49 protein-coding genes, 3 tRNA genes and 1 pseudogene are annotated in these 56,169 nt (G+C 73.5%); 26 read left to right on the top strand and 27 right to left on the bottom strand.

What is annotated here, in order from left to right; all coding sequences use genetic code 11:
• Positions 1-37: 37 nt before the first annotated feature.
• From AQJ58_RS21270 to AQJ58_RS21250, 5 genes are read right to left on the bottom strand one after another with little or no spacing between them, the layout of a single operon-like run.
• Entirely contained in the window at positions 38-883 is an 846-nt protein-coding gene (locus AQJ58_RS21270; RefSeq protein ID WP_067252643.1) for a glycosyltransferase family 2 protein, read from the bottom strand.
• A 32-nt stretch (positions 884-915) separates the two neighbouring features.
• On the bottom strand, positions 916-1,695 hold the full coding sequence (locus tag AQJ58_RS21265; RefSeq protein WP_079079101.1) for a CDP-alcohol phosphatidyltransferase family protein: 780 nt from the start codon (positions 1,693-1,695) through the stop codon (positions 916-918).
• Positions 1,673-2,734 (bottom strand): iron-containing alcohol dehydrogenase family protein, encoded by a 1,062-nt coding sequence (locus AQJ58_RS21260; protein ID WP_067252332.1) that lies wholly within the window; start codon positions 2,732-2,734, stop codon positions 1,673-1,675. The genes AQJ58_RS21265 and AQJ58_RS21260 overlap by 23 nt, the downstream gene beginning before the upstream one ends.
• Positions 2,722-3,474, bottom strand: coding sequence for a phosphocholine cytidylyltransferase family protein (locus AQJ58_RS21255; RefSeq protein WP_067252331.1), 753 nt, complete (start codon positions 3,472-3,474; stop codon positions 2,722-2,724). The genes AQJ58_RS21260 and AQJ58_RS21255 overlap by 13 nt, the downstream gene beginning before the upstream one ends.
• The gene (locus AQJ58_RS21250; protein ID WP_067252329.1) at positions 3,471-5,264 is read right to left on the bottom strand and encodes a DUF5941 domain-containing protein; all 1,794 of its coding nucleotides are present in this window, start codon (positions 5,262-5,264) and stop codon (positions 3,471-3,473) included. Before AQJ58_RS21250 ends, AQJ58_RS21255 begins: the two co-directional genes overlap by 4 nt.
• A 323-nt stretch (positions 5,265-5,587) precedes the next feature.
• Between AQJ58_RS21250 and galE the strand changes: the two genes are divergently transcribed.
• From galE to idi, 3 genes are all read left to right on the top strand, one after another.
• Positions 5,588-6,571, top strand: coding sequence for a UDP-glucose 4-epimerase GalE (gene galE, locus AQJ58_RS21245; RefSeq protein ID WP_067252327.1), 984 nt, complete (start codon positions 5,588-5,590; stop codon positions 6,569-6,571).
• Positions 6,572-6,698: 127 nt separating this feature from the next.
• Positions 6,699-7,640, top strand: a complete 942-nt coding sequence (locus tag AQJ58_RS21240) for a cation diffusion facilitator family transporter (RefSeq protein WP_067252326.1) — start codon at positions 6,699-6,701, stop codon at positions 7,638-7,640.
• A gap of 174 nt (positions 7,641-7,814) precedes the next feature.
• Complete coding sequence (gene idi / locus AQJ58_RS21235) at positions 7,815-8,408, top strand: isopentenyl-diphosphate Delta-isomerase (RefSeq protein WP_067252324.1); 594 nt, start codon at positions 7,815-7,817, stop codon at positions 8,406-8,408.
• Between the two features lie 46 nt (positions 8,409-8,454).
• On the opposite strand, the gene AQJ58_RS21230 is transcribed toward idi, so the two are convergent.
• Positions 8,455-8,973 (bottom strand): ATP-binding protein, encoded by a 519-nt coding sequence (locus tag AQJ58_RS21230; RefSeq protein ID WP_067252640.1) that lies wholly within the window; start codon positions 8,971-8,973, stop codon positions 8,455-8,457.
• Between the two features lie 300 nt (positions 8,974-9,273).
• Between AQJ58_RS21230 and AQJ58_RS21225 the strand changes: the two genes are divergently transcribed.
• The 3 genes from AQJ58_RS21225 to AQJ58_RS21215 all read left to right on the top strand — a co-directional run bounded on the left by AQJ58_RS21225 (position 9,274) and on the right by AQJ58_RS21215 (position 13,212).
• Positions 9,274-10,026 (top strand): enoyl-CoA hydratase/isomerase family protein, encoded by a 753-nt coding sequence (locus tag AQJ58_RS21225; protein ID WP_067252322.1) that lies wholly within the window; start codon positions 9,274-9,276, stop codon positions 10,024-10,026.
• A gap of 141 nt (positions 10,027-10,167) precedes the next feature.
• Positions 10,168-12,582, top strand: a complete 2,415-nt coding sequence (locus tag AQJ58_RS21220) for a Tex family protein (RefSeq protein WP_067252320.1) — start codon at positions 10,168-10,170, stop codon at positions 12,580-12,582.
• A 66-nt stretch (positions 12,583-12,648) separates the two neighbouring features.
• Positions 12,649-13,212, top strand: a complete 564-nt coding sequence (locus AQJ58_RS21215; RefSeq protein ID WP_067252319.1) for a putative glycolipid-binding domain-containing protein — start codon at positions 12,649-12,651, stop codon at positions 13,210-13,212.
• Between the two features lie 37 nt (positions 13,213-13,249).
• Here AQJ58_RS21215 and AQJ58_RS21210 read toward each other — a convergent pair whose 3' ends face one another.
• Positions 13,250-14,890 (bottom strand): ABC-F family ATP-binding cassette domain-containing protein, encoded by a 1,641-nt coding sequence (locus AQJ58_RS21210; protein WP_067252317.1) that lies wholly within the window; start codon positions 14,888-14,890, stop codon positions 13,250-13,252.
• Positions 14,891-14,983: 93 nt separating this feature from the next.
• On the opposite strand from AQJ58_RS21210, the gene AQJ58_RS21205 reads away from it, so the two are divergent.
• Positions 14,984-15,940, top strand: a complete 957-nt coding sequence (locus tag AQJ58_RS21205) for an FAD-dependent oxidoreductase (RefSeq protein ID WP_067252638.1) — start codon at positions 14,984-14,986, stop codon at positions 15,938-15,940.
• A gap of 71 nt (positions 15,941-16,011) precedes the next feature.
• Here the strand turns inward: AQJ58_RS21205 and AQJ58_RS21200 are convergent, their stop codons facing one another.
• Positions 16,012-17,955, bottom strand: coding sequence for a Xaa-Pro dipeptidyl-peptidase (locus tag AQJ58_RS21200; protein WP_067252316.1), 1,944 nt, complete (start codon positions 17,953-17,955; stop codon positions 16,012-16,014).
• Between the two features lie 218 nt (positions 17,956-18,173).
• On the opposite strand from AQJ58_RS21200, the gene AQJ58_RS21195 reads away from it, so the two are divergent.
• Complete coding sequence (locus AQJ58_RS21195) at positions 18,174-19,661, top strand: M1 family metallopeptidase (RefSeq protein WP_067252314.1); 1,488 nt, start codon at positions 18,174-18,176, stop codon at positions 19,659-19,661.
• A gap of 168 nt (positions 19,662-19,829) precedes the next feature.
• On the opposite strand, the gene AQJ58_RS21190 is transcribed toward AQJ58_RS21195, so the two are convergent.
• Entirely contained in the window at positions 19,830-21,296 is a 1,467-nt protein-coding gene (locus AQJ58_RS21190) for an amino acid permease (RefSeq protein WP_067252313.1), read from the bottom strand.
• 184 nt (positions 21,297-21,480) lie between these two features.
• On the opposite strand from AQJ58_RS21190, the pseudogene AQJ58_RS21185 reads away from it, so the two are divergent.
• Positions 21,481-22,157, top strand: a pseudogene (locus AQJ58_RS21185) (MerR family transcriptional regulator).
• On the opposite strand, the gene AQJ58_RS21180 reads toward AQJ58_RS21185, so the two are convergent.
• The 5 genes from AQJ58_RS21180 to AQJ58_RS21160 all read right to left on the bottom strand — a co-directional run bounded on the left by AQJ58_RS21180 (position 22,097) and on the right by AQJ58_RS21160 (position 28,631).
• Entirely contained in the window at positions 22,097-23,350 is a 1,254-nt protein-coding gene (locus AQJ58_RS21180; RefSeq protein WP_067252311.1) for an acyltransferase family protein, read from the bottom strand. The pseudogene AQJ58_RS21185 and the gene AQJ58_RS21180 sit on opposite strands and share 61 nt — an antisense overlap.
• A gap of 128 nt (positions 23,351-23,478) precedes the next feature.
• Positions 23,479-25,656 (bottom strand): 3-hydroxyacyl-CoA dehydrogenase NAD-binding domain-containing protein, encoded by a 2,178-nt coding sequence (locus tag AQJ58_RS21175; protein WP_067252309.1) that lies wholly within the window; start codon positions 25,654-25,656, stop codon positions 23,479-23,481.
• Between the two features lie 44 nt (positions 25,657-25,700).
• Positions 25,701-26,915, bottom strand: coding sequence for an acetyl-CoA C-acetyltransferase (locus AQJ58_RS21170; protein WP_067252307.1), 1,215 nt, complete (start codon positions 26,913-26,915; stop codon positions 25,701-25,703).
• A 35-nt stretch (positions 26,916-26,950) separates the two neighbouring features.
• Complete coding sequence (locus tag AQJ58_RS21165) at positions 26,951-28,123, bottom strand: CaiB/BaiF CoA transferase family protein (protein ID WP_199844639.1); 1,173 nt, start codon at positions 28,121-28,123, stop codon at positions 26,951-26,953.
• Between the two features lie 127 nt (positions 28,124-28,250).
• Entirely contained in the window at positions 28,251-28,631 is a 381-nt protein-coding gene (locus AQJ58_RS21160; protein WP_067252303.1) for an MmcQ/YjbR family DNA-binding protein, read from the bottom strand.
• A gap of 110 nt (positions 28,632-28,741) precedes the next feature.
• Between AQJ58_RS21160 and AQJ58_RS21155 the strand changes: the two genes are divergently transcribed.
• A complete protein-coding gene (locus AQJ58_RS21155) occupies positions 28,742-29,914 on the top strand; it encodes a saccharopine dehydrogenase family protein (RefSeq protein ID WP_067252301.1) in 1,173 nt (390 codons plus the stop codon).
• Between the two features lie 31 nt (positions 29,915-29,945).
• Here the strand turns inward: AQJ58_RS21155 and mmpA are convergent, their stop codons facing one another.
• The 3 genes from mmpA to AQJ58_RS21140 form a co-directional block, all read right to left on the bottom strand.
• Positions 29,946-30,092: a morphogenic membrane protein MmpA gene (mmpA, locus tag AQJ58_RS43870; protein WP_199844638.1), complete on the bottom strand. Its 147-nt coding sequence runs from the start codon at positions 30,090-30,092 to the stop codon at positions 29,946-29,948.
• A gap of 108 nt (positions 30,093-30,200) precedes the next feature.
• The gene (locus AQJ58_RS21145; protein WP_067252298.1) at positions 30,201-30,896 is read right to left on the bottom strand and encodes an endonuclease V; all 696 of its coding nucleotides are present in this window, start codon (positions 30,894-30,896) and stop codon (positions 30,201-30,203) included.
• Between the two features lie 65 nt (positions 30,897-30,961).
• The gene (locus tag AQJ58_RS21140) at positions 30,962-32,071 is read right to left on the bottom strand and encodes a beta propeller repeat protein (RefSeq protein ID WP_234360153.1); all 1,110 of its coding nucleotides are present in this window, start codon (positions 32,069-32,071) and stop codon (positions 30,962-30,964) included.
• Between the two features lie 223 nt (positions 32,072-32,294).
• Here AQJ58_RS21140 and AQJ58_RS21135 point away from each other — a divergent pair, with 223 nt between their 5' ends.
• The 5 genes from AQJ58_RS21135 (at position 32,295) to AQJ58_RS21115 (ending at position 37,673) form a co-directional block, all read left to right on the top strand.
• On the top strand, positions 32,295-32,711 hold the full coding sequence (locus tag AQJ58_RS21135) for a spore wall synthesis regulator SsgD (protein ID WP_067252296.1): 417 nt from the start codon (positions 32,295-32,297) through the stop codon (positions 32,709-32,711).
• Between the two features lie 289 nt (positions 32,712-33,000).
• A complete protein-coding gene (locus AQJ58_RS21130; RefSeq protein WP_067252295.1) occupies positions 33,001-34,623 on the top strand; it encodes an ABC-F family ATP-binding cassette domain-containing protein in 1,623 nt (540 codons plus the stop codon).
• Between the two features lie 164 nt (positions 34,624-34,787).
• A complete protein-coding gene (ddaH, locus tag AQJ58_RS21125) occupies positions 34,788-35,564 on the top strand; it encodes a dimethylargininase (RefSeq protein WP_067252293.1) in 777 nt (258 codons plus the stop codon).
• Positions 35,565-35,783: 219 nt separating this feature from the next.
• Positions 35,784-36,758: an acyl-ACP desaturase gene (locus AQJ58_RS21120; RefSeq protein WP_067252291.1), complete on the top strand. Its 975-nt coding sequence runs from the start codon at positions 35,784-35,786 to the stop codon at positions 36,756-36,758.
• A gap of 78 nt (positions 36,759-36,836) precedes the next feature.
• Positions 36,837-37,673, top strand: a complete 837-nt coding sequence (locus AQJ58_RS21115; RefSeq protein WP_067252635.1) for a hypothetical protein — start codon at positions 36,837-36,839, stop codon at positions 37,671-37,673.
• A gap of 18 nt (positions 37,674-37,691) precedes the next feature.
• Here the strand turns inward: AQJ58_RS21115 and AQJ58_RS21110 are convergent.
• A tRNA-Trp gene (locus AQJ58_RS21110) sits at positions 37,692-37,767 on the bottom strand.
• Between the two features lie 91 nt (positions 37,768-37,858).
• Between AQJ58_RS21110 and AQJ58_RS21105 the strand changes: the two genes are divergently transcribed.
• Both AQJ58_RS21105 and AQJ58_RS21100 read left to right on the top strand, forming a co-directional pair.
• Positions 37,859-39,259, top strand: a complete 1,401-nt coding sequence (locus AQJ58_RS21105) for a DUF2201 family putative metallopeptidase (RefSeq protein WP_067252289.1) — start codon at positions 37,859-37,861, stop codon at positions 39,257-39,259.
• Between the two features lie 21 nt (positions 39,260-39,280).
• On the top strand, positions 39,281-41,080 hold the full coding sequence (locus AQJ58_RS21100) for an ATP-binding protein (protein WP_067252288.1): 1,800 nt from the start codon (positions 39,281-39,283) through the stop codon (positions 41,078-41,080).
• Positions 41,081-41,316: 236 nt separating this feature from the next.
• Here AQJ58_RS21100 and AQJ58_RS43395 read toward each other — a convergent pair whose 3' ends face one another.
• From AQJ58_RS43395 to AQJ58_RS21075, 5 genes are all read right to left on the bottom strand, one after another.
• The gene (locus AQJ58_RS43395) at positions 41,317-42,513 is read right to left on the bottom strand and encodes a leucine-rich repeat domain-containing protein (RefSeq protein WP_159056281.1); all 1,197 of its coding nucleotides are present in this window, start codon (positions 42,511-42,513) and stop codon (positions 41,317-41,319) included.
• Positions 42,510-43,871: an SDR family NAD(P)-dependent oxidoreductase gene (locus AQJ58_RS21090; protein ID WP_067252284.1), complete on the bottom strand. Its 1,362-nt coding sequence runs from the start codon at positions 43,869-43,871 to the stop codon at positions 42,510-42,512. The genes AQJ58_RS43395 and AQJ58_RS21090 overlap by 4 nt, the downstream gene beginning before the upstream one ends.
• Positions 43,872-43,900: 29 nt before the next feature.
• Positions 43,901-43,972 (bottom strand) — tRNA-Asp (locus AQJ58_RS21085).
• 7 nt (positions 43,973-43,979) lie between these two features.
• Positions 43,980-44,051 (bottom strand) — tRNA-Gly (locus tag AQJ58_RS21080).
• Positions 44,052-44,135: 84 nt separating this feature from the next.
• Positions 44,136-44,381 carry a WhiB family transcriptional regulator gene (locus tag AQJ58_RS21075; protein ID WP_199844637.1) on the bottom strand — a complete coding sequence of 82 codons (246 nt, stop codon included), beginning with the start codon at positions 44,379-44,381 and terminating at the stop codon, positions 44,136-44,138.
• 199 nt (positions 44,382-44,580) lie between these two features.
• On the opposite strand from AQJ58_RS21075, the gene AQJ58_RS21070 reads away from it, so the two are divergent.
• Positions 44,581-45,372 (top strand): VOC family protein, encoded by a 792-nt coding sequence (locus tag AQJ58_RS21070; RefSeq protein WP_067252281.1) that lies wholly within the window; start codon positions 44,581-44,583, stop codon positions 45,370-45,372.
• A gap of 354 nt (positions 45,373-45,726) precedes the next feature.
• Here the strand turns inward: AQJ58_RS21070 and AQJ58_RS21065 are convergent, their stop codons facing one another.
• Positions 45,727-46,752, bottom strand: a complete 1,026-nt coding sequence (locus tag AQJ58_RS21065; RefSeq protein ID WP_067252279.1) for a LacI family DNA-binding transcriptional regulator — start codon at positions 46,750-46,752, stop codon at positions 45,727-45,729.
• 160 nt (positions 46,753-46,912) lie between these two features.
• Complete coding sequence (gene ligD / locus AQJ58_RS21060; RefSeq protein ID WP_067252277.1) at positions 46,913-47,995, bottom strand: non-homologous end-joining DNA ligase; 1,083 nt, start codon at positions 47,993-47,995, stop codon at positions 46,913-46,915.
• A 215-nt stretch (positions 47,996-48,210) separates the two neighbouring features.
• Between ligD and AQJ58_RS21055 the strand changes: the two genes are divergently transcribed.
• Positions 48,211-49,311, top strand: coding sequence for an ATP-dependent DNA ligase (locus AQJ58_RS21055; protein WP_067252276.1), 1,101 nt, complete (start codon positions 48,211-48,213; stop codon positions 49,309-49,311).
• A gap of 1 nt (position 49,312) precedes the next feature.
• Here AQJ58_RS21055 and AQJ58_RS21050 read toward each other — a convergent pair whose 3' ends face one another.
• On the bottom strand, positions 49,313-50,503 hold the full coding sequence (locus tag AQJ58_RS21050) for a zinc-dependent alcohol dehydrogenase (RefSeq protein ID WP_067252274.1): 1,191 nt from the start codon (positions 50,501-50,503) through the stop codon (positions 49,313-49,315).
• A 168-nt stretch (positions 50,504-50,671) separates the two neighbouring features.
• Here AQJ58_RS21050 and AQJ58_RS21045 point away from each other — a divergent pair, with 168 nt between their 5' ends.
• Positions 50,672-51,691 (top strand): DUF3048 domain-containing protein, encoded by a 1,020-nt coding sequence (locus AQJ58_RS21045; protein ID WP_067252633.1) that lies wholly within the window; start codon positions 50,672-50,674, stop codon positions 51,689-51,691.
• 22 nt (positions 51,692-51,713) lie between these two features.
• Here AQJ58_RS21045 and AQJ58_RS21040 read toward each other — a convergent pair whose 3' ends face one another.
• Positions 51,714-52,178, bottom strand: coding sequence for a MarR family winged helix-turn-helix transcriptional regulator (locus tag AQJ58_RS21040; RefSeq protein WP_067252273.1), 465 nt, complete (start codon positions 52,176-52,178; stop codon positions 51,714-51,716).
• 176 nt (positions 52,179-52,354) lie between these two features.
• Here AQJ58_RS21040 and AQJ58_RS21035 point away from each other — a divergent pair, with 176 nt between their 5' ends.
• The 6 genes from AQJ58_RS21035 to AQJ58_RS21010 all read left to right on the top strand — a co-directional run.
• Positions 52,355-53,110: a CoA transferase subunit A gene (locus tag AQJ58_RS21035; RefSeq protein WP_067252271.1), complete on the top strand. Its 756-nt coding sequence runs from the start codon at positions 52,355-52,357 to the stop codon at positions 53,108-53,110.
• Entirely contained in the window at positions 53,110-53,754 is a 645-nt protein-coding gene (locus AQJ58_RS21030; RefSeq protein WP_067252269.1) for a CoA transferase subunit B, read from the top strand. Before AQJ58_RS21035 ends, AQJ58_RS21030 begins: the two co-directional genes overlap by 1 nt.
• The gene (locus AQJ58_RS21025) at positions 53,751-54,056 is read left to right on the top strand and encodes a hypothetical protein (protein ID WP_067252268.1); all 306 of its coding nucleotides are present in this window, start codon (positions 53,751-53,753) and stop codon (positions 54,054-54,056) included. Before AQJ58_RS21030 ends, AQJ58_RS21025 begins: the two co-directional genes overlap by 4 nt.
• A 16-nt stretch (positions 54,057-54,072) precedes the next feature.
• Complete coding sequence (pcaH, locus tag AQJ58_RS21020; RefSeq protein WP_067252266.1) at positions 54,073-54,846, top strand: protocatechuate 3,4-dioxygenase subunit beta; 774 nt, start codon at positions 54,073-54,075, stop codon at positions 54,844-54,846.
• 6 nt (positions 54,847-54,852) lie between these two features.
• Positions 54,853-55,458 (top strand): protocatechuate 3,4-dioxygenase subunit alpha, encoded by a 606-nt coding sequence (gene pcaG, locus AQJ58_RS21015; protein WP_067252265.1) that lies wholly within the window; start codon positions 54,853-54,855, stop codon positions 55,456-55,458.
• A partial coding sequence (locus AQJ58_RS21010) for a lyase family protein (protein ID WP_267892074.1) occupies positions 55,455-56,169 on the top strand: 715 nt, incomplete at its 3' end. The genes pcaG and AQJ58_RS21010, both read left to right, overlap by 4 nt.

The following is a 56,169-nucleotide window of genomic DNA, read 5'->3' as shown; positions in this document are numbered from 1 at the left end:
CTCCCGGTGCGGCCGGGAGCCCTCTGGGACGAGCTTGTCAGATGACCGGGGGGCGGCCCAGTCTGGTCAGCCGCCACACCGTACGCCACCTGATGGGCCTGCGGGGCCCGCACGATGTGGTCCAGCCTTCCCGGAAGCCGCCGAACCAGGCCTTCAGCGCGGACCGCGAGGGCCGCCGCGCCAGGGTGAGCAGCAGCCACACCCCGAGATAGACCGGAACGAGCACGGCGGGCAGGTTGCGCCGAGCCAGCCAGACCCGGTTGCGCGCCACCATGCGGTGGTAGACCGCGTGCCGCGAGGGCGCGGTCGTGGGGTGGTACAGCACCATGTCGGACCGGTAGTCGATCATCCAGCCCGCGTCGAGGGCCCGCCAGGCGAGGTCGGTCTCCTCATGGGCGTAGAAGAACTCGTCCGGCAGTCCACCCACATCTGCGAAAACCTGCGTACGGACGGCGTTGGCGCCGCCGAGGAAGGTGGTGACCCGGGAGGAGCGCATCGGGTCGGAGGCCCGCAGCCTCGGCACGTGCCGGCGCTGGGTGACGCCGGTGTCCGGGTCGGCGATGCGGAAGCTGACGATGCCGAGCTCCGGGTCGGCGGTGAAGGCCCGCCGGCACAGCTCGGCGGTGTCCTCCCGGGCCAGCAGGCCGTCGTCGTCGAGGAAGAGCAGGACGTCGGCGTCGCGGCCGGCCGGGCCGAAGGCCTCGATGCCGACGTTGCGGCCGCCGGGGATGCCCAGGTTCTCGGGCAGCTCGACCGTGCGCACGCCCTCGGGGACGTCCGGGACGGGCGAGCCGTTGCCGACCACGACGACCTGGACCGGGTCGCCGTCCTGCCCCGCGACCGAGTCGATCAGGGCCCTCAGCTCGTCGGGGCGGTTACCCATGGTGATGATCACCGCCCCGACCTTCAGGGCGCTCACTTGAGCCTGCTCGACGCGAGGATCGAGACCAGGTGCAGCAGGGTCTGGAGCAGGGCGATGCCGGCGAGGACGGCGACGCCGAGGCGGGTGAAGAAGAGGTCGCCGCGGAGCTGGTCGGCTATCGCCAGGACCAGGATCAGCAGCGACGCCTCGATGCCGAGGATCAGCCGGTGGAACTTCAGCGCGGCGGCGGCCCGGCGGGCCAGTGCCATGCCGGAGGAGCGCATCTCGGCGGCGGCCTCCTTGACCGGCGGCTTGCCGGTCTGGTGGCGGGCGACGCCGACCAGGTCGGTCTCGGCCTTGATCAGGATCGCGCCGAGCGCGGCCAGGGTGCCGAGGAAGGCCCACAGCCAGTCGATGCGGCCGCTCCCCCACAGGTCGGCGGCGCGCAGCCCGAGGCCGACGAGCACGGCGGCGTCGGTGAGGTACGCGCCGACGCGGTCGAGGTAGACCCCGTTCAGCGAGTACATCTTCTTCCAGCGCGCGATCTCCCCGTCCACGCAGTCCAGCAGCAGGTACAGCTGGACGCAGAGGACGCCGAGCACGGCGCCCGGGATCCCCGGCACGAGCAGTGCCGGGGCCGAGAGCACGCCGAAGACGGTCATCAGGTACGTGAGCTGGTTGGGCGTGACCCTGGTGTTCACCAGATAGCGGTCCACCCGCAGGGACACCTCACGCATGTAGAGGCGTCCCATCCAGTGCTCACCGCTGCGCCGGTCCTTCACCCCCGGGGGGTGGACGACCGGTCTGAGTTCAGCTACCGATGGCCTTGACATAGTCGGCGTAGATGTCCTTGATCTGTTCGGTCTTGAGGTCGAGGTGTTCGAGGATCGTGTAGCGGCCGGGCCGGGTCTCGGGGGCGAACTCCACGGCGCGGACGAACTCGTCCACCGTGAAGCCGATCTCCTCGGGCAGCACCGGCAGTCCGTGCCGGCGCAGCACCCGGGCCATGGAGGCGGACTCCTCGTGGGCTCCGCGCAGGTACATCGCGAAGGCCGCGCCGAGCCCGCACTGCTCGCCGTGGGCGGCGGCCCGCCGGGGGAAGAGCAGGTCGAAGGCGTGGTTGATCTCGTGGCAGGCGCCGGAGGAGGGGCGGGAGTCGCCCGACACCGACATGGCGATGCCGCTGAGCACCAGCGCCTCGGCCAGCACCTGGAGGAAGTCGGTGTCGGCGATGGTGCCGGGGTGCCTGAGCACCGCCTCGCCGGCCTGGCGGGCGATCGCGGCGGCGAGGCCGTCGATCTTCTCCCCCTTGACGCGGTTGGCCAGCTCCCAGTCCGCGATGGCCGAGATGTTCGACACCGCGTCGCCGATGCCGGCGCGCACGAACCGCACCGGGGCCTCGCGGATGACGTCCAGGTCGATCACGACGGCGATCGGGTTGGGCACGCCGTAGGAGCCGCGGCCCGCGTCGTTGTCGAGGGTGGCGACCGGGGAGCACAGGCCGTCGTGCGCGAGGTTCGTGGGGACGGCGACCAGCGGGAGGCCGACCCGTGCCGCGGCGAACTTGGCGCAGTCGATGATCTTGCCGCCGCCCAGGCCTACGACGGCGTCGTAGTGGCCGGCCTTTATGTCGCCGGCCAGCCGGACGGCGTCGTCGAGGGTGCCGCCGCCGACCTCGTACCAGGTGGCGCCGGGCAGCAGGGGCGTGAGCCGCTCGCGCAGCCGGGCGCCCGAGCCGCCGCTGACGGCGACGGCGAGCCTGCCGGAGTGCGAGATGCGCTCGTCGGCGAGGACGCATCCCAGGTCGTCCAGGGCACCCGGGCGGATGTCGACGACGACCGGCGAGGGGATGAGCCGGGTCAGTACTGGCACGCGATCTCCCGTCCCCGGGCGAGATCGTCGTGGTTGTCGATCTCCACCCACTTCACGTCGCCGATCGGCGCGACGTCGATCCGGAAGCCGCGGTTCACCAGCTCCTGGTAGCCGTGCTCGTAGAACTGCTGCGGGTCGGTCTCCCAGACGGTCCGCAGCGCGTCGGCGAGCTCGGGGGCGGCGTCGCCCTCGATGAGCGTGACGCCGATGTACTCGCCGGTGGCCTCGGCCGGGTCCATCAGCTTGGTGATCTTCGTCATGCCCCGCTCGGGGTCGACGACGACCTTCATCTCCTCGTCGGCGAGGGACTTCACGGTGTCCAGGGCGAGGATGATCCGCCGGCCCTCGCCGCGGGCGGCGAGCAGGGTCTTCTCGACGGAGACCGGGTGCACGGTGTCGCCGTTGGCGAGGATCACGCCGTCCTTCAGGGCGTCACGGCCGCACCACAGGGAGTAGGCGTTGTTCCACTCCTCGGCCTTGTCGTTGTCGATCAGGGTGAGCTTGAGGCCGTACTTCGCCTCCAGCGCCTCCTTGCGCGCGTACACGGCCTCCTTGCGGTAGCCGACGACGACCGCGACCTCGGTCAGCCCGATCTCGGCGAAGTTGCCGAGGGTCAGGTCCAGGACCGTGGGCTCGCCCTCTATGCCCGCGGGCCCCACCGGCACCAGCGCCTTGGGCAGGCTGTCGGTGTAGGGGCGCAGACGCCGGCCGGCGCCGGCCGCCAGCACGAGGCCGATCATGCGGGTTCTCCTTCGTCGTGTACGGCGGGGGCCCCTGCGGACACCCAGAAGCGGATGCTCTCGACGAGCACCACGAGGGCGACGGCCACGGCAAGAACCGTGAGCGCGACCGTGAACTGCGTGGCGGTGAGCAGGGCGGCCAGCACCGCGACGAGCAGCGTCCGCCCCTCCTGCCCCCCTACGACGCGCACCAGCCAGACCGGCGGCGCTCCGGCGTTGCCGCGGATGCGGTACACCGTGTCGTAGTGATGGTAGGCGACGGCGGACACCAGGCCGAAAGCCGCGGGAAGGGCTCCGTTCACCCCGGACTTCGCCGCGAGGATCAGGACGGTGAGGTATTCGCCGGCCCGGAAGAGCGGGGGGACGAGCCAGTCGAGGGCGCCCTTGAGGGGGCGCGAGACGGCTTCGGCCGAGGTCAGGACATAGGCACCGGCCATCAGGACGGTCCACCAGCCCGGCCCCCACAGCCAGGACCCCACCACGACCAGGACGACGCCCCCGGCGGCGCTGAACGGTGCCAGGTGGCCGCCCCTGCCGCGCAGGACCCGGGCCAGGCCCTGGGCGAGGGGGCCGCTGTCGGTCAGGTCCGCGAGCGCCTGCGCAGCCCGGTCGGTGCGCCGCGCCTTGCGGGTGACCGAGCGCAGCACCCGCCCGGCCGTGGTGTACGTCGCCGCGAAGGCGCAGCCCGCGAGCAGCGCGTAGAAGGTGATCCGGGGGGTCGTGGCGGCCGTCAGGACGGCGATCATGGCCCATCGTTCACCGATGGGCAGGACGATCATCCGCCGCACCCAGACCGTCCAGCCGACGCTGTCGAGCCTGTCGGAGAGGGCGGCGGTGGGGCTGGTGTTGGCGGTGGCGTCGTGGTTGGCCTCGTTGAAGGAGAAGTCGACCACGTGCCGGCAGGTCTGCAGGATCATCGCGCCCAGCGCGAGCGCCCACACGTCGTCGCCGCCCTTCGCGGCGCCGAGCGCGAGGCCGGCGTAGTAGGCGTACTCCTTGATCCGGTCGAAGGTGGCGTCGAGCCAGGCGCCGAGCGTGGAGTACTGCAGGGAGTAGCGGGCGAGCTGGCCGTCGGTGCAGTCCAGCACGAAGGACGCGATGAGCAGGACACCGGCCGCGACGAAGCCGCCCCGGGTGCCGGTGGCCGCGCACCCGGCCGCGATCAGCGCGGTGATCAGGGAGGCGGTGGTGACCTGGTTGGGGGTGAGGCCCCGGCGGGCGCACCAGCGGGCGATGTAGCGGGAGTACGGGCTGATGCAGTAGGTGGTGAAGAAGCCGTCGCGGGCCTTCACGGCCGACCTCAGGCGTACGGCCTCGTCGTCGACGGAGGCGACGGCCTGCCGCGCCTCGTTGCGGGCCTGGGGGTCGGCGGGGACCTCGGCGACCAGGCTGCCCAGCTCGGGGCGGTGGACGCCCTCGCCGTCGGCGTCGAGGGCGGTGACGACACGGTCGGCGAGGCTGTCCACGGCGACCGCGGTGCCGCCGCTCGCGCCGTTCTCGCGGGCCAGCGCGCGGGCGAGGGCCGGCCGGCCGGCGGCCTGCGCGGTGAGCGCGCCGGGGATCGCGGCGAGCGGGAAGCGCGGGTCGGTGAGGCCGAGGCGCAGGGCGTGCAGATGACCGACGAAGCGGGCGTCGACGACGGCGACCCGGTCCTGGGCCGGCACCTCGGCGAGCAGTGCCTCGGTGTCGGCGCCGCCGGCGGCGAGCCGGACGTCGAAGCCGAGGGAGTGCAGATCACTCTCGATCGACGATCCGGGGACCGGCTGACCGGTGAGGATGGCGGTCGGCAACCGAACTCACTCCCTGGGTCCCGACGCGTCCGCGCCGGTCGTGTACACGATGGAGGCGCCCTGGGCCTGCCCCGGTCGGGGCCGGGCGGGCGGCATGTCGGCAGAGGCTATCGGATGCCGGGAAGGCCGCGTTCATCGGCCGTTCAGCTCCGATCAACACGGCCGGACGGCACGGCTTGAACCGGCCTTTGCCGAGATCATCATCATCGATCGGCGGCCCGCCCGACAAACCGCGAGGGCCTCCGGGCGCGCACCACGGGGTCGGGTGTCCGACATGGAGGACATTGCGGGCGGCGCGGCGCCTCGGCATAGGGTGGGCGGCCATGACGTGGCTGATCACCGGCGGAGCCGGATACATAGGGGCGCATGTGGCGCGGGCCATGGCGGGCGCCGGCGAGCGCGTCGTCGTCCTGGACGACCTCTCGGCCGGCGTCCCGGCCCGGCTGCCGGCGGACGTCGCCCTGGTGCGGGGCTCCGCGCTGGACGCGGCCCTGCTCAAGGAGGTCCTGGCCGGGCACGCGGTGACCGGTGTGGTGCACCTGGCGGCGCACAAGCAGGTCGCCGAGTCGGTCGCGCGGCCCACGCGCTACTACCGGGAGAACGTCGGCGGTCTGGCCACGCTCCTGGAGGCGGTGGCCGAGGCCGGGGTGCGGCGGTTCGTGTTCTCCTCGTCCGCGGCCGTCTACGGCAACCCGGACGTGGACCTCATCACGGAGGACACCCCCTGCGCCCCGGTGAACCCCTACGGCGAGACCAAGCTCGCCGGGGAATGGCTGGTGCGGGCGGCCGGGCGGGCGCACGGCATCACGACGACGTGTCTGCGCTACTTCAACGTGGCCGGCGCCGCCGCGCCCGAGCTGGCCGACACCGGGGTGTTCAACATCGTGCCGATGGTCTTCGACCGGCTGACCCGCGACGAGGCCCCGCGGATCTTCGGCGACGACTACCCGACACCGGACGGCACGTGTGTGCGGGACTACATCCATGTCGCGGACCTGGCCGAGGCGCATCTCGCGGCGGCTCGCCGGGCGGCCGGCGACGGGGGTGACCTCACCGTGAACATCGGGCGCGGCGAGGGCGTCTCGGTGCGCGAGCTGGTCACGCTGATCGGCGAGGTGACCGGCGACGCGCGGCCCGCGGTGGTCGAGGGGAGGCGCCCGGGTGACGCGCCGCGCGCGGTCGCCTCGGCCGGTCTTGCGGCGCGGGAACTGGGCTGGACGGCGCGGCGCGGGGTGCGCGAGATGGTGGAGTCGGCCTGGCGCGGCTGGTTGCTGCACCGGGCCGAACCCCGGCCGGACGGCGACTGAGGTGGCCTGACCTGCATTTCGTTTCCGCAGGTCAGAGCACATGACAACGGTGTTCAGTGCCGCGTTGCCGGATACCCCCCACCCGTAGTTCACTGTGATCCCGGGCGACCACAGGAGGGTGCTTTCCATGGGGGCTGGGCACGACCACGGCCACGGACACACGCACGCGCCGACCACCGGTACGGCCGCGGCGGCGTACCGCGGCCGGCTGCGCGTCGCGCTGGGCATCACGCTCGGCGTCATGGTGGTCGAGATCGTCGGCGGGCTCCTCGCCGACTCCCTGGCGCTGATCGCGGACGCGGCGCACATGGCGACGGACGCGCTGGGTCTGGGCATGGCCCTGCTCGCGATCCACTTCGCGAACCGGCCCGCGAGCACCAACCGCACCTTCGGGTACGCCCGCGCCGAGATCCTGGCCGCGCTCGCCAACTGTCTGCTGCTGCTCGGCGTCGGCGGGTACGTCCTGTACGAGGCGGTCCAGCGGTTCGTCACCCCGGCCGGTACCGAGGGCGGGCTGATGATCTGGTTCGGGGCCATCGGTCTGATCGCGAACATGATCTCGCTCACGCTGCTGATGCGGGGCCAGGCGGAGAGCCTGAACGTGCGCGGGGCGTTCCTGGAGGTGGCGGCGGACGCGCTGGGCTCGGTCGCGGTGCTGATCTCGGCCGTGGTGATCCTGACCACCGGCTGGGAGTACGCCGACCCGATCGCCTCCCTGGTGATCGGTCTGATGATCGTGCCGCGCACGGTGAAGCTGCTGCGGGAGACGCTCGACGTGCTGCTGGAGGCGGCGCCCAAGGACGTCGACATGGCGGAGGTGCGGGCCCACATCGTCGCGCTGGACGGGGTGGAGGACGTGCACGACCTGCACGCCTGGACGATCACCTCGGGGATGCCGGTGCTGTCGGCGCACGTGGTGGTGCGCTCGGACGTGCTGAACGCGATCGGTCACGAGAAGATGCTGCACGAGCTCCAGGGCTGCCTCGGCGACCACTTCGACGTGGAGCACTGCACCTTCCAGCTGGAGCCGGTCGGCCACGCGGAGCACGAGGCGCGGCTCTGCCACTGAGGCGGCGATCCGGACACCAGTTCAGGACGGTTCCCTGCCCGGGGCCCCGGGCAAGATCACCCGCGGGGCCCGCCGTCGTGCGCGGGGGGACGGGCGCGGCGTTCGTGCGAAGCGCCGGGCCGACCGGGCTCGTACGGCAGACTGGGGACGCGAGGACCGATGCTAAGGATGCGTATGCCGATCACACCTGCCACCGCGACGCACAGCTCGTCGAGCGGCGCCGCGGAAGCGATTTTGCTGGAACTGGTCGACGAGGACGGTGTGACGATCGGCACCGAGGAGAAGCTCACGGCCCACCAGCCGCCGGGTCTGCTGCACCGCGCGTTCTCGGTGTTCCTCTTCGACGAGCGGGGCCGGCTGCTGCTCCAGCAGCGGGCGCTCGGCAAGTACCACTCCCCCGGCGTGTGGTCCAACACCTGCTGCGGCCACCCCTACCCGGGCGAGGCGCCCTTCGCGGCGGCCGCGCGGCGTACGTTCGAGGAGCTGGGGGTGTCGCCGTCGTTGATGGCGGAGGCGGGCACCGTCCGCTACAACCATCCGGACCCGGCGTCGGGCCTGGTGGAGCAGGAGTACAACCACCTCTTCGTCGGGATGGTGCAGTCGCCGCTCCGGCCGGATGCGGAGGAGGTCGGCGACACGGCCTTCGTGACGCCCGAGGAGCTGGCCGAGCGGCACGCGAAGGACCCGTTCTCCGCCTGGTTCATGACCGTACTGGACGCGGCCCGGCCCGCCGTGCGGGAGCTGACGGGGCCGTCGGCCGGCTGGTGAGCCGCCGGGCGCTCAGGGCGCCGGGGAGGGGCGGGCCGACCGCTGGTCAGGGAAGTCGTACGGGCTTGAGCGGCAGGGCGGCCCAGATCACCTTGCCGCCGCCGGCGGTGTGCTCGACGTCGCAGATCCCGCCGGCCTCCCTCGTGATCTCCCGCACCAGGAGCAGTCCGCGGCCGTTGGTCTCCTCGTGATCGGCCTCCAGGGCCGTCGGGCGGTAGGGGTGGTTGTCCTCGACGGCCACCCGCACCCACTCGGCCCCGACGGCCACCTCCACCGCGAGCGTCGGCGACAGCAGCGCCGCGTGCCGGACGGCGTTGGTGACCAGTTCCGAGACGATCAGCAGCAGCCCCTGGACCAGGTCCTCCGAGACCGGCACCCCCTGGCGCAGGAGCAGGTCGCGCACGGCGTGCCGGGCCTGCGGGACGGAGGCGTCCACGGCCGGTGCGGTGAAGCGCCAGACGCCTTCGTAGGGCAGCGGCCGCGGCCCCGGGCCGGCCGGGGACTCCAGAGGTGCGTCCGCGCCGCCCTCGGGGCGTGGGTCGGGCCCGCGCCCGTGGTTGTCCATCGTCCGGTCGCCACCCTCGCGCTCGATTGTCACCACACGTCGAGTGTTGGCAACGAGCCTCGCCACACCTCCTGCCTGACCAGAAGTCAGCCATTATCGAGCGTTCCCGACCACCCCCGCCCGGGCAGGTCACGGCCGCGACCGGTCCCGATCCGATGGTGCCGCTTTCGCGCACTCTTCGGGTTGTACGGGTTCGGCGCCCCCTCGGCCCCTCTCGCCCGTTTCGGCCCCGGTTCGCGCCCGTTTCGTCGCCCGGGGCCGCTGTGACCGGGCCCGGGGCACGCGGCTAGCATCCGGGCCATGGAGCCCGAACTGCTGCACGGCGTCACCGACGGGGTCGCCACCGTCGTCCTGCACCACCCGGCGAAGCGCAACGCCATGACGGCCGCGATGTGGGCCGCGCTGCCGCCGCTGCTGGAGGCGCTGGCCGCCGATCCCGAGGTCCGGGCGCTGGTGCTGACCGGCGCGGGCGGCACCTTCTGCGCGGGCGCCGACATCTCCACGCTCCAGGGCTCGCCGGACGAGGCCCAGACCCTGGCCGTACGGGCCGAGGAGTCCCTCGCGGCGTTCCCCAAGCCGACGCTGGCGGCCGTGAAGGGGCACTGCGTGGGCGGGGGCGCCCAGCTCGCGGCGGCCTGCGATCTGCGGTTCGCCGAGGAGGGCGCGCTGTTCGGGGTGACACCCGCGAGGCTCGGGATCGTCTACCCGTCCTCCGCCACCCGCAGGCTGGTGGCGCTGATCGGTCCCGCCGCCGCCAAGTACCTGCTGTTCTCCGGTGAGTTGATCGACACCGAGCGGGCGCTGCGCACCGGTCTGGTCGACGAGGTGCTGCCTGCCGACGCACTCGACGAGCGCGTCGCGGAGTTCACCCGCATCCTCGTCTCGCGCTCCCGGCTGACCCAGGCGGCCGCGAAGGAGTTCGCGAACGGCCGCACGGACCGGGACGCCCACTGGGCCGCGCAGGCCCGCCTCGCCGGCGACACCGCGGAAGGGGTCAGCGCCTTCCTGGAGCGCCGGGAACCGCGCTTCACCTGGAGCGTCACGCCCGGGTGACCGGCGCGGCGGGACGACCGTCACCTCTGCCGACCGTCACGAGGGCCCAGTGCGGGGCGATGTCGTCGGGGCAGCCGCGGGTTGTCGGTGTCACCTGCCACAATTGCGGCGCAACCTCAGTGGAGAAGGCGGTACGGGCTCGTGACGACACCGGGATCCCTCGAAGCAGGGTCCATCGAAGGCAGGATCGCCGAGGAGCTCGGCGTACGGGAACGGCAGGTCAAGGCCGCCGTGGAGCTGCTCGACGGCGGCTCGACGGTGCCCTTCATCGCCCGGTACCGCAAGGAAGCGACCGAGATGCTCGACGACGCGCAGCTGCGCACGCTCGAGGAGCGGCTGCGGTATCTGCGGGAGCTGGAGGAGCGGCGCACGGCGATCCTGGAGTCGGTGCGCGAGCAGGGCAAGCTCACCGAGGCGCTGGAGGCGCAGATCCGCGGCGCCGAGACGAAGGCGCGGCTGGAGGACGTCTACCTCCCGTACAAGCCCAAGCGGCGCACCAAGGCGCAGATCGCCCGCGAGGCGGGTCTCGAACCGCTGGCCGAGGGCCTGCTCGGCGACCCGGGCGTGGAGCCGCTCGCGGCGGCGGCCGCGTTCGTCGACGCCGACAAGGGCGTCGCCGATCCGCAGGCCGCGCTGGAGGGCGCGCGGGCGATCCTGACCGAGCGGTTCTCGGAGGACGCCGACCTGATCGGCGAGCTGCGCGAGCGGATGTGGGGGCGCGGGCGGCTGGCCGCCAAGGTGCGGGACGGCAAGGAGGAGGCGGGCGCCAAGTTCGCCGACTACTTCGACTTCGCCGAGCCCTTCACCGAGCTGCCCTCGCACCGGATCCTGGCGATGCTGCGCGGCGAGAAGGAGGAGGTCCTCGATCTCGTCCTGGAGCCGGAGGAGCCCTCCGAGCAGCCCGGGCCCTCGTCGTACGAGGGGATCGTCGCGTCGCGGTTCGGCATCGCCGAACGCGGCCGGCCGGGCGACAAGTGGCTGACGGACACCGTCCGCTGGGCCTGGCGGACCCGCATCCTCGTCCACCTCGGCATCGATCTGCGGCTGCGGCTGCGCACGGCCGCCGAGGACGAGGCGGTGAACGTGTTCGCCGCGAACCTGCGGGACCTGCTCCTCGCGGCCCCCGCCGGCACGCGCGCGACGCTGGGCCTCGACCCCGGTTTCCGTACCGGGGTGAAGGTGGCCGTGGTCGACGCGACCGGCAAGGTCGTCGCCACGGACGTGATCTACCCGCACGTCCCGGCCAACAAGTGGGACGAGGCGCTCGCCAAGCTGGCGCGGCTGGCGCGGGAGCACGCGGTCGAGCTGATCGCGATCGGCAACGGCACGGCGTCCCGGGAGACCGACAAGCTCGCCGGAGAGCTGATCACCCGGCACCCGGAGCTGAACCTCACCAAGGTGATGGTGTCCGAGGCGGGCGCCTCGGTGTACTCGGCCTCCGCGTTCGCCTCGCAGGAACTGCCCGGCATGGACGTGTCGCTGCGCGGCGCCGTGTCCATCGCGCGCCGGCTCCAGGACCCGCTGGCCGAGCTGGTGAAGATCGACCCGAAGTCCATCGGTGTGGGCCAGTACCAGCACGACCTGTCCGAGGTGAAGCTGTCGCGCTCGCTGGACGCGGTGGTGGAGGACTGTGTGAACGGCGTCGGGGTGGACGTCAACACGGCGTCGGCCCCCCTGCTCGCCCGGGTCTCCGGCATCACCGCCACACTCGCCGAGAACATCGTGGCGCACCGGGACGCCAACGGACCGTTCTCCTCCCGTACGGAGCTGAAGAAGGTGCCGCGGCTCGGCCCCAAGGCCTACGAGCAGTGCGCGGGCTTCCTGCGCATCCGCGGCGGCACCGACCCGCTCGACGCCTCCAGCGTGCACCCGGAGGCGTACCCGGTGGTGCGGCGCATGGTGAAGACCTCCGGGCAGGAGGTGGCCTCCCTCATCGGCAACACGGGCGCGCTGCGCTCGCTGCGGCCCGCGGACTTCGTCGACGACACCTTCGGTCTGCCGACCGTGACCGACATCCTCAAGGAGCTGGAGAAGCCGGGCCGCGACCCTCGGCCCGCCTTCAAGACCGCCACCTTCAAGGAGGGCGTGGAGAAGATCTCCGACCTGGCGCCCGGGATGGTCCTGGAGGGCGTCGTGACGAATGTGGCGGCCTTCGGGGCGTTCATCGACGTCGGTGTCCACCAGGACGGTCTGGCGCATGTCTCGGCGCTGTCGAAGACGTTCGTCAAGGACCCGCGGGACGTGGTCAAGCCGGGAGACATCGTCAAGGTGAAGGTCCTCGACGTCGACATCCCGCGCAAGCGGATCTCCCTCACCCTCCGGCTGGACGACGAGGCGGCCGCCCAGGGCCAGGACCGTTCCTCCGGCGGCGGGCGGCCGCAGCGGGGCGGCTCACGCCCGCCGCAGCAGCGCCAGCAGCAGGGCGACCGGCGCGGCGGGAACGGCGGCCAGCGCGGGGGCGGCGCCGCGCGCCAGGCGCCGCCGCCGGCCAACAGCGCGATGGCCGACGCCCTGCGCAAGGCGGGCCTGCTCGACCCGAAGAAGGGCCGGCGCTGACGTGACGGTGCCGGGCCCCGGTTCCCGGGAGGGCGCCGGGGCCCGGCCCGCTCGTACAGTGACGGTATGAGCACTTCCCGTGTCCTCACCTGGACCGTCGCGGCGAGCGGCGGCTACGAGACCGCGTGGACCGAGACCGGTGACGGGCTGCTGCGGGCGCGGGGGCGCGCGGTCGGGACGCTGCCGGAGCCGTACTGGGTGTCGTACGACCTCGACACCGGCGACGGCTATGTGACCCGGCGGCTGCGGGTGACCGTGGAGACGGCCGGGCGGACCCGGTCGCTGGACCTCAGGCACGACGGCCGTGGCGGCTGGACGGCCGACGGGGAGCCGCTGCCGGGCTTCCGGGACGCCGTCGACTGCGACCTGGGCCTGTGTCCCCTCACCAACACCCCACCGGTCCTCCGGCACGACCTGCACCGGACCCCGGGCGAACACCGGCTGCTGACGGCGTGGGTGTCGGTGCCGGCCCTCACCGTGCGCCCCTCCTGGCAGACGTACACCCACCTCGGCCCGGGCGAGAGCGGCACCCGGGTGCGGTTCGTCTCCGGGACCTTCCGCGCCGACGTCGAGTTCGACGCCGACGGCTTCGTCACCGCCTACCCCGGCCTGGCCGAACGCCTGCCCTGACCCCCCGGCTGCCGTCGCTCTCGGGGGTCGGCACCCCCTAGCGTTCCGTCACCTTGCCGGAGGCCACCTCCAGGCGGCGGGTGACGTGGACCGCGTCCAGCATGCGGCGGTCGTGGGTGACGAGGAGCAGCGTTCCCTCGTAGGCGTCGAGGGCCGACTCCAGTTGCTCGATCGCCGGGAGGTCGAGGTGGTTCGTGGGCTCGTCGAGGACCAGGAGGTTGACGCCGCGGCCCTGGAGGAGGGCGAGGGCGGCCCGGGTGCGCTCCCCGGGTGACAGGGTGGCCGCCGGGCGCAGGACGTGGTCCGACTTCAGCCCGAACTTGGCCAGCAGGGTACGGACTTCGACCGGCTCGGTGTCGGGGACGGCCGCGCAGAAGGCGTCCAGCAGGGACTCCGGTCCGTGGAACAGCTTGCGTGCCTGGTCGACCTCGCCCACCAGGACGCCCGAGCCGAGCGCCGCGTGCCCGCCGTCCAGCGGGATCCGGCCGAGGAGCGCGGCGAGCAGGGTCGACTTGCCCGCGCCGTTCGCACCGGTGACCGCGACCCGGTCGGCCCAGTCGATCTGCAGGGTCACCGGGCCGAAGGTGAAGTCGCCGCGCCGCACCTGGGCGTCCCGCAGCGTGGCGACCACCGCCCCGGAGCGCGGGGCGGCGGCGATCTCCATCCGCAGCTCCCACTCCTTGCGGGGCTCCTCGACGACCTCCAGGCGCTCGATCATCCGCTGGGTCTGCCGGGCCTTCGCGGCCTGCTTCTCGCTGGCCTCGCTGCGGAACTTGCGGCCGATCTTGTCGTTGTCGTTGCTCGCCTTGCGCCGGGCGTTCTTGACGCCCTTGTCCATCCAGGAACGCTGCATCTGGGCGCGGTCCTGGAGGGCGCCCCGCTTGTCGGCGTACTCCTCGTAGTCCTCGCGCGCGTGCCGGCGGGCCACGTCCCGCTCCTCCAGATAGGCGTCGTAACCGCCGCCGTAGAGGTTGATCTGCTGCTGCGCGAGGTCGAGTTCGAGCACCTTGGTGACGGTGCGGGTGAGGAACTCGCGGTCGTGGCTGACGACGACGGTGCCCGCACGCAGCCCGGTCACGAAGCGTTCGAGGCGCTCCAGGCCGTCGAGGTCGAGGTCGTTGGTGGGCTCGTCCAGGAGGAACACGTCGTAGCGGGAGAGCAGGAGGGAGGCGAGGCCCGCGCGGGCGGCCTGCCCGCCGGACAGGGCGGTCATCGGCTGGTCCAGCCCGACGCCGAGGCCGAGCGAGTCGGCGACCTCCTCCGCGCGCTCGTCGAGGTCGGCCCCGCCGAGTCCGAGCCAGCGCTCCAGGCTCGTGGCGTACGCGTCGTCCGCGCCCGGCGCACCGTCCACCAGGGCCTGGGTCGCCTCGTCCATGGCCCGCTGGGCCTCGGCGACACCGGTGCGGCGGGCGAGGAACTCCCGGACGGTCTCGCCGGGGCGCCGCTCGGGCTCCTGGGGCAGGTGGCCGACGGTCGCGGCGGGCGGGGAGAGCCTCAGCTCGCCCTGCTCGGGCGCGCCGAGGCCGGCGAGCAGCCGCAGCAGGGTGGACTTGCCCGCGCCGTTGGCACCGACCAGCCCGATCACGTCACCAGGCGCGACGACGAGGTCCAGCCCGGAGAAGAGGGAGCGGTCGCCGTGTCCGGCGGCGAGGTTCTTGACGACGAGGGTGGCGGTCACAGGTCGTAGATCCTAGTGGTCGCGCGGCCGGGCGGGCGCGCGGGTCTCCCGGCGGCCTGGCCGCGGCCCGGTCCCGTCGGTTACCGTCCGCCCGTGGACAGTGGCGAGCGGGACGACGTGGTGGTGGTCGGCGGTGGGGTCGTCGGGCTGACGACGGCCCTCGTGCTGGCCGAGCGCGGGCGGCGGGTGCGGCTGTGGACGCGGGACCCGGTGGAGCGGACCACCTCGGCGGTGGCCGGTGCGCTCTGGTGGCCGTACCACATCGAGCCGCTCGCGGCGGCGCGCCGGTGGGCGCTGCGCTCGCTCCAGGTGTACGAGGAGCTGGCGGGCAGCGCCGAGGAGACCGGGGTCCGGCTGGTCGAGGGCGCGATGGGCGGCGCCGACCCCGACGAGGTCCGCCGGTGGTCGGCGGGACGGCCGGCCGGGATGCGCCGGGCCACCGAGCGGGAGTACCCGGGCGGGGCCGCGATGTGGGCCCGGCTGCCGCTGATCGACATGGCGGTGCATCTGCCCTGGCTGCGGGAGCGGCTGCGGCGGGCGGGCGGCTCGGTCGAGGAACGCACGGTGACCGACCTGGCGGAGGTCCGGGCACCGGTCGTCGTCAACTGCACGGGCCTCGGGGCGCGGGACCTGGCCGGCGACCTGTCGGTGCGCCCCCAGCGCGGGCAGCTGGTCGTGGTCGAGAACCCCGGCATCGACACCTGGCTCGTGGCCGGGACCTCGGGCGGCGAACTCGCCTACCTCTTCCCGCAGCCCGGCCGCCTGCTCCTGGGCGGCACGGCCCAGGACGACGACTTCTCCACCGAGCCGGACCCGGCCCAGGCCGAGGCGATCGTACGGCGGTGCGCGGCCCTGCGCCCGGAGGTCGCCGGAACCCGCGTGCTGGACCACCGGGTGGGACTGCGCCCGGTCCGGCCGGGGGTGCGGCTGGAACGGGAGCCGCTCCCCGACGGCCGGCTCCTGGTCCACCACTACGGCCACGGCGGCGCGGGCGTGACGGTGGCCTGGGGGTGCGCGGAGGAGGCGGCGGCCCTGGCCGCAACCCCCTGACGGGGCGCGGGAAACCGCGCGCCCGGCCGCCACGCACCCGCAGCCGGCTGCCGATGTCTCCGGTGGAGCCGTCAGGGAATCCGGTACGTGGCGCCCGGCACCCGCACACCGTCCGACGGACCGGAGCCGAGCGCACCCCCGGCCGCCCCGGACGTGGCCGCCGCGAACGCGGCCGCACCCCCCACGAACGGCACCCGAGCCGACGTACGGGCCAGATCCACCGTCAGCGTGGGCGTGTCCGCGGGCGGGTCGATGAGGTCCTTGTCCGTGCCCGCGACGATCAGCGCGAGCCGGTGACCGGCGGGTACGACGTGGTCGGTGGCGGCCAGGTCGAGGGTGATCGTGTACCGCCTGCCGGGCGTGAGCGGGACGCCCTTGCCGGGTTCGGCGTAGGTGCCGAGGTCGGCCCAGCCCCGGCTGAGGACGGTGAAGCCGACGTCGGCGGTCCGCGCCGCGGTCTCCTTGAAGCAGGCGCTGTCGCCGGCCGTGCTCTCGCCCCAGCAGGTGCGCTCGGTGAGGGTGGTGACGCCCTCGCCGGCCGCCGCGTAGTCCCGGACGGTGTCGGGGCCGAGGTCCACGAGGACGGCGCTGAGGTGGGCCGTCGCCGCGGTGGGGGTCGCGGTCACGGTGACCTGTGAGGAGCCGGACAGGCGCAGCTCGCGGGTGAGCGGCCCGGTGGCGAAACCGGCCTTGGCGGGGGTGGGGGTGTCGATCCCCGCGGCCCAGTCGGTCTCGCCGAGCCGCGGGTCGTCGGTGAAGGTCTCGGTGCCGGTGCCCCGGCGCAGGCCGAGCGAGCCGACGCCGGGCTGGGTTCCCGCGGTGGGACGCAGGGTCGTGGACCGGGTGCCGCGCGGCGGCCAGGTCGTCGAGGTGGCCCACCGGTCGGGGTGGCGTTCGACGTCGGCCATGGGCTCGCGGTCGATCCCGTTGTCGTAGCCGAGGAGTTCGTGGTCGAACCAGCGGTGGAGGGTGTCGACCCAGGCGGCGCGCCGGAAGTCGAAGGGGTCGACATGGCCGGTCTGGGAGAGCCAGATCTTGCGCTCGACGCCGTTCTTCGCGAGGGCGTCCCACCACCGGCCGAAGTGCCGGGTGCGGACGTTGAGGTCCTGCAGACCGTGGACGACGAACACGCTCGCCCGGACCTTGCGGGCGTCCTTGACGTAGTCGCGCTCGGTCCACAGGGAGGTCCAGTCGCCCGTGCGCGGGGCCTCCTCGACGAGTCTGCGCTGGACGGCGGCGCAGCGGGCACGGGCGTCGGGGCTGTCGACGTAGCCGGCGAGCCAGTCGGGGCCGGAGTCGTAGAGGGGGGCGCCCTGGGAGAAGTAGTAGTCGTACCAGGAGGAGATGGCGGAGATCGGGACGATGGTCCTCAGGCCCTTGACCCCGGTGGCGGCGACGCCGTTGGCGATGGTGCCGTCCCAGCTCTTGCCGATCATCCCGGTCCTGCCGTTGGTCCAGCCCGCCGTGGCGGGGGTGGTGCCGGTGCGGGTGGTGTAGGCCCTGGCGCGGCCGTTCAGCCAGTCGACGACGGCCTTCGCGGAGAGGATGTCGGAGCGGCCGCCGATGTCCACGCAGCCGTCGGAGCGATTGGTGCCGGCCAGGTCGACGCCGACGACGGCGTAGCCGCGCGGGACGAAGTAGTTGTCGTAGAACAGCGGCATCTGGACGACGTTCCCGGCCGGGTCGTACGTCTTGCGCTGGCTCTCGTTGCCCCGGCCGCAGCAGGAGTAGTAGGGGCTGGCGTCCATGATGACGGGCACCTTGCGGCCCTGTGCGGCGGGTTCACGGGGGCGGACGATGTCGACGGCGACCCGGTCGTGCCGACCGTCGCCGTCGCCGTCGAGTCCGGTGTCGACCCAGACGGCCTCGCGGACGGCCTGGGCGTAGGAGTAGACCGGCCGGCTCTCGCGCGCGGCGCCCTGGGCGGTCACCGGGGTGAGGAGGCCTGCCACCAGGAGGGTGAGGGCGGCGGTCGCGAGCGTTCTCCAGATCGTGAAGCGCGTGCGTGTCGGCATGCGCGGGACGGTACCCCGGTCAACACCCGTGCAGAAGAGGGCGTTTGTGAGCCGCCTGTGACCGCCGGGGGCGTGGTGGCCGAAACAGATCGCTGTGCGGGGTGCGCCCATGACGGCCGAATGGCGATCGTGTGACAGGTGCGGCGGTGGACGCCGGCCGGGCGCCGGGACTCAATAGGCTTCGAACAGCCCTGGTACCCCCACGACTTGGAGCTCATGTGCACCGCAGATTCCTCGTGCCCGGCGCACTCGCCGCGGCGTCCGTCCTGCTGGCGGTCCCGGCGTCCGCGGCAGGCGCGTCCCCCGGTGCCCCGGGCATCGGCGACCCCTACTACCCGGCGTACGGCAACGGCGGCTACGACGTCTCCCACTACGACCTGCGGCTGACGTACCGTCCGGCGACGGACGAGCTGGCGGGGACCGCGACGATCCTCGCCCGGACCACCGAGGACCTGTCGAGCTTCGACCTGGACTTCCTGCTGGACGTGAGTGAGGTGCGGGTGAACGGCACGGCCGCCGCCTTCGCCCGGTCCGGTGAGCACGAACTGGTCGTCACCCCGAAGGCGGCGCTGGCGAAGGGGACGCCTCTGACCGTCGTCGTCCGGTACTCAGGGGTGCCGTCGACGAAGAGCGCGTACGGCTTCTCCACCTGGCACCGGACCCCGGACGGCGCGGTCGCGGCGGACGAGCCCGAGTCGGCCTGGTGGTGGTTCCCCAGCAACGACCATCCCCTGGACAAGGCGACCTACGACGTGTCGGTGGCGGTGCCGGACGGCACCCAGGCGATCTCCAACGGCACGCTCCAGTCGACCACGTCCCGTCTGGGCTGGACCCGCTGGACCTGGCGGCAGAACAAGCCGCAGGCGACCTATCTGGCCACCCTCGCGCTCGGCAGGTTCGACCTCACCACCGGCACCTCCGAGGGCGGCGTCCCGGTCGTCAACGCCTACAGCAAGGACCTCGGGGACAACGACGGGGCGGCGCGGGCGAGCGTGGAGCGCACCGGGGAGATCGTCGACTGGCTGAGCGGTGTGTTCGGGCCGTATCCGTTCTCCTCGGCCGGCGGCTACGTGCCGAACACCACGACCGGGTTCGCGCTGGAGACACAGGGCCGGGTGTACTACAGCCCCCGGCAGTTCGCGAACGGCGCCAACACCTCCGTCGTCGTCCATGAGCTGGCCCACCAGTGGTACGGGGACTCGGTCTCCCTCAAGGGCTGGAAGGACATCTGGCTCAACGAGGGCTTCGCCCGGTACGCGCAGTGGCTGTGGTCCGAGCACGAGGGCGAGGGCACGGCGCAGGAGCTGGCCGACTACGTGTACGCCTCGCATCCGGCCGACGACGCGTTCTGGACGGTGAAGCCGGGCGACCCCGGCGCGGACAAGCAGTTCGACATCGCCGTGTACGACCGGGGCGCCCTTGCCGTGCACGCGCTGCGGAAGGAGATCGGCGACGAGGCGTTCTTCGCCGTCCTCAAGGGCTGGCCCCGGAGCCGTGCCTACGGCAACGCCGACATCGCCGACTTCCGGGCCTACGCCGAACAGGTCTCCGGCAAGCGGCTCGGCGCGCTCTTCGACACCTGGCTGTACCAGCCGTCGAAGCCGGCCGAGGCGGCGGCGCGGGCCGGGCTCACCGCACGGGTCCCGGTGGTGCGGCCGGCGGCCTGGAAGAAGATCGAGGCGACCAACGGGGTGCACGGGCACTGAGCAGGGGCGGCCCCGGGTGGCGCCGTGAACACGAGGCGCGGGCGCTGTTCCTCGCCGCGATTCCCCCCGCCGGTACGCGTGTGCGGGCCGCGGGGGGCTGGTCGCGCAGTTCCCCCCGCCCCTTCGGCCGCGCGCTGCTCACCGTGTACGGGCAGGGGGCCTGATCTGCTACTTCGTGAGGTCGGCCAGCTCGGCGTCGGCGGCCTTGGAGACCCGGCCGCGCACCGCGAACCAGCCGCCGACGAGGGCGGCCGCGATCAGCGGGATCAGCAGCAGGGTCTTGCGGCCGACCTCGGGGTCGTTCCACATGAGGCCGAGGACGGCGAGCAGGAAGGCGATCGTGACCAGTTCGGTGACCGGGCTGCCGGGGAGGCGGAAGGAGGGCCGCTCGAGGAGGCCCGCCCGGGCGCGGCGGACGAACACCAGGTGGCAGATCATGATGATCACCCAGGTGCTGATGATGCCGAGGGAGGCCACGTTCAGCACGATCTCGAAGGCCTGGCCCGGCATGAGGAAGTTCAGGCCGACACCGAGGACGCAGACCGCGCAGGTCAGCAGGATGCCGCCGTAGGGCACCTGACTGCGGTTCATCCGGGCGGTGAACCGGGGTGCGGAGCCCGCCATGGCCATCGAGCGCAGGATGCGGCCGGTGGAGTACAGGCCGGAGTTCAGGGACGACATCGCGGCGGTCAGGACGACCAGGTTCATGACGTCACCGGCGCCCGAGACGCCGATCTTCGACAGGACCGTCACGAAGGGGCTCTCGTCGGCCGAGTAGACCGAGCCCGGCAGGAGCAGGGCGAGCAGGACGACCGAGCCGACGTAGAAGAGGCCGACGCGCCACATGATGGAGTTCACCGCGCGCGGCACGATCTTCTCGGGCTCGGCGGTCTCCCCGGCGGCGACACCGACCAGTTCCAGGCCGGCGTACGCGAAGATCACGCCCTGCATGACGAGGACGACCGGCATCAGGCCGTGCGGGAGGACTCCGCCGTGGTCGGTGATCACGTGGAGTCCGGGAGTCTGGCCGCCGACCTGGTGCCGGGTGGCCAGCAGGAAGACGCCGACGCACATGAAGGCGACGAGGGTGGCGACCTTGACGATGGCGAACCAGAACTCCATCTCGCCGAAGATCTTCACCGAGATCAGGTTCACCGCCAGGACCACCGCGAGGGCGATCAGCGCCAGCACCCACTGGGGGACGCTGGTGAACATGCTCCAGTAGTGCGTGTAGAGCGCGATGGCGGTGATGTCGGCGATCCCGGTCGTCGACCAGTTCAGGAAGTACATCCAGCCGGCGACATAGGCGCCCTTCTCGCCGAGGAACTCGCGCGCGTACGACACGAACGAGCCGGAGGAGGGCCGGTACAGGACCAGCTCGCCGAGGGCGCGGACGACGAAGAACGCGAAGACGCCGCAGACCAGATAGGCCAGCGCGAGGGCCGGGCCCGCGTTGTGGAGGCGTCCTCCGGCGCCCAGGAAGAGGCCGGTGCCGATGGCGCCGCCGATGGCGATCATGTTGACGTGGCGGTGCTTGAGATCCTTGCTGTAGCCGGCGTCGCCCGCGTCCGCGGGCGTCGCGGTCGCCTGGGGGTGGGCGGCGACTTCGGCCGTGTGCACGGCGTCCTTGCTCACGGGTGTTTCCACTCTCTGGTGCGCCCGGACCTCGTGGGTCCGGGTGTCCGTACGGTCGTGGCCGGCGGCTCCCGGGTAGGGACGCGGACCAGTGCAGCAGCTTCCCAGAGGCCCCCGCGATCACACGTGTCGCAGGTCACAGAGCGTTACTTCTCACACGGCCGCCCCCGCGGCGGCGATACTGCTGCGCAAGACGATCGAGACCGACGAGCCGCCCCTCACGGTCGACGAGCTGGCCGCACGCGCGGGGGTCACGGTCCGCACGGTCCGCTTCTACGGCACCAGGGGCCTGCTGCCGCCGCCCGTGATCGGCCCGCGCCGGGTCGGGCACTACGGCCCGGAGCACCTCGCTCGTCTGGAGCTGATCGAGGAGCTCCAGCGGCAGGGCCTGACCCTGGCGGCGATCGAGCGCTACCTGGGGCAGCTGCCGCCCGGCCTCGACGCCCACGACCTCGCCGTGCACCGGGCCGTGGTGGCGTCCTGGGCGCCGGACACCGACGAGCCGGTGAGCGGCGAGGAGCTGCGGCGGCTGGTGGCGATGGACGTCGTCGAGGTCGCCCCCGACGGCGGGTACCGGATCGACTCCGGTCTGCTGCCGCTCGGGGTGCGGCTGCTCGACGTACCGCTGTCGCAGGAGGTGATCTCGCGGCGCGCACCACGCTGATCGAGCACGCGCGCGCGGCGGCGCAGGAACTGTCCGGGCTGCTGCGGGAGGCGGTGGCGCAGCGGGACGCGCAGGACGTGCGCTCGCTGACCGCGCAGATGCGTCCGCTGGTCGTCCAGGCCCTGCTGACGACGTTTCAGCGCTCGCTGCGGGACGAGCTGCGGCTGTGGCTGTCGGAGGCGCGGCCGGGCGGCTGAGGGACGGCCGGCGCACGGCGGGCCGGCCGGCGGCCCCAGGCCTGGCCGGGCGCCTCGATCCAGCGGTACGTCAGCGCGCACAGCGGCAGCAGCACCGCGAGGAAGGCCACCAGCAGCAGGGGTTCGTCGCGCCGCTGCCGGCCGATCGTGCCGTCGACAGCCGTGAGCAGCACCGGATGCAGCAGGTAGACCGAGTAGCTGATCACGCCCAGCGCGGCGGGCCCGCGCAGGATCCGCCGCCGGCGCGCCGCGAATCCGGCGGCGAAGGTGAGCAGGGCCAGCAGGAACGCGGTGATCCAGCCGCGCCGGGTGAAGTAGTGGCCGTCGCCGTACCACCAGGCGCTGCCCACCGCGCAGAGCACGACCACGGCCGCCGCGCAGACCGCGGCCCGTCGGCTGCTCTGGCCGTGTTCGGCCCGGTGGACGGCGGTGCCGAGGAACATCACGGCGAGGATCACCAGGCTCTCCCACTGCGGCACCGTGCTGTCGAACGCCACCAGGGCGAGCGCCAGGAGCCCGCCCAGCACTCCCCCGGCGACCCGCAGTGCGGGCGGTCCGGCGCTCGCGGCGCACACGGAGACAGCCAGCACGGCCGCGGCGGCGGCGATCAGGGGGCCGGTGCCGACCAGGCCGGCCAGGGCGGAGACCGGCAGCCCGCCGCCCGTGAGCGCGCCGAGGGCGGCGCCCACGGCGAGGGTGACGGCGACCGTCGCCGACCGCCGGTGCCGACGGAGGGTGAAGAGGGCGACGACCAGCAGGTAGAAGGCCATCTCGTACGACAGCGTCCACAGGACGAGCAGCAGACCGGGTGTCCCGAGCAGTTCCTGGAGCAGGGTGAGGTGGGCGACGGCCACGGCGACGGCACTCGGCCCGCCGCGCGTCCGGGTGACCCCCGCGAGGTCGAGGACGAGGACGGCGCCGACGGCGAGCGCCCACAGCGGGTAGAGGCGGAGGATCCGGCCGGTCCAGAAGCCGCGGACACAACCGCGGCGTTCCAGCGAGGCGGGGATGATGTAGCCGCTGACGAGGAAGAACACCGTGATGCCGTAGCGGCTGGTGTTGAAGTTTGGCATGAGCTCGCGCCGGAACTCCGGCAGGAAGGTGGCGGACGCGTGGTCGAACACCACCACGAGGGCCGCGACGGCGCGCAGCACGTCCAGCCAGTCCAGCCGTGACCGCCTCGTGCCGTCCACACGCGTCCCTTCCTCCCGTGGTCCCTACGGCTGTTCTTGGACCGGGGCGCGAGGAGCGTTACGCGGCGGGGCCCACGGGGCGAACCCCGTGAGCCCCGGGGAGGTCACGGGGTCCGGCGCGCGGGGTGTCAGCGGGCGTCGGTGAAGGTCTCCCCCCGTTCCGCCTTCTCCACCAGCAGGGCGGGCGGGGTGAAGCGGTCGCCGTAGCGTGCGGCGAGCTCACGCGCGCGTGCCACGAATCCGGGCAGTCCCCCGTCGTAGCCGTTGATGTACTGGAGCACACCGCCGGTCCAGCCGGGGAAGCCGATGCCGAACAGGGAGCCGATGTTGGCGTCGGCGACGGAGGTCAGCACGCCCTCCTCGACGAGCCTGACGGTGTCGAGGGCCTCGGAGAAGAGCATGCGTTCCTGCATGTCCCGGAAGGGGATCTCGCCGCCCGCGCGCGTGAAGTGCTCGCGCAGGCCCGGCCAGAGGGCGCCGCGGGAGCCGTCCTCGGCGTACTCGTAGAAGCCCGCTCCGCCGCTGCGGCCGGGGCGGCCGAACCCGTCGACCATGCGGTCGACGACGGCCTCGGCGGGGTGGGCGGTCCAGGTGCCGCCCGCCTCCTCCACCGCGCGCCGGGACTCACGGCGGATCTTCTGCGGAAGCGTCAGCGTCAGCTCGTCCATCAGCGAGAGCACCTTGGCCGGGTAGCCGGCCTGGGCGGCCGCCTGCTCGATCGAGGCGGGCTCGATGCCCTCGCCGACCATGGCGACGCCCTCGTTGATGAAGTGGCCGATCACCCGGGAGGTGAAGAAGCCGCGCGAGTCGTTGACGACGATCGGCGTCTTCCTGATCTGCCGGACCAGGTCGAAGGCGCGGGCGAGCGCCTCGTCGCCGGTGCGCTCGCCCTTGATGATCTCCACGAGCGGCATCTTGTCGACGGGTGAGAAGAAGTGCAGGCCGATGAAGTCCTCCTGGCGCTCCACGCCCTCGGCGAGGGCGGTGATGGGGAGCGTGGAGGTGTTGGAGCAGAGGAGCGCGTCGGGGGCGAGGACGTGCTCGATCTCCTGGAAGACCTTGTGCTTGAGGGCGGTGTCCTCGAACACGGCCTCGATGACGGCGTCGCAGCCCGCGAGGTCGGCCGCCTCGGCGGTGGGGGTGATGCGGGCGAGCAGCGCGTCCGCCTTCTCCCGGGTCGTACGGCCCCGGGCGACGGCCTTGGCGCAGAGCTTCTCGGAGTAGCCCCTGCCCTTGGCCGCGGCCTCGGGGGTGACGTCCTTCAGGACGACGTCGATGCCCGCGCGGGCGCACGCGTAGGCGATGCCGGCGCCCATCATGCCCGCGCCCAGGACGGCCACCCGGCGGACCTGGCGGGGCTCGATCCCCTGCGGGCGGTTGGCGCCGGAGTTGACGGCCTGGAGGTCGAAGAAGAACGCCTGGATCATGTTCTTCGAGGTCTGGCCGGCGGCGAGTTCGACGAAGTAGCGGGCCTCGATGACCTGCGCGGTCTCGAAGTCGACCTGGGAGCCCTCGACGGCCGCGGCGAGGATGGCCCGCGGCGCCGGGTAGGGGGCGCCGCCCGTCTGCTTGCGCAGGGTGGCCGGGAAGGCCGGCAGGTTGGCGGCGAACTTGGGGTGGGCCGGGGTGCCGCCGGGGATGCGGTAGCCCGGCCTGTCCCAGGGCTGGTGCGCCTCCGGGTTCGCGTCGATGAAGGCGCGCGCCTTGGCGAGGAGTTCCTCGGGGGTGGCGGCGACGTCGTCGATCAGGCCGTTCTCCAGGGCCTTGTGCGGGCCGTACTGGGTGCCCTGGAGGAGGACCTTCAGGAGGGCGTCGGCGATGCCCAGCAGGCGGACGGTGCGGACGACTCCGCCGCCGCCGGGGAGCAGGCCGAGGGTGACCTCGGGGCAGCCGATCTTGGCGCCGGGGGCGTCGAGGGCGATGCGGTGGTGGCAGGCGAGGGCGAGTTCGTAGCCGCCGCCGAGGGCCGCGCCGTTCATCGCCGCGACGACGGGCTTGCCGAGGGTCTCGATGCGGCGGAGGTTGCGCTTGATCTCCAGGCCGCCCTCGAACAGCTCCCGGGCGGTCTCCGGGGTGACGCGGATCAGGTCGCGCAGGTCGCCGCCGGCGAAGAAGGTCTTCTTGGCGGAGGTGAGGATGACGCCGCGGATGGTGTCCTTCTCCGCCTCCAGGCGGTCGGTGACCGCGGCGAGGGAGGCGCGGAACGCCGCGTTCATGGTGTTGGCGGACTGGTTCGGGTCGTCGAGGACGAGGGTGACGAGGCCGGTGCGGTCCTGTTCCCAGCGGATGGTGGTGCTCTCGGTCATGACGGGGTCTCCGTAGAAGTCTGTGGGGGTGCCGCCGGGAAGGGTCAGACGCGCTCGACGATCGTGGCGATGCCCATGCCGCCGCCGACGCAGAGGGTGGCCAGGCCGTACCGCTTGTCCTGGCGCTCCAGTTCGTCGACGAGGGTGCCGAGGATCATCGCGCCGGTGGCGCCGAGGGGGTGGCCGAGGGCGATGGCGCCGCCGTTGACGTTGACCTTGTCCAGGGACAGGCCCATGTCCTTGACGAACCGCAGCACCACCGCGGCGAAGGCCTCGTTGATCTCGACGAGGTCGATGTCGTCGATGGTCAGTCCGGCCTTGGCGAGGGCCTTGCGGGTGGCCGGGGCGGGGCCGGTGAGCATGATGGTCGGCTCGGATCCGGAGACGGCCGCGGAGACGATCCGCGCGCGCGGGGTGAGGCCGCCCCGCTCGCCGGCCTCCCGGGAGCCGATGGCGACCAGGGAGGCGCCGTCGACGATGCCGGAGGAGTTGCCCGCGTGGTGCACGTGGTCGATCTTCTCCACCCAGTGGTACGTCTGGAGCGCCACCGCGTCGAAGCCGCCGAGTTCGCCGATGTCGGCGAAGGACGGCTTGAGGGCGGCGAGGGAGTCGGCGGTGGTGCCGGGGCGCAGGTGCTCGTCGTGGTCGAGGACGACGAGGCCGGCGCGGTCCCTGACGGGGACGACGGAGCGGTCGAAGCGGCCCTCCTTCCAGGCCGTCGCCGCCCGCTCCTGCGACAGCGCCGCGTACGTGTCGACGTCCCGGCGGGAGAAGCCCTCGATGGTGGCGATGAGGTCGGCGCCGATGCCCTGCGGCACGAAGTTGACGGCGAGGTTGGTCATCGGGTCGTTGAACCAGGCGCCGCCGTCGGAGGCCATCGGCACCCGGGACATCGACTCCACGCCGCCCGCGAGGACCAGGTCCTCCCAGCCGGAGCGGACCTTGGCGGCGGCCAGGTTGACGGCCTCCAGACCCGAGGCGCAGAAGCGGTTCTCCTGCACGCCCGCCACCGTGTCCGGCAGCCCTGCCGCGATCGCGGCGATGCGCGCGATGTCGGAGCCCTGGTCGCCGACGGGGCCCACGACACCGAGGACGACGTCGTCGATCGCGGCCGGGTCCAGGCCTGGGAAGCGGTCGCGGAGTTCGTGGATGAGGCCGACGACGAGGTCGACGGGCTTCGTGCCGTGCAGGGCGCCGTTCGCCTTGCCGCGCCCGCGCGGGGTGCGGATCGCGTCGTACACGTACGCTTCGGTGCTCACTGGTCAAGCCTTTCGGGGAGGGGGGGCCGAACGGGTCAGTCGCCCTGGCGCGGGAGGTCGTTCACGGAGGTCTTCACGAGGTCGTCCACCAGCCCCGGTACGTCCCAGTCGCGGGCGACCCGCGCCGTGTCGGCGCCGGGCCGCGCGGGACCGGAGCGGACGGCCGTGGGGGTGGCGGAGAAGCGGGGGGCGGGGGCCGGCTGGGTGATGCCGCCGTGGTCGGTGAAGGTGCCGCGGGCGGCGAGGTGCGGGTGGTGCGGGGCCTCGCGCAGCGAGAGCACGGGCGCCACGCACGCGTCGGTGCCGTCGAACAGGGCCGTCCACTCGTCCCGGGTGCGGGTCCGGAAGCGGGCGGCGACCGCCTCGTGCAGCTCGCCCCAGCGGGTCCGGTCCTTGCGGGCGTCCCGGAAGTCCCCGAGTCCGAGGAGGCCGGTGAACTCGTCGTAGAACCGCGGTTCCAGGGCGCCGACCGCCATGTACCCGCCGTCGGCGGTCTCGTAGGTGCCGTAGTAGGGGCAGCCGCCGTCGAGGAGGTTGGCGGCGCGCCGGTCCTGCCAGCCGCCGCCCGCGAGCATGCCGTGGATCATGGTGGAGAGGTGGGCGGTGCCGTCCACGATCGCCGCGTCGACCACCTGGCCGGTGCCGCTCACGCGGGCGTGGTGGAGCGCGGCGAGGATGCCGACGACGAGGTAGAGGGAGCCGCCCGCGTAGTCGCCGAGCAGGTTGGCGGGGGCGGGCGGCGGGGTGTCCGGGGCGCCGATCATGCCGAGGGTGCCGGTCAGCGCGATGTAGGCGATGTCGTGGCCGGCGCGGTGGGCGAGCGGGCCGTCCTGGCCCCAGCCGGTCATCCGGCCGTAGACCAGTCGGGGGTTGCGGGCGTGGCAGTCCTCGGGGCCGACGCCGAGCCGTTCGGCGACGCCGGGCCGGTTGCCCTCGATCAGCACGTCGGCGCGGGCGGCGAGATCGAGCACGCGGGCGGGGCCGTCGGGTGCCTTGAGGTCGACGACGACCGAGCGCTTGTTGCGGTTGGTGACGTCGTGGGCCGGGTCGACGGCGAGGGGGGGACCGCCGGGGCGGTCCACGCGGACCACGTCGGCGCCGAGGTCGGCCAGCAGCATCGCGGCGAAGGGGCCCGGGCCGATGCCGGCGAGCTCCACCACGCGCACTCCGGCGAGCGGGCCGTGCCCGGAGGTGTGTGCCGTCGTCATCCAGCCCCCTTGCTGTGACACAACCGATGTAACACCCGTGATGGTAAGAACGTGTTCCAGTGGCCACGAGAGCCGAGCGAGCAAGCGCTTAGCCAGTCTAGGGCGGATGTCCCCGGTCGGCACCGGCTCAGCGGGCGTCCAGCTCGGCTATGAGCCGCTTGGGCGCGATGGTGCGGTAGCTCTCCTCGACCCAGTCGCACAGCAGGTCGGCCGGCGGGGCGCCCTTCTCCTGCAGCGGAAGGCTCACCCAGCCCGCCTTTCCCAGGCCGTACCCGGTGGGCTCGGCGCCGGGGGCGGCCATCGCGTGCGCGTGGGCGGTCTCGTCCCGGAGCTTGACGGTGACGCCCAGCGGGTGACTGCCGTCGTCGACGCCGAGGAAGACGAACACCTTGCGGTTGACCTTGGCGACCGAACCGCCCCAGGGGAACTCCTCGGTCGCGCCCGGCAGCCCGAGCGCGAACTCGCGCACTTTCCGCCACTTCTTCAGGGCGTTCCGGTCCACCGTCACCTGCTGCCTCCGGGCTCGTCGTCGGCTGCGCACTCCTCACGCTAGCCTCAGCCACCGACAGCGGCGCGGGCTGCGGGACCAAGAGGTGTCATGAACGGGCAAGGGGTGTCATGAGCAGGCTAAAGAGGACGGACCGTCCGTACGACCTCGTGCTCTTCGGCGCGACCGGATTCGTCGGGACGCTCACCGCCGAGTATCTCGCCGCCCACGCGCCCCGGGATCTGCGCTGGGCGGTCGCCGGCCGCAGCCGCGAGAAGCTGGAACGCCTGCGCGAGCGGCTCGGCGGGCCGGCCGGGGTGCTCACCGCCGACGCCGCGGACCCGGCGTCGCTGCGCGCCCTCGCGGAGCACGCGCGCGTGGTGGCCACGACCGTCGGCCCCTATCTGGAGTACGGGGAGGAACTGGTCGCCGCCTGCGCGGACACCGGCGCCGACTACCTGGACCTCAGCGGCGAGCCGGAGTTCCTGGACCTGATGTACGTCCGCCACGACGCCCGCGCGCGGGAGACGGGCGCACGGCTGGTGCACGCCGTCGGCTTCGACTCCGTCCCGCACGACCTCGGCGCGTACTTCACCGTCCGGCAGCTGCCCGAGGGCGTGCCGCTGACCGTGGACGGCTTCGTGACGGCGAACGCCGCCTTCTCGGGCGGGACGTTCGCCTCGGCGCTGGGTCAGTTCGCGCGCAGGAGGCAGCTGGCCTCGGCCGCGCGGGACCGGCGCCGGCACGAGCCGCGGCTGATGGGCAGGCGGGCCACCGCTCCCGCGGGCACCCCCAGGTTCGCCCCGGAGGTCGGCGCCTGGGCGCTGCCGCTGCCGACGGTGGACCGGCACATCGTGTGCCGGTCGGCGAAGGCGCTGGATCGGTACGGCCCCGACTTCCGCTACCGCCACTACGCGGCCGTACGTCGGCTGCCGGTCGCCGTGGGCGGGGTCGCGGCCGTCGGGACGGTCGTCGCGGCCGCCCAGCTGCCGCCCGCGCGGCGCTGGCTGTCGGGCCGGCTCAGGCCCGGGGAGGGGCCGAGCGCGCAGACCCGGGCCCGGAGCTGGTTCTCGGTCCGGTTCGTCGGCGAGGGCGGCGGCCGACGGGTGTTCACGGAGGTCTCGGGCGGCGACCCCGGCTACGACGAGACGGCGAAGATGTTCGCCGAGGGCGCGCTGGCGCTGGCCTGCGACGACCTGCCGCCGACGGCGGGACAGGTCACCACGGCGGTGGCGATGGGCGACGCGCTGACCGAGCGGCTGATCCGCGCGGGCATCCGCTTCCGGGTGGCCGCGAGCCGCTGAGCGGACCCGCCCGCCGCCGCGGCGCGCCGGCTCACATCGGCCACTCGACGAGCGTGTAGATCATGCCCACGATCCAGCCGAGGCCCGCGAGCACGGCGAGGATCAGGGCGGCGTTCACGACGCGCTCGACGGGCCGGTCGGGGTCGGCGAGGGGCTTCGGGGCACGGTGCGTGGTCATGGGCACAGCCTCGCCGCCGCCGGACGGCGCCCGCATCCGTACGGATACTCAGACCGTGTACTCACCGCGCGTGCGCGTGCCGGGTGCCGGGCCGGTCCCAGCGGTCCGTCAGGGCCCGCCCGTCGCCTCCCGCAGGGCGCGCCGGCACAGCGCGTCGGCCCTGCGGGTCGTCTCCGGCAGACGGAACCGGGGCGTCAGGGCGAGGGTGTGGGCGCAGGCGTCCGCCAGGGTCGTGCGGTGGCCGACGGAGACGAAGACCGGCTTGACGTCCCGTCGGGTGCGCAGGGCCCGGCCGACCTCCTCGGTGCCCGCGAGGAGCGGCGAGGAGGCTCCGCGCGGCGCGTCCGGGTCGTCGTACGTGAAGGTGAACGGGTTCTTCGCGACGCCGATCGTGGGCAGGCCGGTGAGGACGCCGAGGTGGCTCGCGAGGCCGAAGCGGCGCGGGTGGGCGAGGCCGTAGCCGTCGCAGACGACCAGGCCGGGCGGGACGGGCAGGGCGTCCAGGGCGGCCAGCACGGTCGGGATCTCGCGGAAGGCGAGCAGACCGGGCACGTACGGGAAGGAGATCCGGCCGACGGCGGTGGCCTCGGCGACGACGTCCAGGCCCGCCGCGTCCAGCACGACGGCCGCGGCGGCGACGACGTCCCGTTCGTCGTCGTAGGCGACGTCCACCCCCGTCACCCGGCCGGTCCCGGGCGGCGGGCCCGGCTCGTCCAGCACCACCCGGCCCCGCAGCTCGTCCTGGACGGCGCGGGCCTCCTCCTCGGTCGCGGGCCAGCCCGCGGGAATGTCAACTGTCGTCATGGTGGTGACGAGCGTACGGCTGACGCGGGCGGGTCCGCGATCAGGTTCCCGGGGGCCGGGACCGGTCAGTGCTCCAGGCGTGCCGCCCGCCCCTGTTCGCCCGACGCCCAGCAGCCGCCGTCGGGCGCGCAGTCGACGGTGTCGTAGGAGCCCGTGTCGAGGGTGCGCCAGGTGCGGCCCGCGTCGGTGGTCAGGTCGGTGCCGGTGGGGCCGACGGCGAGGGCGGCGGCGCGGCGGTGCGGGAGCCAGGCCACGCCGGAGCGGTAGGCGGGCGGCGGTCCGGCCGCGGAGCGCCAGCTGCGGCCGGCGTCGCCCGTGGTGGCGGCGGAGTCCGGGGAGGGCTGACCGGCGCGGTAGTCCCCGCCGACGGCGAGGCCGTGCGTCCGGTCGCGGAAGGCGAGCGCGAACACCCCGCGCGCGGGGTCGCCCGCCGGGACGGGCGTGTCGGCGGCGGTCCAGGTCAGTCCGCGGTCGGCGGAGTGCAGCACCCGCGCGCGTGCCGCGCCGCCGGTGGCCAGCCACACGTCTCTCGGCCCGGCGGAGACCAGGCACTGGCCGCCGGCCGCGAAGCCGGCCTCGCCGTCCAGGGCGGCCGGCATGCCGGTGTCCGGCAGCACCGTCCAGGACCGGCCGCCGTCCGCGGTCGACAGGATGCGGAACCTGCCGTCCACCGGGTCGCTCACCGCGAGGCCGTGGCGGCGGTCGAAGAAGGTCATGCAGTCGTAGAACGCCTGGGCGTCGGTGTTGCGGAAGGACTCCCTCCAGGTCGCCCCGCCGTCGTCGGTGCGATAGACCCGCGAGGCCTCGCCCTCGCCGATCGCCAGCACCACCGCGCGGCGCGCGTCGAACGCCTCGATGTCGCGGAACTGCAGGTCGGCGGCGCCGGGAGGGGAGACGTCCCGCCAGCTCGCCCCGCCGTCGGTGGTGCGCAGCACGGTGCCCCGGGTGCCCGACAGCCAGGCGGTGTGCCGGTCGACGGCGGACAGCCCGCGGAAGCGGACCGAGGGACTGCCGGTGTCCTTCGGCGCCCAGTGCGGATCGCCGTGCGCGTGGGCGGGCGCGGCGGGCAGCGTGGCCAGCGCCGCCGCGCAGAGGGCCGCCGCGGCGGCCCACGCCCTCCTTCGCGCAGTTCTTACCGTCCTTACCGTGCGTAGCGTCTTCCCCAAGCGCCTCATGGCGCGGGAAGCTAGCCCACGGTCCCGGTGGCGTCCAGAGGGCCTCCGCCGCCTCCACTCCCCTGCCCGCGACGGCACGAGAGGTGTGTCACTCCGGCGCATGAAGGCGGTGACCGAGGTCACTCGTCATCGGTGGGCACGGATCGGCCGAATCCAGCGTCTCTTCCTGTATCCGGTCCCCGTCCGGCCGGAAGTCCGTCCTCGTCAGCAAGGGAGCAAGGCGTTGTCCACCGTCATCGAGCAGCCCGTTGAGGCCCGCCTGGTCGCCGCCGCGCCTCGGATGCCGAGCATCCCCGCCATGCTGCACTACGACCGGAGCGATCCGTTCGCCGTCCGGATGACCTTCCCGGCCCCCGCGACCCTGGAGGGCGTCGAGGTCTGCTGGACGTTCGCCCGTGACCTGCTGGCCGCGGGGCTGGAGCGGGCCGAGGGCCACGGCGACGTCCGAGTGCGCCCGTACGGGTACGACCGTACGGTGCTGGAGTTCCACGCCCCCGAGGGCACCGCCGTCGTGCACGTCCACTCGTCGGACGTGCGCCGCTTCCTGAGCGCCAGCGGGGAGCTGGTGCCGGTCGGTCTGGAGCACCTCCAGCTCGATCTGGACCGCGACCTCGCGCAGCTGATGCGGGACGCCTGCTGAGCCGCGGGCGGCCGGATTTAATCCTTTGACGGGGCCGCAGGCCCCTCCTATGGTCTGAAGCGGTCCTGTTGCCGCCGATTGGAGAAGGACGTTGCTCGTCTGAGGTCCTGAGACACCATGCCCCGCACCCGTGCGGGCGCTGCGTGCGACCTCGGCGTCTTCGAGCCGTCCTCGAGCGACAGGGCTTTCTCGTGCCCGCGCTCACCCACCCGCTCCCGCGGTGGTCGCCGCCCTCCGGTGTCTCGACACGCGTCTGCCCCTGACCGCACACGCACACCGTGAGGCCCTTTTGTCATCATCCATCACCTGCTCCTCCCTCTCCTTCTCCTGGCCCGACGGCACCGCCGTGCTCGACGGCCTCGACGCCTCCTTCGGCCCCGGCCGGACCGGCCTCGTCGGCGTGAACGGCACCGGCAAGTCGACCCTGCTGGGGCTGGTCGCCGGGCTCCTCACCCCCACCGGTGGCACCGTGCGGGTCTCCGGCGAGGTCGGCCACCTCCCGCAGAACGTCACGCTCGACACCGCCCGGCGGGTCGACGACGTCCTCGGCATCGCCGTACAGCGGGCCGCCCTGCACGCCATCGAGGCCGGCGACGCCGCGGAGGAGCACTTCGAGGCCCTCGGCGACGACTGGGACGTGGAGGAACGCGCCCTGGCCACCCTCGGCGAGCTGGGCCTCGGCCACATCGGCCTGGACCGCACCGTCGGCGAGGTGTCCGGCGGCGAGTCCGTCCTGCTGCGGCTGGCCGCGCTGCTGCTGCGCCGCCCGGACGTCCTGCTGCTCGACGAACCCACCAACAACCTGGACCGGCACGCGCGTCGGCGGCTCTACGCGGCCGTGCAGTCCTGGCCGGGCGTCCTGGTCGTGGTCAGCCACGACCGCGAACTGCTGGAGCTCGTCGACCAGATCGCCGACCTGCGCGGCGGGGAGATCACCTGGTACGGCGGCACCTTCTCCGCCTACGAGGAGGCGCTCGCCGGCGAGCAGGAGGCGGCCGAGCGCATGGTGCGCGTCGCGGAGGCCGATCTGCGCCGGCAGAAGCGCGAACTGGCCGACGCCCAGGTCAAGCTGGCCCGCCGCAAGCGCTACGGACAGAAGATGTTCGAGCAGAAGCACGAGCCGAAGATCGTCATGGGGGCGCGCAAGCGGGCGGCGCAGGAGTCCGCGGGCAAGCACCGCATCCTGCACGAGGAGCGCCTCACCGAGGCCAGGGAACGCCTCGACGAGGCGGCGGAGGCGGTGCGCGACGACGACGAGATCCGCGTCGAGCTGCCGTTCACGGCCGTCCCGCCGGGGCGTGAGGTCCTCACCCTGCGGGACCTGGAACTCGCCTACGGCGCGCGCGTGGCGGGCGGTCTCGATCTGCGCGGGCCGGAGCGCGTGGCGCTCGTCGGGCGCAACGGCGCGGGCAAGACGACCCTGCTGCGCACCGTCGCCGGGGAGTTGGCGCCGGTCGCGGGCGAGGCGCACGCGCACGTGCCGCTGCGGTTCCTGCCGCAGCGCCTGGACGTCCTCGACGACACGCTGACGGTCGCCGAGAACGTGGCGCGGTTCGCGCCGGCCGCCACGAACAACCGGATCCGGGCCCGGCTCGCCCGGTTCCTGTTCCGGGGCGCCCGCGCGGACCAGAACGCGGGCACCCTGTCCGGCGGGGAGCGCTTCCGGGCGGCCCTGGCCGCGCTGATGCTCGCCGAGCCGGCCCCGCAGCTGCTGCTCCTGGACGAGCCGACGAACAACCTCGACATGGCGAGTGTGCGACAGCTCACCACGGCCCTGGAGTCCTACGAGGGCGCCCTCGTCGTCGCCAGTCACGACCTGCCGTTCCTGGAGTCGATCGGGATCACCCGCTGGCTGCTGCTGGACGGGGAGTTGCGCGAGAGCAGCCTGGAGGAGGTGACGGACCCGGCGTAGGCGGAGCCCTCCCGGCCGGGACACGGGCCGGAGCCAGGGGTTTTGTCCTGGTGGGCCCGCGCTGCATGATGGCGGACCGGCGCCGTGTCAGGGGCGCCGGTCGGACCGTCCGGCGTGACCCGCCGGCCGGGCCCGAGCCACCGCTGCGATTCGGAGACCCGTCCGTGCCCAGCAGGAAAGCCCTCGTCCGCCGCCCCGGCCCCCGTCTCGCCGAAGGGCTGGTGACCCACATCGAGCGCGAGAAGATCGATGCCGACCTCGCCCTCGACCAGTGGGAGGCGTACACGGAGACGCTCCGCGCGCACGGCTGGGAGACGATCGAGGTCGCCCCGGCCGACGACTGCCCCGACGCCGTGTTCGTCGAGGACACCGTGGTCATGTACCGGAACGTGGCCCTGATCGCGCGCCCCGGCGCCGAGTCCCGGCGCGCGGAGACCGACGGGGTGGAGGAGGCCGTGGCCCGCCTCGGCTGCTCGGTGAACTGGGTCTGGGAGCCGGCCACCCTGGACGGCGGCGACGTGCTGAAGGTCGGCGACACGATCTACGTCGGCCGCGGCGGACGCACCAACGCCGCCGGGCTCCAGCAGGTGCGGGCGGCGTTCGAGCCGCTCGGGGCGCGGGTGGTGGCCGTACCGGTGAGCAAGGTGCTGCATCTGAAGTCGGCGGTCACCGCGCTGCCCGACGGCACGGTGATCGGGCACATCCCGCACGTGGACCGGCCGTCGCTGTTCCCGCGGTTCCTGTCGGTGCCCGAGGAGGCCGGCGCGCACGTGGTACTCCTGGGCGGCCCGAAGCTGCTCATGTCGGCCGCCGCGCCCCGGTCCGCCGAGCTCTTCGCCGACCTCGGCCTCGAACCCGTCACCGTCGACATCAGCGAGTTCGAGAAGCTCGAGGGATGTGTGACTTGCCTCTCGGTGCGGCTTAGGGAACTGTACGCCTGACGGGTGAGTGGATCACCCCTTCGACCCTGGGACCTGCGGATCCCGGGACTGCTCGGCACCCCTGGAAAACCCTTGGGGAGCCTGGCTGATCAGCGATCTTTACAGCACCCTTAACCTACGGCTTCGTAACCTACGGTTTCGTAGCCTACGATCCCGTAGGTTCCGGCCCCCGCTCGCCGGAGTGTTCCGCTCCGTTTTTCTGTCCCCCTGGAGTACCTCGTGACGATCACCTCCCCTCACCTCGGCAGCCCCGCCGTCTGGACCGACGCCAAGCTGCTGTACGCGCTCGAGGAAGTGGTCGAGACCGAACTCAACCGGCATCTGAAGGTCGCCAAGGACTGGATGCCGCACGAGTACGTGCCCTGGAGCGACGGCCGCAACTTCCCCGGCTTCTTCGAGGACGGCGAGGCCTGGGACAAGGAGCAGTCCAAGGTCACCGAGATCGGCCGGATCGCGCTCGTGGTGAACCTCCTCACCGAGGACAACCTGCCCAGCTACCACCACGAGATCGCCTCCCTGTTCGGCCGCGACGGCGCCTGGGGCACCTGGGTGCACCGCTGGACCGCCGAGGAGGGCCGGCACGGCATCGTGATGCGCGACTACCTGCTCGCCTCGCGCGCGGTCGACCCGGACAAGCTGGAGCGGTTCCGGATGGAGCACATGAGCGAGGGCTTCGAGTCGGACAACCGCCACTCGATGCTGCACTCGGTCGCCTACGTCGCCTTCCAGGAGCTCGCGACCCGCATCTCGCACCGCAACACCGGCCACCAGTCCGGCGACCCGGTCTGCGACCGCATGCTGGCCCGGATCGCGACCGACGAGAACCTGCACATGGTCTTCTACCGCAACCTGCTGAAGGCCGCGTTCGAGCTCGCCCCCGACCTCACCATGCAGGCCGTGCGGGACGTCATCGTGAACTTCCGGATGCCCGGCCACGGCATGCCCGGCTTCGAGCGGTTCGCCGCGCAGATGGCCATCGGCGAGGTCTACAACCTGCGCATCCACCACGACGACGTCCTCCAGCCCGTGCTGCGCCACCTGAAGGTCATGGAGATCGACGGCCTCGGCGCCGACGGCCGCCAGGCCCAGGAGGAGCTGGGTCTGTTCCTCGGCGGCCTGGACTCGGAGGCGTCGAAGTTCGACGAGAAGCTCGCGGCGCGCAAGGCGCGCATGGCGGCGCGCGCCGGGGCCTGACACCCGGGCTCGGGCCACCGAGGAGGGCGCACCGAAACAGCGGTGCGCCCTGTCGGGGGTGTGCGGCATCATGCCGCCATGCTCGACGACACCACGCGACTGGCGGTCGGCCTCCTGCTGGACCTGACCGACGACGACACCGCGGCCCGCGTCCGGGCGCGCATCGGGCTCGGATCGGACGAACCCTCCCGGCTGGCCAGGCGGCGGATCAGACGGGCCTGGAACTGGTCCCCCGTGCCGTCGTCCGTCGCGCTGTGGACGCTGGAGGAGGACGACCCGCGGCTGAACGCCCTGGTCTGGCCCCACCTCGGCAGGAACGCGGGCCTGCGGCGGGCCGTCGTCCGCGGGGTGCCCTTCGGCCCCGGCCGCACGGCGCCCGTACCGGTGGATCGCGAGCTGGCGCGCGAGCCGGAACCCGGGATCCCCGACAGCTATGTCCGCCACGGCCTCGTGGGCGCCCTGCGCGCGGTGGACACCCTCTCCCAGGGCCACGCGGCCTGTTCCATGGTGCTGACCCGGGACGACTGGACGACGGTCGCCGAGGCGGACGCCGCCCGGCCGCTGCCGGGCTACACCCGCTGGGCGCTCGCAACCCGCCCGGACTGCCCGCCCGCGCTGCGCGCCCGGTTCGGCACGCACGCCAAGTTCACGCACCGGCTGCGGGAGGCGGGGGTGCTGGACGGGCCCGCCGCGTACGCCACCGGACCCGGCCCGGCGGTCCGGGTCCTGGAGGTCCTCGCCATGGGCCGGCTGATGTTCCCGGCCCGCCTCCCCGAGGCCGAGGACGCTCTGCGCCCGCTCGTCCACGACCACCTCGGCGACCGCGAGGACGCCTGGGCCGTGCTGGCCCAGCTCGCCGGGACCTTCCACGGGAGCGCTCCGGAACTGCTGATGACGGCGGGCGCCCTCGCCTGAGCACGGGGAAGGGGAGGGGGCGGGGCGGCTGGATTCGAACCAGCGTGTTCCGGTTCTGGAGACCGGTGCGGCTGCCGCTGCGCTACGGCCCCGCCCTTGCGGGGGAGCTTAATGCCTTGGCCCGATGTCGGTGCGGGCTGCTACCAATGAGGTACTGGGGGAAGCGTCGTACGGGGGGCTGCGGCATGGGCTACGGGGAGCGGGAGCGGCGTGCGCCGGTGGTGGATCTGGCCGACCGCCGGGCGCTGGAGGCCTACCGGCCCGCCGATCCCGAGGTCGTCGCGCAGGCGCGGCGGCTGAAGGAGGCGGCGCTGCTGGACTTCGGGCTGACGGAGTCGGCGGTCGCGTCCTGGCTGTACACCAAGTGCCACCACCAGATCCCGACGACGGCGGTGGACACGGCGGCCGTGGTGGCCTCAGGCGACGGCACCTGTCTGCTGCTGTACAACCCGGACTTCTTCGTCCGACTGGGCCTGGACGGCGTCAAGTTCGTCCTGTTCCACGAGGCGAGGCATCTGGTGCACCGGCATCTGCTGGCCGAACCCGGGCTGCGCGAGGACCCTGTGTTCGAGCTGGCCGCGGAAGTGGCCGTCAACCACGTCGCCCTGGTCCGGCTGGAGCGCGAGGACCTGCCCCTCCTGGACGGCCGTCCCACGGGCATCGACCCGCGGCGGATCCATGAGGCCTACGTCGAGGACCTGACGGCCCACGGGCGGGAGCCGGTGGATTACGGGACGTTCACCGAGACGGACATGCGGGTGTACGGCGAGCTGAAGCGGATGCACCGCCCGCCGGTCGTGGAGCGCCGGCTCTGTGTGCACCTGGCGGGCGGGGTCCCCGCAGACCAGGAGACCGTCGACACGGTGACGTCCTCGGCGCTGCTCAACTCCCTGCTGGCGGCCCGCCGCGGGCACGCGGGCGCGGAGGCGGAGCTGCTGGAGCTGATGGGCCGGACCGAGGGCGACTCGGCGCGGGCGGCCCGGCTGTGGGGCGCCCTGGGCGCCGGCGCGCTGCGCGGGGAGACCACGCGCACGGGGACCGTCCACTGGTGGCAGCGCTGGCTCGTCGACGTGCTCGCCTCGAAACTCCGCGAGGGCGAGCGGCTGGTGTACCCCAGGAAGCGGGGCGCGCTGCTCGCGGCGCTCGGCCAGGACCCCATGCTGGCGCGGCGCGGCCCGGTCCGCGAGAAGGTCCTGGTGATCGCGTACGACACCTCGGGGTCGATGCCGGACCACGTGGTGCGGTGGCTCACCGACCTGGTCGGGCGGATCGACGGCGTCGAGGCGCACTGGCTGTCCTTCGACGGCGTGGTGATGCCGTTCCGGCCCGGCGGGCGGGTGTACGGCGGCGGAGGCACGAGCTTCCAGGTGGTCGCCGACTACGTGGAAGGCCGTGCCGAGGCCGACGGCCGCCGGTTCGACGGGAATCCGGACGCGATCGTGGTCCTGACCGACGGCCACGCCCCGCCGATCACCCCGGCCGACCCCGGGAAATGGATATGGCTCATCACCGAGGGCGGCGACGAGTGGCCCGAACGGCACACCCCGGTGATGGCCTGCCATCGCGTGACCACCGGATCGCGGTAACCGAGCACAGGGAACCGGCACATGACCACACAGGCACCGCAGCAGACCGCCTCGCGTCTGGAAGCGTTCATCGACGCGATGATCGACCTCGGCCAGACCGGGCAGGTCTTCGGGGAACACGGCATCGGCAAGACGTCGACGTTCTTCTCGTACCTCGCGCGCACCCGCCCGGACACCGCGCTGGTCTACGTACCGGCCGCGAACCTCACCCCCGACGACCTGCTCGTCAACGCGCCGGTGCGCGATCCCCGCTCGGGTGAACTCGTGCTGCGTCAGCTGGTGATGAGCCAGCTCACGCCGGGGCGGCCGTTCGTCCTGCTCATCGACGACTCGCTCCAGGCGGGCGACACCATCCAGTCGCAGCTGATGCAGATCGCCTGCAACTGGACGCTCGGCGAGCACGACCTGCGGGCCCTGGGCTGTGTCGGGGTCTTCCTCACCGACAACGAATCGCTCACCGAGACCTCGGCCCGGCGCGGCGACCTCGCGCTGCTGGACCGCATGGTGACGATGCGGATCACGGCGAACGACACGTCGTGGCGGCGTCACCTCCAGGCCGCGTACCGCCCGTGGGACCTGCGTCCGGTGTTCGCCGTGTGGGCGTCGCTCTCCCCCGGTCTGCGCGAGCTGTTCTCCCCCCGCACCCTCGATCACGTCCTCGCCCAGGCGCGCGAGGGCTTCCCGCTGCGCTGGGGGCTGCCCCTGGTCGACGGGGAGCGGCTGCGGCTGGCCGAGCCCGGACCCGACGGCCGACCCGGGACGAACCGTACGGCGGAGATCCTGGACCGGATCGCCGCGGCCCTGGGCGTGCCGAACCCGGCCACGATCGCCGACCCGGTACGGCAGGTGGTCCGGGCGGCACTGCGCAACCGCTGGACGGTGCTGCTCCAGGGGCCGCCCGGCTGCGGCAAGACGGAACTGGTGCGCGAGACGCTCCGCGAGGGGCTGGGCCGAGACCCGCTGTACTTCTCGCTGCCGGTGACGAACGTGGAGGACCTGTGCGCGCCGGTGCCCTCGCCGGACGGCACGCTGGACAATCTGCTCGCCGTACGGTTCACGGGGCCCGAGCCCAAGGCGATCGTGTGGGACGAGTACAACCGGCCCAAGGACCGGGCCGCGTTCGCCAAGCTGATGGAGATCACCCAGGAGTGGTCCCTGGCCGGGCGGCGGATCGAGAACCTGCGCGCCCAGATAGCCGTGCAGAACCCGCCGTACCACCTGGGCCGCAAGCTGCTGGTGTCCCGGAACAACATCGCCCAGGCGACCCGCTTCACGGCCTCGCTGGAGGTGACCCCGGCGGACATCCCGGCCAACGAGTGGCTGCTGGAGCGGTACGGCGCGGACGCAGCGACGGTGCTGGAGTGGTGGAAGCACGACATCGACGAGGAGGGCCGGGCCTGGATCACCAAGCGCACCCTGGAGCGGCTGATCAAGCTGCACCGGCGCGGGCTGCCGCTGGAGATGGCGACGGTCTACCTCGGCGACGGCGAGTACGCGCCCGTGCCCCTGACCGCGCTGATCGACCGCCTGCGGGGCCGGCCGGTCACCGGCCTCGGGGAACTCGCCCGGGACGCGGACGCCTGGGAGGCCCGACTGCGCCGCGCCGCCGCGCACTCGGACGAGGGCGCGGACGACACCGACGTCGTCCACCAGATCCTCGCCAACGCCGAGCTGTCCCAGCTGCGCAGGCATCGCGCGGTGGTGACCCGCCTGGCGCGCCATCTGCCCCCGAAGCTGCGGGCGACGTACCTGGTGGGGGCGTCGGAGAAGCACCAGCGGTTCTGGATGGAGGTGTTCACGGGGAAGGCGAGGGGGAGCTGAGCCGACGTGCGGGACCCGAACGACCCCGCCGTCCGGCGCGCCCAGTACACGAACTCGCCGGCGGCCTCGACGGCGCCGCCGCTGAGACCGCGTTCCGGTCAACGGTCGATGCCGTGGTGCGCGGCTGGGCAACTCCCGCCGCTTTCCGCCGCCTTCGACACGCGTCCCGGCGCCGTGAAGCGGTGGCTCCGTCGACGGACGTACGACACCGCCGGCCGGCAGCGTCCCGAGCTCGATCAGGTCTCCCGGCTCCCGGAGTCGGGCGGTGCCGTGCGGTGGACGCTGCGTACGGCTGTCACGTCCGGGGACACCGGCGGGGGCGGGACGTGGGCGCTGAGTGCCGCGAGGCGGCGTTTGACGCTGGTCGCGATGGACTGGCCGAGGACGAAACGGGTGGCCGTGGCGGCGCGGGGCGCGTGGTCGAGCAGCCGGTGGGCCTCCGGGCTGCGCAGGCCGGTGTGGCGCAGGTACAGGTGGGCGAGGCGGTGTTCACCGGCGGCCAGGGTCCGGCCGATGCGGTCGGCCGCCTCGAGGTCGAGCCGGTTGTCGGCCGCGCCGAGCACGGCGGCGGCGCGCACCCGGCCGAGGTCCAGCAGGGTGACCCCGGCGGCCGTGGCCGCCTCCACCAGCACGGCGGCGGCCCCGGGTCCGATGCCGTTGCTGGCGACGGACAGCCGGGTGAGCCGCCCGTACGGCGCCCGCGCCAGCGCGCCGGCGAGCCGGAGGGCGCCGGGGTCGCCCAGCCGGGCCGCGGACACGTACAGCTCGTCGACGGCCCCCGAGGCGATCACCGCGGCGAGCGCCTCGGCGCCCTGCGCGCCCAGCGGGTTGCCGCCGACGAACAGCCGCTCGATGCGCCGGCCGCCGTCGGCGGCGGCCAGGAGCGCGTCGGCGAGCAGGGCCGCGCCGGACGCGGTGAGGCCCGTCTGGACGAGGTCGAGGGTGCGCAGGGTCCGCGCGGACTCGATGAGTTCGGCGGCCGCCCGGCCCGCCCCGCCGCCGAGCGGGTTGCGCTTGAGCCAGACACCGGTGACGACCTGCAGAGAGGCGCGCAGCTGGTCGGCGATCCGGCAGGCGCCGCCGGCGGTGATGCCGTTGCAGCCGAGGTAGAGCGTCTCGACCGGCGCCTCGGTGCCGGCCACGGCGGCGGCCCCGTCGTCGCCGAGGGCGTCGGTGCCCAGCAGCAGGTGCCGTACCGGCGACGGGCCGTCGGCCAGGGCCTCGGCGATCAGCGCCGCCCCCTCGGCGCCCAGCGCCTGCTTGCACAGGTCCAGACGCCCGTCCGGCAGCGCGGTCCCCGCGGTGAAGTCGAGGCGCTCCCCCGCCGGCCGCCCGGCGCGCAGCCAGTCGAGCAGCGGGGCGAGATCGGCGAGCGGCCGGGGCACGACCGGGGGCACTCCGGCGAGGCCGGCCGGCCGGTTCTCCTCGCTCACCACTCCGCCTCCCGGTAGTCCTTCAGGAACACGCCCGACACCGGGTCCCCGGCCTCGCCGCGCACGATCGGGTCGTACACCCGGGCGGCGCCGTCGACGATGTCGAGCGGGGTGCGAAAGCCGGCGCCCGCCATCCGGGCCTTCTTCGGCGCCGGGTTCTCGTCGGTGATCCAGCCGGTGTCGACGGCGCACATGTGGACGCCCCGGGGGGCGAGTTCGGCGGCGCTGGTGCGGGTGAGCATGTTCAGGGCGGCCTTGGCCATGTTGGTGTGCGGATGCCCCGGCATCTTGTTGCGCACGGTGAACCGGCCCTCGACGGCGGTGACGTTGACGACGTACCGGCGTGGGTGCGGAGAGGCGAGCAGCAGCGGCAGCAGCCGGTCGCACAGCAGGGCGGGGGCCACGGCGTTGACGAGCTGGGTCTCCAGGACCTCGGCCGCATCGAGCGCACCGAGCGTCGCCGACCAGGAGTTCTCCGGGGAGGGGTCGGGCAGCAGACCGGCCTCGTCGGCCTCGCGCAGGGCCGCGGGCAGCGGGGCGGCCCCGCCCGGGAGCATGCGCATCGGCGCGAACCCGGGGGCCTGGCGCGCCCCTCGGGGCAGCGCGTCGACCTCGCCGGCCGCGAGCAGGGCGTATGCCTGCGGAGGGCGGCGCACGGTCTGGGCCGCGTTGTTGACGAGGATGTCGAGGGGCCGGCCCTCGGCGCGCAGGTCCTCGCACAGGCCCAGCACCTGGCGCGGGTCGCGCAGGTCGACGGCGAGCACGGTGAGCCGCTCCAGCCACCGGTCGCTGCCCGGCTCGGCCCGGAAGCGGCGCACGGTGTCGTGCGGGAACCGGGAGGTGACCTGGACCTCGGCGCCGTCGCGCAGCATCATCAGCGCCAGCTGGAAACCGATCTTCACCCGGCCGCCGGTCAGCAGGACGCGCCGCCCGCGCAGATCGGTGCGCAGGGCGCGGCGGGCGGTGTTGTCGGCGGCGCAGCCGGGGCAGAGCCGGTGGTAGAACGTGTCGACCTGTCGATACGGCGACTTGCAGACGTAGCAGGTACGGGGCCGCAGGAACACGCCTCCCGCGCCGGTGTCGGCGCCGGTCAGGGGTGCGTCCTCGCGCCGGTCCGGGGCTCCGGTGGCGGTGGCGGCCATCGCGGCGGCGTCGGCGGCCGACAGCTCGGCGCCGCGGGCCTTGCGGCGGCGCAGCCGTCCGTCGCGCGTGAAGGAGGCGGCGACCTGCTCGGCGCGCAGCCGTACGGGATCGTCGACCGGCAGCGCGCGCAGCCTGCCCACCAGCGCGTGGAAGGCGGCCAGTTCCGTCTCGGTGACCGGCGCGGTGACCGCCGCCCGTCCGCTCTGCTCGCCCATCCGTCCCCGCCCCCGTGCTCGCCCTACCGCGGTCCCGGCCGGATTCGAACCGGCGTCTCCACCTTGACAGGGTGGCGAGTCTGCCTCTGCTCTACAGGACCCTCCGCGCCCGGACGACCGGATTCGAACCGGCGTATCCGGCTGGGCAAGCCGGCGCGACTGCCTCTGCGCTACGCCCGGTGGCGCCCTCGGATCCTAACCGCACCCCCGCGACGCGGTCTCCGGGTTTTCGCGGCACCCCTGCCCGGCGTGCCCCGTGACGGGTCAACAGGACGCGCGCCTGATCTGGAGGCGCTCCTTCTCGGACAGACCGCCCCAGACACCGAAGCGCTCGTCGTTGGCCAGGGCGTACTCGAGACAGGCCACGCGCATGTCGCACATGCCGCAGATGCGCTTGGCCTCGCGCACCGAGCTGCCGGGCTCCGGGAAGAAGAAGTCCGCCCCGGTCTGCGCGCACAGCGCCTGGCTCTGCCAGTCGAGGTCGGACGTGGGGATCGTGTCGGTATGCATGGCCAGGATCGTGCCGCGCGGCGAAAAACGTTCGATCAACGCCGGATATACGCGGCGGGCGCAGGCCTCCGGCCGCCCCGATGATGACGCCGTGAGGGGCCTCGGCGCACGGCGGCGCGCGGAACGCGCCCTGCGGTTGTCGGTGGGCGGTGCAAGACTCGGCAGTGCAGGCAACGGGACCCTTGTGAGGAGGGCGCAGATGCTCACCACGCGTTTCGTCGACGGCGCTCCGAACTGGATCGATCTCGGCACGCCCGACATCGACGGCGCCACCTCCTTCTACGGCGCCCTGTTCGGCTGGCGCTTCGAGTCCGCGGGTCCGGACGCCGGCGGTTACGGCTTCTTCCGGTCGGAGGGCAGAACCGTCGCGGGCGGGATGCAGACCACGCCCGCGCAGGGGCCCCCGTCCTGGACCGTGTATTTCCAGTCGTCGGACGTGGACGCCACCGCCCGGGCCGCCGAAGGGGCCCACGGCCGGGTGCTCTTCGCTCCCATGGACGTGATGGGCCAGGGCATGATGGCGATCGTCGCCGACTCGGCGGGGGTGCCGTTCGGGCTGTGGGCGCCCGGGCGGAACAAGGGCGTGGACGTGGCCGGCGAGCCCGGTTCGCTGTGCTGGGTGGAGCTGTACACGCCGGACGTCGCGGCTGCGGCCGCGTTCTACTACACGACGCTGGGTCTGGAGACCTCCGCGGTCCCCTTCCCCGGTGGCGTGTACACCAGTGTCAACCCCGCGGGTGCGGGCGAGGACGCCATGTTCGGCGGGTTCGTGCCGCTGGCCGACGATCCGACCGAGGCGCGGGACGGGGCGTACTGGCTGCCCTATTTCGAGGTCGCGGACGTGGACGCGGTGGCCGCCGAGGCGGAGTCCCGGGGCGGCCGGGTGCGGATGCCGGCGGCCGACGTCGAGGGCGTGGGCCGGATCGCCCGCCTGGCCGACCCGTACGGGGCACGCTTCGCGGTGATCAGGAGCGCACAACGGCAGGCCTGACGGCCGAACCCGCTCAGACGAGACGAGGGGCGCCCGGCAGCGGCGGACCCGAGGGCGTGGGCCGAATCGCCCGCCAGGCCGACCCCTACGGGGCGCGCTTCGCGGTGATCAGGAAAGCGCGACGGGAGGCCTGACGAAACCGGACGGGCGGCCGACCCCGCTCAGACGGAGACACTGGCGCCCGGGAGCGGCGGACGCCCGCGGCGGTCGTCGACGGCGGGCCGAATCGCCCGACCAGCCGACCTCCACGGGGCGCGCTTCGCGGTATCAGGAAAGCGCAACGGGAGGCCTGACGAAACCGGACCGGCGGCCGGCCCCAGGCCAAAGCACGAGGCACCCCGGCGGGCGGACCGGTCACGCCGAAGCGCGGTGTACCAGGGTGGTCGGCAGGACCACGCCGGCCGGGGGCTCCTCGGGGGTGCGCGGGTCGAGGCGGCGCAGCAGGAGGCGGGCCATGATGCGGCCCATCTCCTCGATGTCCTGACGGACCGTCGTCAGCGGCGGGTCGGTGGCCTCGGCGACCGGCAGCATGTCGTCGAAGCCGACGACCGCCACGTCCTCGGGCACCCGCCGCCCCTGCTCGCGCAGCACCCGCAGCGCGCCGGAGGCGGTGAGGTCGTTCGCGGCGAACACCGCGTCCACGTCCGGGCGTCGGTCCAGGAGGGCGCGCATCGCACGCTCGCCGCCGCCGGGCGTGAAGTCGCTCTCCACGACGAGCCGCGGATCGGCCTCGCCCATGACGTCCCGGTAGCCGTCGAGGCGGTCGGCCGCCGAGGTCTGGTCGAGCGGTCCGGTGAGGTGCGCGATGCGGGTGCGGCCGAGGCCGAGGAGATGGCGTACGGCCTCGCGGGCCCCGCCGCGGTTGTCGCTGTCGACGTACGCCACCCCGGCGTCGCCGTCGCTCCAGCCCGGGCGGCCGCCGAACACGGTGGGCAGACCGGCGCCCCGGATGAGGCCGGGGAGCGGGTCGTCGAGGTGGAGGGAGAACACCAGGGCGCCGTCGACATGGCCGCCGGCGAGATAGCGGGCGACCCGTGTGTGGTCGTCGCGGCCCTCGGTGAGCAGCAGGACGAGCTGGTTGTCCTGGGCGGTCAGCTCCTTGCTGATGCCGCGCAGTTGCAGCGCGAAGAACGGGTCGGCGAAGACTCTGGTCTCGGGTTCGGCGATGACGACGGCCACGGCGCCGTGCCGTCTGGTCACCAGGGAGCGGGCCGCCTGGTTGGGCACGTACCCGAGTTCCTCCACGGCCCGCCGGACCCGCTCCACCAGGGGTTCCCGGACCCCGTCCCCACCGTTGACGACCCTCGACACGGTGGCCCTGGACACCCCGGCGCGGGCGGCCACGGCCTCCAGGGTGGGACGCTGCGCGGTCTCGGTCACGGCGGGGCTCCTCCTCGGACCTCGGTGGGTGCGGATCAGGATAGCTCCGTGAGGTGGCCGGTGAGAGCGCTCTCGCCACCGGACGGGCGCCCGGGCGGTGACCCCGCCGCCGGGAGGACGTCACGGAAGCCCCTGAGGTCCGCCACGGGAGCCGGCAGGGTCAGGGGCCCGTCGGCCCGGGCGGGGGCGGCGCGGACCTGCCCCGGCGGTGGGAGCCGGAGGGCGGCGGGGCGTCCTCGCCGCGGGCCCGGCTCGGCTGGACCCGCTTCGGCTCGCCCGGCATCTTCGGGTACTCCGGGGGGTACGGGAGGTCGCCGAGGCCGTGGTCGTGCTCGTCGCGGCGGGCGAGTTCCAGGAGGGGCTCCAGGGAGAAGGCGTGCTCGTCCATGTCGGCGTGGACGTCGCCGAGTGCGGCGAAGCGGGCCGGCATCGTCGCGAGGTCGAAGTCGCGGGGGTGCGCCTCGCCGACCTCCTCCCAGCGCAGGGGCGCCGAGACGGGGGCGTGCGGGCGGGGCCGTACGGAGTAGGCGGAGGCGATGGTGCGGTCCCGGGCGGTCTGGTTGTAGTCGAGGAAGATGCGCTCGCCGCGCTCCTCCTTCCACCACCTGATCGTCACCCGGTCCGGCATCCGCCGCTCCATCTCCCGGCCGACGGCGATGGCGGCGCGCCGCACCTGGGTGAAGGTCCACTCCGGCCGGATCGGCACGAAGACGTGCAGTCCCCGGCCGCCGGAGGTCTTGGGCCAGCCCCGCAGACCGCCGAACTCGTCGAGGACGGCGCGTAGTTCGTGGGCGGCGCGGACGGCGTCGTCGAAGTCGGTGCCGGGCTGCGGGTCGAGGTCGATGCGCAGTTCGTCGGGGCGGTCCACGTCGTCGCGGCGGACGGGCCAGGGGTGGAAGGTGAGCGTGCCGTACTGGGCGGCCCACAGCACGGCCGCCTCCTCGGTGGGGCACATCTCGTCGGCACTGCGCCCGCTGGGGAAGGTGATGTGGGCGGTGGGGATCCAGTCGGGCATGTTCTTCGGGGCCCGCTTCTGGAAGAAGGACTCACCGGTCACGCCCTCCGGGTAGCGCTCCAGGGTGGTGGGACGGTTGCGCAGGGCACGCAGGACGCCGGGCGCGACGGCCTGGTAGTAGCGGGCGAGGTCCAGCTTGGTGAAGCCGCGCTCCGGGAAGAACACCTTGTCGGGACTGGACAGCCGTACGGTCCGGCCGCCCGCCTCCAGTTCCACCGCATCAGCCATGCGAGCCACGGTAGGCGTACCGCCCATGACCCGCATACCGGGCGATCCGCCCGCCGCGTTCGCCGTGGGGGACGGTCGCCCGGCCGGAGCGTCGGCGACGGCCGGGCGACGGGCGAGGGCGCAGCTTCGATGGCCCTCGCCCCCTCTTCGGAGCCGTCGCCCGCGCGGATGGGTGCGGCGTGCGGGTGTCCTGGGCGGCTCGTACAGTCGGAGCCATGGATCTTCCGGTGATGCCGCCCGTGAAGCCGATGCTCGCCAAGTCGGTGGCGGCGATCCCGGCGGGGATGCAGTACGAGGCCAAGTGGGACGGGTTCCGGGCGATCGTGTTCCGCGACGGGAGAGAGGTCGAGCTGGGCAGCCGCACCGGGAAGCCGCTGACCAGGTACTTTCCCGAGCTGGTGGAGGCGCTGAAGGAGCGGCTGCCCGAGCGGTGCGTGCTGGACGGGGAGATCGTCATCGCGCGGGAGGGGCGGCTGGACTTCGACGCGCTCACCGAGCGCATCCACCCGGCCGAGTCGAGGGTGCGCACGCTGGCGGAGCGGACACCGGCCTCGTTCGTGGCGTTCGACCTGCTGGCGCTGGCCGACACCGCGCTGCTCGACGTACCGCTGAGCGAGCGGCGGGAGCTGCTGACCGGGGCGCTGGCGGGGGTGACGCCGCCGGTGCACGTGGCGCCCGCGACGACGGACGTCGAGGTGGCCCGGCGGTGGTTCGAGCAGTACGAGGGCGCGGGTCTCGACGGGGTGATCGCCAAACCGCTCACCCTGCTCTACCGGCAGGACGAGCGGGCCATGTTCAAGGTGAAGCACGAGCGCACCGCCGACGTGGTGGTCGCCGGCTACCGCCTGCACAAGAGCGGGCCGGTCGTCGGGTCGCTGCTGCTGGGCCTGTACGACGACGGGGGCGCCCTCCAGCACGTGGGCGTGTCCGCCGCCTTCCCCATGAAGCGCCGGGCCGAACTGATCGAGGAGCTGGAGCCGTTGCGGATGGCGGATGTCACCGGGCACCCGTGGGCGGCCTGGGCGCAGGAGGCCGCCCATGAGACGGCGCGGCTGCCGGGGGCGCCGAGCCGCTGGTCGGGCAAGAAGGACCTGTCCTGGGTGCCGCTGCGGCCGGAGCGGGTGGCCGAGGTGGCGTACGACCACATGGAGAACGGGGCGCGCTTTCGGCACACGGCCCGCTTCCGCCGCTGGCGCCCGGACCGCACCCCGGAGAGCTGCACGTACGGCCAGCTGGAAGAGCCGGTGCGCTACGACCTCGCGGAGATCCTCGGGGCGCCGCCGCAGCCCCCGACGGCGCCCCCGTCGGCACGCTGACTCACGGCGTCAGCAGGATCTTCACCGCGCCGTCCTGCTTGCGCTGGAACATCTCGTACGCGTGCGGCGCCTCGGCCAGCGGCAGCCGGTGGGTGGCGAAGTCGTCGACGCCGAGCGGGTCCTCGTCGGTGAGGTACGGCAGGATGTCGTCGGCCCAGCGGCGCACATTGGCCTGGCCCATCCGGATCTGGACCTGCTTGTCGAACAGGGTGAGCAGGGGCAGCGGGTCGGCCGTGCCGCCGTAGACACCGGTCAGGGAGAGGGTGCCGCCGCGCCGCACCAGCTCGATGGCGGTGCGCAGGGCGGCGAGCCGGTCCACGCTGAAGCGTTCCGCCAGGGGACCGCCGAGCGCGCGCGGCAGCAGCCCGGCGGCGTTCTGGACCAGACGGGCGGCCGCGCTGCCGTGCGCCTCGGTGCCGACGGCGTCGATCACGGCGTCGGGGCCGCGCCCGTCGGTCTCGTCGCGCAGGGCGGTGATCAGCTCCTTCTCGCTGTCGAAGGCGCGCAGGTCGTACGTCTCGACCCCGCGCGCCCGCGCCCGGCGCAGCCGCTCGCCGACCAGGTCGACGCCGAACACCCGCCCGGCGCCGCGCAGCCGGGCGATCCGGCAGGCCATGTCGCCGATGGGGCCGAGGCCGAGCACCGCGACACTGCCGCCGGGCGGGACGTCGGCGTAGGCGACGGCCTGCCAGGCGGTGGGCAGGACGTCGGAGAGGTACACGAACCGGTCGTCGGGCGGGCCCTCGGGGACCTTGATCGGGCCGAACTGGGCCTGCGGGACGCGCAGATACCCGGCCTGGGCGCCGGGCACCGAGCCGTACAGGCGGGTGTAGCCGAACAGGGCGGCGCCCATGCCCTCGGAGCTGACCTGGGTGGTCTCGCACTGCGTGGGCAGCGAGTTGAGGCACATCCAGCAGGTGCCGCAGGCGATCTGGAACGGCACCACGACCCGGTCGCCGGCCTTCAGGTCGGGCACCGCGGCGCCGACCTCCTCGACGATGCCGATCGGCTCGTGGCCGAGGATGTCGCCGGGGGTCATGAACGGGGTGAGCACCTCGTACAGGTGCAGGTCGGAGCCGCACAGCCCGGTGGACGTGATGCGGACGACGGCGTCCGTGGGTTCCTGGATCTGCGGGTCGGGCACGGTCTCCACCCGGACGTCCCGCTTGCCCTGCCAGGTCACTGCCTTCATGGTGGTGCGCTCCCTCCGCCGGTCCGGTCCGTCCCGGCGGGCCCGGGGGCGCCGTTCCCGGCTGGGCCCCGGGTACCCGGACCGCGGGCCCCGTCACACCGGCCCCGTCCACGCGCAGGCGCGACCGGACGGACGGGCGCACAATCGAGGGACGGAGACGGGGTGGCGATGGTGGGTGAGCGACGCGCGAGACGCTCCAGGGCGGCGGTCCGGGCGACACCGGCCGGGGCCCTGCTCGCCGCCGCCCTCGCCGTCTCCCTGTCCCTCACCGCGGGCTGTACGACGTCCCGCTCCCCGTCGCCCGACGACGGGCGCAGCACGTCGGGGCGGCCGCAGGGCACCAGCCCGCCCGCCACGTCCCTCGGCCCGGTGCTCGCCGTGAAGATCGACAACGCGGACGCGGCCCGCCCGCAGACCGGGGTGGACGCCGCGGACGTCGTCTACGTCGAGCAGGTCGAGGGCGGGCTGAGCCGGCTGATGGCGGTGTACGCGAGCAGGCTCCCGCCGGCGGTGGGGCCGGTGCGCAGCGCCCGTGAGTCGGATCTGGAGCTGCTGGGCCAGTTCCGGCGGCCGCTGCTGGCGTTCTCCGGGGCGCAGCACAAGCTGCTGCCGCTGATCGACCGGGCGCCCCTGGACGCCGTGACCCCGGGCGACGCGTCGCGCGCCTATGTCCGCGGCCCGGGCCGGGCCGCCCCGCACAATCTCTACCTGCGCCCGGACCGGCTGCTGTCCTCGGCGCCGGGCGCGGCGGCGCTGACCACCGGCTTCCGTTACGGCCCCGCGCCCCTGGGCGGCCGGACGCAGGCCGCGCGGACCGTGCGCTATCCGGCGGCCCGTTTCACCTTCACCTGGTCGGCGGACCGGGCCCGCTGGCTGGTCTCCATGGACGGCACGCCGACGGTGACGGCCGACGGACAGCGGGTGGCCCCGGCCACGGTGGTGGTGCAGTACGTCAGGACGCGCGCCTCGGCGTTCCACGACTTCCTCGGCAACAACACGCCGTACACCGAGACGGTGGGGTCGGGGACGGCGGAGGTGCTGCGCGACGGCCGGGCCTACGACGTGCGCTGGAAGCGGCCGACGGCACGGGACGGCACGGACTTCACCACCGCCGACGGCAATCCGGTCGACTTCGCGCAGGGGCAGGTGTGGGTGGTCTTCGCGAAGGCTCCGCCGGACACCCCTTAGACGGGTGGACGGGCCCGGGTGGTCAGTCGTGCGGCACGAGCCGTTCCGTGGGGTTGCGCAGGCTTTCCGCCGCGTCCGAGACCCTGCGGATCAGATCCAGGAACTGTTCCTGCTCCGCGGCGGAGAGCGGGGCGAGGAAGACCTGGTTCATCCGGGCCGTGCGGACGGTCAGTTTGCGGTGGGTGCGCAGGCCGTCGTCCGTGAGGCGCAGCAGGGAGCGGCGGCCGTCCTGGGGGTCGCGGACCTTGTCGAGCAGCCCGCGGCGGCCGAGCCTGCTGATGACCTCGGCGATGGTCGACCGGTCGAGACCGACCCGCTCCCCCACCGTGCGCTGGTCCAGTCCCGGCTCGGCGACGAGCGCGTTGAGGACGGCGAACTGCGGGGAGGTGATCTCCTCGGAGACCATCGTGTTCCACAGCAGGTAGTGCGCCTGCTGCAGCCGCCGGGCGAGGTGCCCGGGGTGGGTGGTGAGGTCCAGCGCGCCCATGTGCACTCCCCGTCCGATTCAGTCCGTGCACTGAATAATACGCGCCCTCGCGCCCGCTCGGCAGGCGACCCGTCATCTTCCCAGCTCTTGACGGACTTCGGTGACCAGTGGCAGCGTGGGCCACCTCGCTGGAATACTCAGTGCGCTGATTAATTCGCAGAGATGGGGCTCCACGGATGGACAAGGTGGTCGCCACGGCCCTGGAGGCGGTGGCCGACGTGCCGGACGGCGCGTCGCTGGCGGTGGGCGGTTTCGGGCTGAGCGGCGTGCCGAACGTCCTCGTCCAGGCCCTGTACGAGCGGGGCGTGAGCGCGCTGTCGGTCGTCTCCAACAACTGCGGGGCGATGGAGTCGGGCCTCGCGGTCCTGCTCGCCGCCGGGCGGATCTCCCGGGTGACCGGTTCCTACATCGGCGGGAACAAGGAGTTCGCCCGGCAGTACCTGGCCGGGGAGGTGGAGCTCGAGATGATCCCGCAGGGCACCCTCGCCGAGCGGCTGCGGGCCGGCGGCGCGGGCATCCCGGCCTTCTACACCCCTGCCGGGGTGGGCACCCAGGTCGCCGAGGGCGGGCTGCCGTGGCGCTACGACGGTGAGGGCGGCGTCGCGCTGGCGTCCCCGCCGAAGGAGGTGCGCGAGTTCGACGGCACCCCGTATGTGCTGGAGCGCGGTATCCGCACCGACTTCGCCCTGGTCCGGGCCGCCCGGGGCGACCGGCACGGCAACCTGGTCTTCAACAAGTCCGCCCGCAACTTCAACCCGCTGGCCGCGATGGCCGGGCGGATCACGGTCGCCGAGGTGGAGGAACTCGTGGAACCCGGGGAGATCGACCCGGACGCGGTGCACCTGCCGGGCGTCTTCGTGCAGCGGGTGGTCGCGCTGACCCCCGAGCAGGCCGCCGACAAGCAGATCGAGCAGCGGACGGTGAGCCGCTGATGGCCTGGACACGTGAGCAGATGGCCGCCCGGGCCGCGCGCGAGCTCCGCGACGGGCAGTACGTCAACCTGGGCATCGGACTGCCGACGCTGATCCCGAACTTCCTGCCGGAGGGCGTGGAGGTGATCCTGGAGTCGGAGAACGGCATCCTGGGCACCGGCCCCTACCCGGCCGAGGACGCCGTCGACCCGGATCTGATCAACGCGGGGAAGGAGACGGTGACGGTCCTGCCGGGTGCTTCCTTCTTCGACTCGGCGCTGTCCTTCGGGATGATCCGCGGCGGGCACATCGACGTCGCCGTGCTCGGCGCCATGCAGGTGTCCGCGCGGGGCGACCTGGCCAACTGGGCGGTCCCCGGGAAGCTGATCACCGGGATCGGCGGCGCGATGGACCTCGTCCACGGGGCCCGTACGGTCGTCGTGGTGATGGCCCACACCGCCAAGGACGGCTCGCCGAAGATCCTCGAGGAGTGCGCGCTGCCGCTCACCGGCGCGCGGTGCGTGAACCGCGTCGTCACCGACCTCGGGGTGATCGACGTGACCCCGGACGGGCTCCTGCTGACCGAGGTCGCGCCCGGGGTCGGTGTCGAGGACGTCGTCGCCCGGACCGGCGCCGAGCTGACCGTCTCCCAGGACCTGCGGTGAACACGGTCCACGCCGTCGGCACCGTCCGTACCCCGGACCCCCGCCACGGCGACGCCCTCGCGGGGGTCCGGGGCACCGTCCGTACCCCGGACCCCCGCCACGGCGACGCCCTCGCGGGGGTCCGCCCGGACCACCTCGCCGCCCACGCCGTCCGTACGCTGCCGGCCCGGACGCCCGCGCCGCTCGCCGGCACCCTCGCCCACCGGCTCGCCCGCCGGCTCGCCCGCCGGGGCAGCGGGACCGGTGTCGCCACCCTCCACGCCGGCGTGGGCCAAGGCCCCGCCCCCGTCCTCGAACGTTAGGCCTCCAGGAAACGTCATGACACTCACCCAGCACGACATCGACCAGGAGATCGCGGCCGAGCGCGCCGCGTACGACAAGCGCCTCGCCGACGGCGCGCCCGTGGAGCACCAGCCGCGCCGCGACTACGCGCCGTACCGCTCCTCGGTCCTGCGGCACCCGAAGCAGCCGCCGGTCACCATCGACGTCTCGAAGGACCCGGAGCTGGTGGAGCTGCACTCCCCCGCCTTCGGCGAGCGCGACATCACCGAGATCGACAACGATCTGACGCGCCAGCACGCCGGCGAGCCGATCGGCGAGCGCATCACCGTCTCCGGGCGGCTGCTGGACCGCGAAGGCCGCCCGATCCGCGGCCAGCTGATCGAGATCTGGCAGGCCAACTCGGCGGGCCGGTACGCCCACCAGCGCGAGCAGCACGACGCCCCGCTGGACCCGAACTTCACCGGCGTGGGCCGCACCCTGACCGACACCGACGGCCGGTACCACTTCACGACCGTGCAGCCGGGCCCCTACCCGTGGCGCCAGCACCTCAACGCCTGGCGGCCCGCCCACATCCACTTCTCGCTCTTCGGCACGGCGTTCACCCAGCGGCTCGTGACCCAGATGTACTTCCCGAGCGACCCGCTGTTCCCCTACGACCCGATCATCCAGTCGGTGACGGACGACGCGGCCCGCCAGCGGCTGGTCGCGACCTACGACCACAACCTGTCGGTGCCGGAGTTCTCGATGGGCTACCACTGGGACATCGTGCTGGACGGCCCGCACGCCACCTGGATCGAAGAAGGGCGCTGACCTGCCATGACGAAGATCGACACAACCCGTCCGGAGACCGTGCTCCCGACCCCGTCGCACACGGTCGGCCCCTTCTACGGCCATGCCCTGCCGTTCCCCGGCGGCGGCGACATCGCCCCGCTCGGCCACCCGGACACCATCGCCCTCCAGGGGTACGTGTACGACGGCGAGGGAGCCCCGCTGCCGGACGCGTTCGTGGAGCTGTGGGGCGCCGACCCCGACGGCCGGGTGCCGCAGGTCCACGGCTCGATGCGGCGCGACCCGGCCACCGGCGGCTTCCTCGGCCGCAACGGCGTGGAGTTCACCGGCTGGGGCCGCGTCCAGACCGACGCCGACGGCCACTGGTCGGCCCGCACCCTGCGGCCCGGGGCGCGCGGGAACAGCGCCCCCTATCTCAGCGTCTGTGTGTTCGCCCGCGGTCTGCTGGTGCACCTCTACACCCGGATCTACCTGCCGGGCGACGAGGCCGCGCTCGCCGCCGACCCGCTGCTGGAGCGGCTCGACCCGGCGCGCCGGGCCACGCTGATCGCCACGGACGGCCCACTGGGCACCTACCGTTTCGACATCCGCCTTCAGGGCGAAGGCGAGACGGTGTTCCTGGAGTTCCAGTGACGGATGCCCGGCCCGAGTCCGGTCTGCTCTCCCCGGGGTGGACCGGCTCCCCCGCCGCCCTTGCGACGAGCGACGACGCCTACCTGCGGGCGCTGCTGGACGCGGAGGCCGCGCTGACCCGCGCCCAGGAAGGACTGGGCCTGGCCCCCGAGGGCGCGGGCGCCGCGGTCACCACGGCCGCGGCCGGCGCGTTCGACGCGCACTCCCTCGCCGTGCGCGCCCGCGACGGCGGCAACCCGGTGATCCCGCTGGTCGCGGACCTCACCCGGGCCGTCGGCGGCACCTTCGGCCCGTACGTCCACCGGGGTGCGACCAGCCAGGACATCATGGACACGGCGACGATGCTGGTCGCCGTGCGCGCCCTCGGGACGATCCTGGCCGACCTCGGCCGTACCCAGGAGGCGCTCGCCCGGCTCGCCGCCGCGCACCGGGACACGGTGATGCCCGGCCGGACCCTCACCCAGCACGCCGTACCGACGACGTTCGGGCTGAAGGCCGCCGGCTGGCGTTCCCTCGTCCTGGACGCGCGCGACCGGATCACCTCCGTACGGGGCTCCCTGCCCGTCCAACTCGGCGGCGCGGCCGGGACCCTGGCGGCCTTCACGGCGTACGGCGCCCGGGACGCGACGGCGCTGGTGGGCGCGTACGCGCGGGAACTCGCCCTGGCGGAACCGGTGTTGCCGTGGCACACGCTGCGCACCCCCGTCGCCG

It is taken from the genome of Streptomyces sp. DSM 15324 (genome assembly GCF_001514285.1).
Taxonomy (GTDB): Bacteria; Actinomycetota; Actinomycetes; order Streptomycetales; family Streptomycetaceae; genus Streptomyces.
This window is presented reverse-complemented; position numbering and strand designations above follow the sequence as displayed.

What these genes read in the sequence shown, in the direction of transcription:
- AQJ58_RS21270 (WP_067252643.1), bottom strand. Translation starts at nt 883, where the DNA reads ATGGGTAACCGCCCCGACGAGCTGAGGGCCCTGATCGACTCGGTCGCG.
- AQJ58_RS21265 (WP_079079101.1), bottom strand. Translation starts at nt 1,695, where the DNA reads ATGTCAAGGCCATCGGTAGCTGAACTCAGACCGGTCGTCCACCCCCCG.
- AQJ58_RS21255 (WP_067252331.1), bottom strand. Translation starts at nt 3,474, where the DNA reads ATGATCGGCCTCGTGCTGGCGGCCGGCGCCGGCCGGCGTCTGCGCCCC.
- galE (WP_067252327.1), top strand. Translation starts at nt 5,588, where the DNA reads ATGACGTGGCTGATCACCGGCGGAGCCGGATACATAGGGGCGCATGTG.
- AQJ58_RS21240 (WP_067252326.1), top strand. Translation starts at nt 6,699, where the DNA reads ATGGGGGCTGGGCACGACCACGGCCACGGACACACGCACGCGCCGACC.
- idi (WP_067252324.1), top strand. Translation starts at nt 7,815, where the DNA reads ATGCCGATCACACCTGCCACCGCGACGCACAGCTCGTCGAGCGGCGCC.
- AQJ58_RS21230 (WP_067252640.1), bottom strand. Translation starts at nt 8,973, where the DNA reads ATGGACAACCACGGGCGCGGGCCCGACCCACGCCCCGAGGGCGGCGCG.
- AQJ58_RS21225 (WP_067252322.1), top strand. Translation starts at nt 9,274, where the DNA reads ATGGAGCCCGAACTGCTGCACGGCGTCACCGACGGGGTCGCCACCGTC.
- AQJ58_RS21215 (WP_067252319.1), top strand. Translation starts at nt 12,649, where the DNA reads ATGAGCACTTCCCGTGTCCTCACCTGGACCGTCGCGGCGAGCGGCGGC.
- AQJ58_RS21200 (WP_067252316.1), bottom strand. Translation starts at nt 17,955, where the DNA reads ATGCCGACACGCACGCGCTTCACGATCTGGAGAACGCTCGCGACCGCC.
- AQJ58_RS21175 (WP_067252309.1), bottom strand. Translation starts at nt 25,656, where the DNA reads ATGACCGAGAGCACCACCATCCGCTGGGAACAGGACCGCACCGGCCTC.
- AQJ58_RS21165 (WP_199844639.1), bottom strand. Translation starts at nt 28,123, where the DNA reads ATGACGACGGCACACACCTCCGGGCACGGCCCGCTCGCCGGAGTGCGC.
- AQJ58_RS21155 (WP_067252301.1), top strand. Translation starts at nt 28,742, where the DNA reads ATGAGCAGGCTAAAGAGGACGGACCGTCCGTACGACCTCGTGCTCTTC.
- mmpA (WP_199844638.1), bottom strand. Translation starts at nt 30,092, where the DNA reads ATGACCACGCACCGTGCCCCGAAGCCCCTCGCCGACCCCGACCGGCCC.
- AQJ58_RS21145 (WP_067252298.1), bottom strand. Translation starts at nt 30,896, where the DNA reads ATGACGACAGTTGACATTCCCGCGGGCTGGCCCGCGACCGAGGAGGAG.
- AQJ58_RS21140 (WP_234360153.1), bottom strand. Translation starts at nt 32,071, where the DNA reads ATGAGGCGCTTGGGGAAGACGCTACGCACGGTAAGGACGGTAAGAACT.
- AQJ58_RS21115 (WP_067252635.1), top strand. Translation starts at nt 36,837, where the DNA reads ATGCTCGACGACACCACGCGACTGGCGGTCGGCCTCCTGCTGGACCTG.
- AQJ58_RS21105 (WP_067252289.1), top strand. Translation starts at nt 37,859, where the DNA reads ATGGGCTACGGGGAGCGGGAGCGGCGTGCGCCGGTGGTGGATCTGGCC.
- AQJ58_RS21100 (WP_067252288.1), top strand. Translation starts at nt 39,281, where the DNA reads ATGACCACACAGGCACCGCAGCAGACCGCCTCGCGTCTGGAAGCGTTC.
- AQJ58_RS21090 (WP_067252284.1), bottom strand. Translation starts at nt 43,871, where the DNA reads ATGGGCGAGCAGAGCGGACGGGCGGCGGTCACCGCGCCGGTCACCGAG.
- AQJ58_RS21075 (WP_199844637.1), bottom strand. Translation starts at nt 44,381, where the DNA reads ATGCATACCGACACGATCCCCACGTCCGACCTCGACTGGCAGAGCCAG.
- AQJ58_RS21070 (WP_067252281.1), top strand. Translation starts at nt 44,581, where the DNA reads ATGCTCACCACGCGTTTCGTCGACGGCGCTCCGAACTGGATCGATCTC.
- ligD (WP_067252277.1), bottom strand. Translation starts at nt 47,995, where the DNA reads ATGGCTGATGCGGTGGAACTGGAGGCGGGCGGCCGGACCGTACGGCTG.
- AQJ58_RS21055 (WP_067252276.1), top strand. Translation starts at nt 48,211, where the DNA reads ATGGATCTTCCGGTGATGCCGCCCGTGAAGCCGATGCTCGCCAAGTCG.
- AQJ58_RS21050 (WP_067252274.1), bottom strand. Translation starts at nt 50,503, where the DNA reads ATGAAGGCAGTGACCTGGCAGGGCAAGCGGGACGTCCGGGTGGAGACC.
- AQJ58_RS21045 (WP_067252633.1), top strand. Translation starts at nt 50,672, where the DNA reads ATGGTGGGTGAGCGACGCGCGAGACGCTCCAGGGCGGCGGTCCGGGCG.
- AQJ58_RS21040 (WP_067252273.1), bottom strand. Translation starts at nt 52,178, where the DNA reads ATGGGCGCGCTGGACCTCACCACCCACCCCGGGCACCTCGCCCGGCGG.
- AQJ58_RS21035 (WP_067252271.1), top strand. Translation starts at nt 52,355, where the DNA reads ATGGACAAGGTGGTCGCCACGGCCCTGGAGGCGGTGGCCGACGTGCCG.
- AQJ58_RS21030 (WP_067252269.1), top strand. Translation starts at nt 53,110, where the DNA reads ATGGCCTGGACACGTGAGCAGATGGCCGCCCGGGCCGCGCGCGAGCTC.
- pcaH (WP_067252266.1), top strand. Translation starts at nt 54,073, where the DNA reads ATGACACTCACCCAGCACGACATCGACCAGGAGATCGCGGCCGAGCGC.
- pcaG (WP_067252265.1), top strand. Translation starts at nt 54,853, where the DNA reads ATGACGAAGATCGACACAACCCGTCCGGAGACCGTGCTCCCGACCCCG.